The following is a 57,671-nucleotide window of genomic DNA, read 5'->3' on the forward strand; positions in this document are numbered from 1 at the left end:
AAGTGCCTGGATTATACGGTTCTGGCGTGATCCCCGCGCGATTTGAAGAGTTTAAACTGGCTATCAAAAACTTGATGATGGAGCAGTTCTTTACCGAAGCGAACATCGATCGATTCTTGAACAAAGAAATGGCGGGCGGTGTAAACATCGATCTTCAACCTGTGATTGAGAAAGTGGATTTAAACCCAGCCTTTGACTCTTTGGTAGAAGTGATCGAAGGCTCTCAATTTGGCGGCATGCTAGCGATGTTTGGCGGCGCGGAGGCATTACAACCTATGCGGCAGCCTTTCGTCGAAAAGATGCAAGAATCCATTATTGAGTTGAGCAAGAGCGATAACATCAAAGAAGCACTGAAAGAGCAGTTCGAATCTCCTGCTATGATGGATGAGATAAAGCAAAACATTGAAGGCATCATTGATCAGCGCTTGAGCGAGTTAACACCCGCACTGGTCAAAGAAATGGTGCAAAAAATGATTAAAGAACACCTTGGCTGGCTAGTCGTTTGGGGTGGCGTATTTGGTGGTTTGATTGGTGTTATCAGCACCTTTATCGGCGCATAGTCGCTCACCGATTTATCAAAAAGGAGCTTCGGCTCCTTTTTTGATCTTGAAAAAGTAATACGCCAAGTCACGCTAAATAATATGCTCAACGCATAAGCGCTGCAGTCATAGACATCAGCCTCGCCTAACCAAGGAGCTCCGGGTTCACGCCAAATCCTGTTTTATGTTCTTCAATTACCACTTCACTACGAGTCTGGATCACCCCCGGAAGCGTGCCTAACTTACTCGACATAAACTCCTGATACGCTTTCATACTCTTAACACGAACCTTTATCATGGTATCGAAGTCCCCAGAGAGCGAATAACACTCTTCAATTTCCGGCATCAATTCGACGGCTTTCGCAAACTTTTCAAAAATGGAAAAACTGGTTTGGTCTAAGCGAATATGGATGAATACTTGCACATCCAACCCTAATTTTTCCGCATTCAGCTCAGCATGGTAGCCATTGATATACCCCTCTTTTTCTAGCCGCTTCACTCGGTCAGAACACGGCGAGGTCGTTAAGTTGATCTGCTTTGCGAGTTCAACAACTGGAATTCTGCCTCTTGAATGAAGCACTCTCAAAATGTGTAAATCAATCCGGTCCAATTGGTAACTCATTAACCACATCCTTGTAACCACTCAGGAAGCATCACATTAATCGTTGCTTAAACAATTGCAAACCATCAAATGCACAGCATGTGAAATTCAGCAGAGAATAATTCGAAAATAACTAAGGAAGGAAAGGGCTGCGATTACTGCCGCTCTCTCCATAACCGAGTATGAAGAACAAAAGTAATCTAGCGGCTCCCGTAGAGTCGCAAATTTGAAAGCGTGTGATACGCCTTTATAGATCTGGCGTGCGGGGCAAGCAAGCCGCCCTGTTTAGCTATTAATCATAGCTATCGCTCTGAATTAGAGAGCTGCCGACGTATGCCTGGTAGGATGAGGAATCACTTCTCCAATTGCACGATGATTACAGCATCGGCAGTAGTATTGTGGTTCCATCTCGTAGTAGTGTTCACCTGATACAAATTTCGCCATCAGCTGTGTAAAACTCACCACTTTACCTGTCAACGAATCAACGGGCTGTGGCTCGCAACGCTTCATGATCACTTTATGTTGCGTTGATTTTCTACAAGCTGCGCAATATATATCCGGCATTTCTCTTCTCCCTGTTTTTCAGTACTACTGACAATTGACATATTTTGTTCAAAATAATTCCACAATAAAAAAGCCCCTTTAATTTTTTGTGTCCTATCTTCAAAAAATTGGACGAAAGTATCAAAAAATTGAGACATTGGTCAGACCTCAACTTTTGTACCATTATTATGAACGAACGCGCTTATGTGTGTAATAATACGACACATCACACATAAGCAATTGTTGCTACTCGCTATTTCAATCTGCAATGATCAATTTTATGGCGTTTTAAATATGGCTTTCACTCACATTTTCGATTCAGGCATTACTTGGTTGTTTAAACATGCCTGATTTACAGTGTGAATCTGCAATTTCCACGATACTGACTCATCTCAAGGACGCACGATGACGCTTCAACCAACGCTCACGACACAAAGGCTTATTCTTCGCCCATTTCATCCGACAGACAGCGCAACAGTCGCACGACTCGCAGGAGACAAGAGCATTGCAGATATGACGGCAAATATTCCTCATCCCTATGAAGAGCCGATGGCACAAAGTTTGGATTAAGAGCCATGTTGGCGTATATCAAAAGCGTAGCGGGGTCATATATGCTATTACCCTGCGTCAAGACGAAGTGTTAATTGGTGCTGTTAGTCTGCTAAACATCTCGGAGGGAGTCGGCACATTAGGGTATTGGCTTGGCATCGATTATTGGGGTAATGGGTTTGCTCAAGAAGCGTCAATGGCTTTAATTCAATTTGCCAGAACACATTTTGAGTTATCGGGCCTAAAAGCGATGCACTTGGTCGAAAACAGACAATCCCAATCAGTCATTCAAAAGTTGGGCATGACGTATATCGACAATCACATCATCAAAATGCAGGGAAAAGAACGAGAAGTCTGCGTATACCAGCAAATATTTTCGCCTCAAGTAACCGTAGCAACCTCTCAAAATTAAGGCACTAAAAAACCAGCCTCTCAGCTGGTTTTATCTTTCACCTTGAAAGGCAAAAATACTAGTCTTGTGCGACTTTCACACGAATCTTGCTCTTATGTACTGAAGACAGGTTTAGTGCCTCCAACGCCGCAACGGCTTCGGCTTCATCCGGCATGATCACAAAACCAAACCCTTTTGATAAACCCGTCTCTTGATCAAGCACGACGGTGCAAAGCTCAACTTTGCCGTAGTTTGAGAACAGAGTACGGATGTCTTGCTCTGTCGTCTCACGAGCTAAGTTTCTTACTAGAAGTTTCATATTAAACCATTTTATGTTTATAACGCCTCAATTCTCTCAGCTTCTCCCTTACAAACCAAGTGAATAATGTTCTTGCGAAGGCTAGATGTCTCTAAGTGTTTCTGTTTAAATGATTTTTAGTGATAACGCTCTGAATCCTGCATTACGAGACGATTGGAGTATAAAAGCCTAGGAGATTCGACATGGAAACCAAACGTTTAAAGCTCATCCCAGCTTGCTTGGAACGTGCAGAAGAAGCACATCAGGCCGTTGTTCGTAGCCAAAAAACGCTTGAAGTTTACCTGCCATGGGTACCTCACGTGCTCACTTTAGAAGCGATGATTGCAGGGACAGAGAAAGCCATCGCAAACTTTGAAAACTTCGAAGAAGAGTTGCGCTACTACCTAATCGACAAGAAAAGCGATCGTTTACTCGGCGCCATTGGGTTAATGATCCATGATCAAGAGATACCGGCATTTGAGATTGGCTATTGGCTTGATGATCGCGCGGTAGGCTACGGTTATATCTCTGAGGCGGTAGCGGCGATTGAAAACTATGCATTCGAAGCGTTGGACGCGAAAAGAATCACGATTTTAGCCGATGCGAACAACCGCAAAAGTCGTGCGGTTGCTGAGCGCTGTGGGTATGAGTTTGAAGGTGAGCTACGCAATGTTCGGCGTGCGCCTTCTGGCGAGCTGAGTAACACCGTTATTTACGCCAAAGTTCGTCGTGACTAACACTCTCACAAAAAATAAAGCGACGTGAAAATCTGGCCTCAAGCAATCACCATTAACGTTTATTAAGTTCAGATAAAACAAAGCCCGCTGTATAAGCGGGCTTTGTGTTCGTAAAAGGAAGTAATTAGTCTAGTTCAACTAGTTTCTTCTCGTACGATTGATGTTGGTCTAATACGTCTTGCGCTGCACCGCCTGTCGCTTTGCTGATAACAACGATAGCAAGCGTAGAGAAGATGATGCCCGGTACGATTTCGTAGACATCAAACCAACCGCCAGTTAGCTGCTTCCAAACTACGATAGTGATACCACCAACAAGGATACCTGCTAGTGCGCCGTTACGGTTCATACCGCTCCAGTAAAGGCTAAGTACAACCGCAGGACCAAATGCAGCACCGAAGCCAGCCCAAGCGTAAGAAACAAGACCAAGTACTGAACTATCTGGTGTCATTGCTAGGAATAGCGCAACAAGCGAAATCACGATAACGCCGATACGGCCAATCATTACGATTTCTTCAGAAGACGCTTCTGGCTTGAATACTTGCTTGTAGAAATCTTCTGCAAGCGCTGAAGATGAAACAAGAAGCTGTGAGTCTGCTGTACTCATTACCGCCGCTAGGATTGCTGCTAACAACATACCAGCAACGACAGGGTGGAATACTGCGTTAACCAATAACATGAAGATCTTCTCGCCATCTTCTAGTTGAGTGCCCGGATGACCCGTAACCCAAACCAGACCGACAAGACCAACAAGCATTGCACCAACCATAGATAGTGCAGTCCAAATCACAGCGATACGACGTGCAGTCGTTAGATCTTTGTTTGAACGAGACGCTTTAAAACGCGCTAGGATGTGTGGCTGACCAAAGTAACCAAGACCCCATGCCGCTAAAGAGATGATAGCAATCGCAGACAGTGGTTCGCCTTTGGCGTCATTCCATAGCGTTGCAAGTTCTGGGTTGATGTCATGCAGATCAGAAGTTAGCTGACCTAGACCACCGTCCATAACAGCAACAGGAACAATCATTAGCGCAGCGGCCATTAGCAGACCTTGCACTAAGTCAGTCCAAGATACCGCAAGGAAACCACCGAATAGTGTGTAAGAAACCACACACACCGTACCGATGATAACAGCGTAAGTGTAATCTAGACCGAATACCGTCTCAAACAGTTTGCCCCCTGCGACCAAACCTGAGCTGGTGTAGAAAAGGAAAAATAGAAGAATGAAAAACGCAGAGATTGTCTGGATCAGTTTCGACTTATCGTTGAAGCGACGTGACAGGAACTCTGGCAACGTTAACGCGTCAGTTTGGATACTGTAGGTACGTAGGCGTTTTGCACTGATGAGCCAGTTTGCCCATGTACCAAGAAGTAGACCGCCGGCTAACCAGAAGGCCTCGATACCCGCAGCGTACGCATAGCCAGGCAAGCCTAGCAGCAACCAGCCACTCATATCTGAAGCACCTGCAGATAATGCAGCAGGCCACGGACCTAGGCTACGGCCACCTAGGAAGTAATCAGATGAATTGGAAGTCCTCTTATACGCGTAAACGCCAATAGCAACCATAATCAGTAAATACGCCACAAAAGTGGACGTGATAGCAAAGCTATTTTCTATCATTAGATAGTCCTCGTTATAATTATTTCCTTCCTTGCCTGCCCTGATATTTTACCGTCTCAGCAATACATCAGAGTATAAGAAACCAATCTGGACCGGCTCTCAGTCCAGTTACTCCAGATTGGTATCACAAGTCAGGTTAGTGAGTTTCGTTCCCCAACTCGAGTAGAGTCGCGTTACCACCCACCGCGGTAATATTTATCGTTCGAGTGCGCTCGGTAATGAAGCGCAACGAGAGATGAGGATCATGAGCCAATTTCGGTGACTCTAAATCCGTTTCAGAAACTAAGCCGACGATTGCACCGTCACGCTTAGCTAGTTGAAGATTGAGCGCATGCTCAACCTGTGAACGCCCAACATAACCCACACTACGTACATCGCTCTCAAGCAACGGGGCAGACGCATCGTACGCAACAACCTGGACTAAGTTAGATGGGAAGTTTGCCAACGCTACAGCTTGCTTAACCAGTTGGTTTAGCTCTGCATTGTCACTGCAAACGACCACACTGTTGCCTGCAATTAAGGCACAGGTGATCATCGCAAAAGCACTGTATAACGCATTATCAGCAGGCTCGATGTTGTTTTCACAAATCACCAAAGCCACACCGCGTCCTGCGGCATACAGTTCGTTAGTTTCCCCTGTAGGGCCAACTAACTGGTGAGTTTCTGCAAGAAGAGTTGATGCTTGTTGCAAGTGGTAAGAAACCACTTTGGCAACGGTAGACTGCTGCCCTTCTAATGCAGATTTAAATGCCAGAACATGCTCGCATTTGTAATCAAAATCAGTCAGATTCCACTGCTCCCACGCAGAGAATGCATCTTTAAAATAGGTGATCTGATGAACCATAATGCGACTCCTTATGCGTTTTCTGCTTGAGCAAGAAGATGTTGAGTAAAGCGGAATAGGTAGTGTGGACCACCAGCTTTCGGGCCAGTACCCGACAAGCCTTGACCACCAAACGGCTGTACGCCAACCACAGCACCAACTTGGTCTCGGTTGATGTAGCAGTTACCCACTCGAGCGTGTTTCTCAATCCAACGGTACGTGGTTTCGTTACGGCTATGGATACCCATCGTCAAGCCAAAACCCGTCTTGTTGATCTGCGCAACCACGTTCGGTAATTCAGAGGCTTTAAAGCGAACAATGTGCAAGATTGGACCAAATTGTTCTTCTTTCAGCACATCGATGCCCGAGATTTCAAACGCACTTGGTGAGACAAAGTCACCATGCTGGCACGATTCATCCAGCTGTAGCTGAGCGACTTTAGTCTGTGTTTTGCTCATTTGCTCAAGGTGAGCAAGGAGTTTTTGTTTTGCATTGCTGTCGATAACCGGACCAACATCCGTTTTGTGTTGGTAAGGTAAACCAACATGCAGCTCATTCATCGCACCTTGAATCAGGTTGATCATACGGTCTGCTACATCTTCTTGTACAAATAGAACACGAAGGGCAGAACAACGCTGACCGGCAGATGCAAACGCTGAACGAATCACATCACGCACCACCTGCTCTGGCAATGCAGTACTGTCCACGATCATTGCGTTTTGACCACCTGTTTCCGCAATAAACGGAACCGGTTTCGCGCTGCGCTCCGCAAGCGTGACGTTAATGCGTTGCGCAGTTGCCGTTGAACCAGTGAATGCCACACCAGCAATGGCATCATGAGAAGTCAATGCATGGCCGATCTCAGCGCCGCGACCAGTAAGTAACTGAATCACACCAGCAGGGAAACCCGCATCAAGCATTAGTTCAATAGCGCGAGCGGCGATTAAGCTTGTTTGCTCAGCAGGTTTTGCAACCACAGTGTTACCTGCAATCAGTGCTGCCGTTACCTGACCAAGGAAGATAGCCAGCGGGAAGTTCCAAGGGCTGATACACACAAACACACCAAGACCTTCACGGCTAGAAATGCGTTTCACACCATCGAAACCCTCTAGCTCAAATGGCTGTAGGTTTTGCGCTTGTTTCGCGTAATAACGACAGAAATCCACTGCTTCACGAACTTCATCAATACTATCGTGAATCGTCTTGCCCGCTTCTTTGTGACAAATCGCTACCAGCTCAGCCAGATTTTCTTCCATTAAGTCAGCAAGCTTTTCTAAACAAGCCGCTTTTTGCTCAACAGGAACACCTTTCCAATCAGAGAAAGCAGTTTGCGCCGCATCAATTGCAGCGGAAACATGATCAAGAGTTGCAAATGCCACCTTGCCGACTTCAATTCGGCGATCGTACGGTGCGGTGATGATCTCAGCCGCATTTTCCTTGATCATGCTTTCGGCAAAACGCTCACCATTGATCATCGGGCCTGCAACCCACTGATTGTCCATGAAGCTTTCTACTTGCGCTTCAAATGGCTTCGCCTCACTGTCGATATCAATGTTGACGCCGTATGAGTTCTTACGCTCAGGGAAGATGTCGGCAGGTAATGGGATCTTGTCGTTGTGTAGCGTGTCAAAACCCGTCAACACATCAACAGGGTGATGAGTCAACTCGTAAATCGGACAACGCGCATCAACCAATCGATGTACAAAAGAGCTGTTCGCGCCATTTTCAAGCAGACGACGAACCAAGTACGGAAGAAGATCAGCATGGCTACCGACAGGAGCGTAAATACGTACTGGCTGACCATACATTTCCATAACATGGTTATACAGTGAATCACCCATACCATGTAGACGCTGGAACTCGTACTCTTTGTGCTCAGCCATAACGGCGATTGCCGTCACCGTGTGAGCATTGTGGCTTGCAAATTGCGGATAGATATTACCGCGAACACCTTCGCTAAGTAGGAAACGAGCACAAGCTAGGTACGCAACGTCCGTCGCTTCTTTGCGAGTGTATACCGGGTAATTAGCGTAACCCGCTTGTTGAGACCACTTGATTTCGCTGTCCCAGTACGCGCCTTTAACCAAACGCAGCGGAATAAGGTCACCCTGCTCTTTTGCGAGTGCGTTTAGCCACACCAAGACTGGTAGAGCACGTTTTGAGTAGGCTTGAATAACCAAACCAAACTTGCCCCAACCTTTCACAAGATAGCTACGGTACACTTTCTCAAATAGCTTCAGAGAAAGCTCAAGACGATCCGCTTCTTCTGCATCGATTGTGATTGCAACGTCGACTTCAATTGCACGTTTCAATAGCTGCATTAGTGAGTCATACAACTCTGTCATTACACGTTCTTCATTTGCGACTTCGTAGCGCGGGTGTAATGCAGAAAGCTTGATGGAAATCGAAGGCGCAGGACTGGTGTCATTGCCGTAAGTCTCTCGACCTACCGCTTCGATCGCCATTAGGTAATCTTTGAAGTACTTGTTCGCGTCCGCTGTAGTTAACGCCGCCTCACCTAACATATCAAATGAGTAGGTGAAACCTTTGTCGCGCATTGGGCGACCGTTCTTTTGCGCTTCTTCGATCGTACGACCACGAACAAACTGGTGACCCATGATCTTCATTGCCTGATACATGGCTTTACGAATCACAGGCTCAGAGAATTTATTTACCAGACGGTTTACAGCCTGACCTGGGCTCTGGGTGCCTTGCTCACCAAGACCAACCACTTTACCTGTTAGCATGAGGCCCCATGTTGATGCGTTAACAAACACAGAGTCAGAGTTTTTCAGGTGAGATTTCCAGTCTGCGACGCTCAACTTATCTTTAATCAAAGAATCTGCTGTCGCGGCATCTGGGATGCGCATTAATGCTTCTGCAAGACACATCAGCAAGATACCTTCTTGAGTATCTAAGCTGTATTCCAACAATAGAGCATCAATCATCTGGATTGACTTCTTATCGGCACGAATGGCTTCGATAAGTTGGGTCGTTTGGGTAGTGATCGCCGATTTTTCATCCTCTGTCGGCGTCGCTAGTGGCAATAGTTGCTCTAGCCATTGAGACTCGTCCACCATATACAATGGCGAGATCAGTGACCACAACTTATCAAGCGGCTGCCCGATAAATTCCGGTGTCAACACGTTCGTAGCTGTAAACATGTGTGTTCCTCAATCTCACTCCTCGAAAACCGCTTCGAGGATTATCAATGGCTGGCAGTGTATTTTGAGGCCGATAAGAATACTTGTCAAAAACTACGACATTTTTGCCAAAAACTCGCTTTTATAACAAAACATCCACATAGTCACATTCAAATAGGTAATATTTTGTGTTGTAAATTTTAATTTTTTCATTGCATTCACAACAAAATGTCAGGAATATCAATAAGATTTTTGTTAAGCGCTCGTTCTAAGAGAAAATGTAGGATCAAGTGGCATATCAGTCACACCAAAGGACAGAGAATTTAACAAAACGAGAGATAGGTCACGTGAATAAAACACAAAAAAACCATGCATATTGCATGGTTTTGTTCTGATTGCTGCTAATTTGACCTAAAAATACGCGTTGTTATCCAACTTGTTTTTTATAGCGGGATGGCGATATTCCCTGTAAGCGAGTAAAAGTATGAGTAAACGTACTCTGGCTTGAGAAACCAGTGAATTCGGCAATTTGCCCTAAAGAAAGGTGGCCTTGCTCGATTAATTCACGAGCCATGTCGATACGCTTTCCGAGAACATATTGATGAGGTGTAATCCCCATCTGCTCCTTAAACAAGCAATGGAACTGACTTTCCCCAAGAAACACTCGTCCCGCTAACTGAGCCACACTGATCTTATGGCTAAGGTGCTGCTCGATGTAGCGATCAATCGCCTCCAAATCAAAGCGTGACTCTTTTCGGCTAGTCTCAAATGCCGAGATATGGCGCTGCATCAGTGCAATCACAGTGTCGTTGCACGCACGACTTAACAGCAGATCATCCGGATGGTTTCGCATTTCCTGAACCAACATCTGTATCAGCTTCTGAATTTGACCGTCTAACTGAAAGTAGACATGGTCTCTTTCTAGATTATTGATTTTCTGCAGCATTTCAGGATCATCATTTGTCGGTTTTGGCATATTCAGCACCAAAATATCCGATTGATTAATGACGCCACCGAAAGCATGATCAGAGCATGCGGTTACCACACAACCTTGGCCAGGACCGACAAGATTACCTCGTCCACGCACTTCAAATTCGGCTTGTCCTTTTAAACCAATCACGATCTGTGTGTAAGAATGATCATGGCAGTCCATATAAGACGGAAGTGTGATCAGTTCTGCTGGCTTAGGCAGCATAATCTCTTGATATGGCGGGGCTTTGGGGTTATCTGAATCACTCATTTTAAACAGTCGTCTTTACACGGTCAGCTTACGTCTTGGCATCATATACCTTCCTTGTTGGGTTGCAACTTTTCCCCAACTCAATCGCACAAGATCAAAACAGCATGATCAAGTTCGTTTACATGATCATAGTTCCGGAACGATGATCATGCGAGGTTAACTTACGGTCAATGAGCAACCAATTTTATTAACAAAAACGGATAGATAGAAGCACCTTACGTATACATAACCAATAGATATAAAGATCCTTGTTACCGAACAATCCGTTATTTGGTAGAACACTGCGGTTCAAAATAGATAAATCGCCTCATAAACAGATCAAAGCCACCTCTTGAAATCAACATAGAGGGATTTCCCCCCTTACTAATATGCTTCTGATTCAATACATTAGTCCTCGAGCTTTAAGATGCATACGATCTAAAGCTCTCGGTATCTCATTGATACCTCTAACTTACTTAGCAGACCCTCGCTAGGTAATTTAGAACCTCTTCTACACGTCGACAAGATTATATCTTGTGTTGCCAGCCCGTCTTCAGGCTGGCTTTTTTTTCGCTTCTTAACAATGAAAACAATGGCATAAGCTGATATTATAGCTTTCGTCTCACTGTCCCTCTCATATGACTTAGGCACCGTTCTCCCTCTCGATGAGTGATATGAACGCTAACTAAATTACAACTGAGTTGTAGGAAGCATGATCAAGGACGATACGAGTTGTAAGCCGAACATCAGGCGGACATCCGTGAGCGCACATATCTGTAATGAAACAGACCATTTTCCCAATTAAATTCTTCGTTCAATTTCGTTGTTGTTTGTCGCTGTGTGACGAAAATATCGAACACCATGAACTTAATTGGATTGAGCGCCAATCAACGAACGTGTTCTAGCAACGTGACTGCCTACTTGGCAATGTCAATATTAACAACGCAACACGGACGTCTCTGTATTGGTAAAAGCAGTATGTAGTGAGTCCTTTTGTGAATATTTCAGTCGATACCATAGAACAATCCCTCCTTAAACAGCTACCTGGTTGTTGGGGATGCAAAGATAAAGATTCGGTATTCCGCTACGTAAATCAGGAATACGCAGAACTGTTGGGACACACGTCGCCCGAGGAGTGCGTCGGTAAAACTGATTTTGAGATGGCAAGCCCAACCACTGAATGTGCACAAGAATTTCAACGCCAAGATAAACACGTCATCGAAACTGGTGAGTCACTCAAAATTCTTGATATACATCCTTATCCAGATGGCCGCTGGCGAGCGCATATCTTTACTAAAACACCGTGGCGAGATGACAATGGTAACATCGTAGGGACCATTTTCTACGGAAGAGAACTCACCGACACCGCCGTGATTGAAGTGGGGTATTGGGTTTGTCGTGCAATCAGCACCAACCCTAATCAGCAATCCATCTTTCGTTTCTCTGATTTACAACCAAAACCAGAGAAACTCACATGTCGCGAGCAAGAAACGCTTTTCCTCCTGCTCTACGGCAAGAAGCCACAATTCATCTCTCAGGTCATGGGCATATCAACAAAAACCGTTGAAGGACACGTCGCACGCTTACGTAATAAGTTTGCAGCGAACAGCAAGAACGAACTAATAGATAAAGCAATGGAAGCTGGCTACGGCTCTGTTGTACCCAAAACGCTGCTTAAGCATCAATTATCGGTAGTGTTGAATGGAGAACGATAATTCGCGCCACTTTCCACCTACAAAAACACCGCCCAAGTGGTGGTGTTTGTTTATTCATGAGGCAAGAGAGTTTATGGCGCTAGACGGTCAATGTCCCAACTTCCATCATGTTGGGAGAAAAGAAAGCGGTCATGAAGACGATGTTCACCACCCTGCCAAAACTCGATGCTCTGTGGTTTTACGCGAAAGCCACCCCAGAAGGTTGGAACCGGTATTTCACCCTTCGCAAATTTCTGTTTTAGCTCTAAAAACTTACCTTCTAATACGCCTCGAGCAGAAATACGGCTACTTTGCTTGCTCGCGATTGCGGCTAATTGGCTCTCTTTTGGACGAGAAGTAAAGTATTTCATATTTTCTACGGCGGTGAGCTTTTCCGCCACACCAGTAATATGAACCTGGCGCTCTAACGGATGCCAAGGGAAGTGCAAACTAATATTGCTGTTATGCTCAAGCTGCTGGGCCTTGCGACTGCCTAGGTTGGTGTAAAATACAAAGCCATTTTTGTCGACGTTTTTTAATAGAACAATGCGTTGAAACGGCATGCCATTTTCATCAACCGTTGCAACTGTCATCGCAGTCGGATCCGTTAAACCCGCTTCAACTGCTTGCTCTAGCCACAGATTAAATTGATCAATAGGATCAGCTTTCAAATCTTTACGACGTAGCCCACCTTTGGTGTACTCACGACGAATATCAGCAAGTTCCATCTTTACTCCTTCACTCGTTTTTGTCGATTGTGCTCCCGATACTGAGGAAATACAAGGACATCATTGTGCTTGTTATCGTTGCCGCTCACAGCATCACAGTGTGTCATTTGATACCATGACACAAAAAACCAGTGAGCTGATCGTGAACTTACTCAATCCTAAAGCCCTACGCCATTTTCTATTGCTACTGTGTGCCGTTGGCATTTCAGGGCTCGCGCTTACTCATCATTACGCAACTCAATACCAACATGATCAGTGGCAACAAAAGCTAGAGAGACAAGCAGCGCAAGTGTCGCAAGAAGTCGACTACGAGCTGGCAAAGTTTGAACAGATACCAAACCTATTAAGTCACGATCCGAGATTACTCAAAGCAGTAGAACGCGGAGCGCCCTCTCACGAGCTCAACCTATTGTTAGCAGATTGGTTGAAACAAAGTTTGGCCGATACGATTTACGTTCATGACCGCACAGGGTTAGTCATTGCCTCAAGTAACTTTCAGCAAGAAGATACGTTTGTTGGTTCCAGCTTTAGCTATCGTCCCTATTTTAAAAATGCGCGACGCGGTGAACCCGCTCAATATGTCGGGTTAGGCGTTCGCTCAAATAAACGTGGGTACTTCTTCTCATCCCCGCTTTGGGTAAATGATGAGGTCGTTGGCGTGATCACGGTAAAAGTGAATTTGGAGCAGTTAGAACAGCGTCTTTCGCAAACCACGACGGACGTACTCATCACGGATAAACACAATGTCGTGTTTATGAGCAATTTGCCTAACTGGCGCTATCGTGCACTTTTCCCGCTGTCACCGAGTGCGATAAACGAGCTTACCGAAACGCGTCAGTATGGCGATACCTTACCAGAGTATTTTGGTGAGCTTACCGCGCAAAGTGGCGTCAGCGAGTTTGCTGATAATCAATTGCTCCTCTCACCCAATTACCTCGCATACGCGACACATGTATTGGATAAAGGATTTCGCGTCGTGGCCTTGATAAACCACAACACCGTCCTTGCCGCCGTGTTACAGGCTGATGTCGTCTTTCTGATTCTATATGCGCTCATTGCGCTGATTGCGTTGGCGTGGTTCCAAACACTCGTGAACAAGGCTCGCCTAGCCGACCTTAATGTGAGCCTAGAAGAAAAAGTAGTGCAACGGACACTAGTGCTGAGTGAAGCCAACCAAAAGCTACAGCAGACCATCCGCCAATATGAGCAAAGCCAACAAGAGCTTAAACAAACACAACAAGAATTGACTCAAGCCGCGAAATTGGCACTATTGGGCGAGCTGTCTGCCAGTATTAATCATGAGATAAATCAGCCACTTTCCGCACTAAGAACCTATACCGAAAACTCGCAGCGTTTGTTGGCAATGGAAAAATACCCAATGGTCGCCGACAATTTGGGCAAAATGCTGACACTCAATGACACCATTTCGGAAGTGATCGCACGCTTAAAAGTCTTTACTCGGAAAGCCACGCACGATTCACACAATGAAATCGCGGTACTGCATGACGCAGTACATACTGCCACCAGCATTTTGAGCAACAAACTCATTAAACAAGGGGTGACATTAAAAGTCCCAGCTATCGATTATAATGTGAAGCTAGCAATTCACAGCGTTGAGTTAGAGCAAGTTCTGATCAATCTCTTCCATAATGCTGCACAAGCGATGGAAAACTACTGCATTGATCCGCAAATATCTATTGCCGTTCAGTGTCATGATGACAACTGTGACATTCTTGTTTCCGACAACGGGCCCGGCATGTCGGACGAAGCCCTAGCAAAAGTCTTTGACCCATTTTTTACGACTAAGCCAGAGGGCTTAGGATTAGGTTTGACCATCTCCAAACGCATTTTAGAAAGCTATCACGGCTCACTCAGTGCTTATAAACATCAGAACACGGAACAACAAGCAGGAGGCATGACCTTTATCGTAACGCTGCCAATCGCTATCCAAAACCAACACAACCCAGAAGTGGAAAACAACCATGAATAATCCCGTTTTCTTTGTTGATGATGAACCACATATTCGTGATGCCGTCGCTCAAGCACTGCTTATTGAAGGGATAGACGTCACCTGCTTACCAAACGCCGTGGAAGCCTTGCGCGTTATCGACCCAAATACGCCAGCGATCATCATCACCGATATCCATATGCCCGTGATGGATGGATTGGAGTTCATGCGAACGTTGCGAAGCAAAAACGATCACTTCCAATTTATCGTGCTCACAGGACACGGTGATGTCAAAACCGCGGTAGATGCGATGAAAAGCGGCGCGTACGACTTTCTCGAAAAGCCTTTTTCAACGGAACAACTTATGAAGTCGCTCAATAATGCTGGCGATAAGTTGAATCTATTGCAGGAAAACATCTGGCTTAAAAAAGAGCTCGACATGCAAACTCACGTTGGTCCGAAAATGATTGGTCACAGTAAAGCCATGGTGAGCATTCGTCGCGCTTTGATCAGCGCACCAACGAACCAGCCGCTCATTTTTGTTGGTCAAGATGGCACAGGTCGCCGGCTCGCCGCACAATTTGCCCACGACATACATGCAACGCCAGACAGCGAGTTAATCGCCGCTTCTGGTGAGGATCTCTATGAGCTTTCATTAGAAGCCCTCGATAAAGCCATACATCGCTTGATTGAAGGAAAAAGCCATTGCAGCTTGTACTTACATAGTGCTGAACATGTGTCACATGAACAATGGCAATGCTTGTTTAAGCACCCGAAACTTGAGCGTGTTTTTGGTGCGACAACCCAAGTCGATCCGTCTATCAAAGCCCTGGCTACTCTAATTCACTTGCCGACACTCGATGAAAGAAAAGAAGATATAGGGCCTTTATACAAGCATTTTGTACGCCACGCAGCGAGCCGTTATCAGCTTCAACCGCCACACATTAGCTTAGAAGAAGTCAAACATCTGACCGATTTAGAATGGCCAGAAAATATTAAGCAGCTGCGCCAATTTGCAGAACTTCGCGCACTCAAGCCAGATACCTTCCGAATGGAAGATTGGAACAGTGAAAAAAGTATCGAAATTCAGAGTATGACTCAGCGCACAGAATACTTTGAATATTGCTTATTATTCGATGCACTACAAAGACACCGAGGCAGACTCAAAGAGGTTCAACTAGAATTACAGGTATCACGCAAAACCTTGTACGACAAACTAAAAAAACATCAGTTGGATAAAACCAAGTTCAAGGCGCAATAGCCATACTCTGACGGTATCTCCAATTTTCTTTTGCTAGAGAAGCATTGAAAACGCTCATTCGGAGAGAGAATGGGCTTCGTCTCATATTTTTATTCGCCGAGCATACTGACATGATCGGTTAATAATAATAAGATCAAAAAGATAATCAGCATTTATATAAGCAGGGACTGTGATGAGCCGAGATAACTACAACAAACTCAACAATGAAGAGTTGGATTTTGTTGACGACAAAACTGCAGCATTGCTCCTCAACACCCCCAATAGCGCACGTTTGATGCTCTGGGTGATGGTGTTGTTTTTTATTGCTGCAATAGGCTGGGCATCTTGGGCTGAAATCGACCAGGTCACTGTTGGTCAGGGAAAAGTCATTCCCTCTTCACAGATTCAAGTTGTCCAAAACTTAGAAGGTGGCTTAGTCAAAGAAATTTTAGTCAAAGAAGGTCAGTTGGTTGAAAAAGGTCAGCAGTTACTTCTGATCGATGACACTCGCTTTCGCTCTGATTTTCGTGAGCGTGAACAACAAGTTGCCAACCTAACTGCGTCTGTTCTGCAACTCTCAGCTTCAATCAACAGTGTTGCTGTGAAGCGTGATTTTGAAACGGAAAACTGGCGCCAAAGCGTAGTACTCGATTATGGCAAACTGACCTTTCCACCAATTTTAGAAGAAACTCAACCGAAACTCACTCAGCGCCAGAAAGCTGAATACCGCGAAGATTTAGACAATTTACGCAACCAACTTTCGGTGATTGACCAACAAGTTCAGCAAAAGCAGCAGGACTTAGTAGAGATTGAAGCGCGAGTAAGGAACTTACGTCAAAGCTATCAATATGCGAAGAAAGAATTAGACATCACCAAACCGTTGGCTGATGAAGGTGTTGTGCCTCGTATTGAATTACTCAAGTTACAACGCCAAGTCAACGACACCCGTCGCGAAATGACGTCCAGTGAGCTCAAGATCCCGGTATTAAAATCAGCGATTCGAGAATCCATGCTTAATCGCATTGATGTTGCGCTCAAATTCCGTTCAGAACAGCAAGAGAAACTCAACAGCGCCCAAGACCAGTTATCTGCCTTGGTTGAATCAGCAGTGGGTTTAGAAGATAGAGTTAATCGAACCGTTGTGAACTCGCCAGTAACAGGCAAAATCAAAACGCTGAACATCAACACCGTTGGGGGTGTTATCCAGCCAGGCATGGATATCGTCGAAATTGTACCAACTGAAGATACGTTATTAGTAGAAGCGAAAATTGCGCCCAAAGACATTGCATTTTTGCGCCCGGACCTACACGCCATCGTGAAGTTTACGGCTTACGACTTCACTAAGTACGGCGGCTTAGAGGGTGAATTGGAGCACATCAGCGCAGATACAACCCAAGATGAAGAAGGAAATAGCTTTTACATCGTTCGTGTCCGCACCGATAAAACGAATTTTGGTCAAGATGCAGATTTACCAATCATTCCAGGAATGACGGCATCGGTCGATATCATCACAGGGAAGCGAACCGTTTTGGAATATCTACTTAAACCGATTTTAAGTGCCAAAACGAACGCCTTGAAGGAGTAAATCACACCAAGGTACTCACAACGGCGAGTATTGAGCGATAAGTGACTAAATAAAAAGCACTTGTTTCTCACTGACGAACCCTTTAGAAGAGTATACTTGTGATATGAGTCGAATATGCGATCCAATTTGAAGCGTAAAGTTACATTATTAATCAGTTTAAGTTGTTTTTCGTTCCAAATTGGTGCGTTAAGCAGTAAAGAACAACAATGGGTCAATACGGTCACAGCGGTGTACGGCGAACGTGCGGGATTGCGCGTAAATACATGGCGAAAAAACCTCGACTTATTTAAACAATTAGAGACACATGAACAGCTCGCTGGCGTCAACGACTTTTTTAACCAGCTGTATTTTGTTGACGACATAAAACTGTGGGGAAAGACAGATTATTGGGCTACGCCACTCGAATTTTTAGGGAGTAATGCAGGGGATTGTGAGGATTTCACCATCGCCAAGTACTTCTCGTTACTCGAGCTAGGAATACCAGATTCTAAGATGCGTTTGATCTACGTAAAAGCCATCGAACTGAATCAGTTTCACATGGTATTAGCTTACTACCCAACCCCAAGCTCTGAGCCGCTCATTCTCGACAATATCAACCCTGATATTGTCCGAGCCTCTAAACGTAGCGACTTGCTACCGATATACAGTTTTAATGGTACAAACCTGTGGTTGATGAAGTCTTCTGCTAGCACTGGAGAGCTGGCAGGGAAAGCATCACGGTTGAGCCTTTGGAATGACTTACGCTCGCGCGAACGTAAGTTGCAGTTAAATAAACCTAAAATTAACTATGACGAGTGAGAAACATGACCCTATATAAGAAGCTTGTAGTGGGAATGGTTACGGTCTTTATACTCTTGTTGGCATCAGTATTCGTAATCCAATTCAACACGACTCGAGACAGCTTGGAACAACAGCAACGTTCAGAGGTCAACAACACCATTAACACCGTAGGTTTGGCATTGGCTCCTTACCTTAAAGACAAAGATAAAGTCGCGGTAGAATCCGTGATTAATGCTCTGTTTGACGGCAGCACCTACTCGGTTGTTCGCCTGACCGCTTTAGATTCTGACTACCAAATCGTGCGCACTTACCCGGTAAAACCAAGTACGGTGCCACAATGGTTTATCGACATGAATCTATTCAAAGCCATTCACGATAAGCGCGTAGTAACCAGTGGTTGGATGCAACTTGCTGAAGTGGAAATCATTAGCCACCCAGGCGCAGCTTACGAGCAGCTCTGGCAAGGCTTTATTGGTTTGTTATCTGCATTCAGCGTCATTTTCCTGGCTGGTTTAATTGCGATTTCGTACATCCTCCGTCGCTCACTAAAACCATTAGCGGCCATCGTGAAAAAAATGCATGAAATCGCTAATAACCAATTTGGTGAACCACTTGCTCGTCCAAGAACTAAAGATCTGATCGCGGTGGTAGATGGCATTAACATGATGTCTGCTCAAATTGAGCTGTCATTCAAAGAACAAGCGAAAGAGGCACAACGACTGCGTGCTCAAGCTTACCTCGACCCTATCTCCAAACTGGGTAATCGCTCGTTCTACATCAACCAAATAGACCAATGGTTGGCAGAGCAAACGCAAGGGGGTATCGCGCTACTCCATGCAGAATACATTGGCGACATTTACGAGACAAAAGACTACCAACGCGCCGATGCCCACGTAAAAGAGTTGTCTCAACGTCTGAAGAACACCATTGATGTGCCGGGAGCTACCATTGCGCGCCTGTCTAGTGATGAGTTTGGCCTGCTTTTCCCACACATGGATGAAAGCGAACTACGCATTTTGGCGGACAGCATCGTGAACTGCGTTAACGGGTTGAACACTGATCCAACCGGTCTAGCCAAACCAAAAGCAGCCTTAGGTGTTGCGCATAGTAAAGACCAAAAAACGCGCTCTGAAATCTTATCTATGGTGGATAATGCGCTCTCGAAAGCCAAAGCTCAACCAGACAAAGCTTACGGCTTTATCGGCAGTGACACACCTTCTAACTTAATGGGTAAACAGCAGTGGAAAGCGCTGGTTGAAGAAGCGATTCATAGCGATTGGGTTAAATTCCGCTTCCAAGCAGCGAAGAACACTTGGGGTAAAGTGTTCCATAACGAAGTGTTCTCAAGCATCGAAAAAGAGGGCGAAACGTTCCGTGCCAACCAATATTTATTCGCACTAGAGCAGTTAGACGCCACCAATATTTTCGACCAATACGTTATTGAGTCGATGATTAAGATGCTAGAAAGTGGCGAGCTAACCGATCCTGTAGCGATCAATATTGCGCAAAGCAGCTTGTCTCAGCCATCGTTCATTCGCTGGACCACTAGCATGTTAGAAAAACACGCAAAAGTGGCCTCTAAGCTACACTTTGAAATTCCAGAGGAGTGTTTTATTGATCAGCCTCACCACACGGCGCTGTTATGTAATGCCATTCGCCAATCCGGGGCTGAGTTTGGCGTAGATAACTATGGACGTAACTTCCAATCATTGGAGTACATCCAAGAGTTCCGCCCTAACTATGTGAAGCTCGATTACCTATTCACACACAACTTACACGACGAAAAACAGAAATTCACGCTAACGTCGATTTCTCGTACTGCTCATAACCTAGGCATTACGACTATCGCGTCGCGTATTGAAACTCAAATCCAGTTGGACTTTCTCACCGAGCATTTTGTTGAGGTATTCCAAGGATTCATCGTCGACAAGGAATAAAAAGGTTTACCACAGATGAAAGACCCTTTACTGAATTCGCTCATCTACGTTAGCCGTTACTATGGGTTAGCTAACTCGCCAGAAGCGCTGGTCAATGGCCTTCCGCTTTCAGACGGCAAGCTAACTCCATTTTTGCTACCAAGAGCAGCGGAAAGGGCCGGATTGGTTGCCAAGGAAAACCGTGCAGAGCTGGAGAACATCTCCAGCCTGATTCTGCCGGCAATCTTAGTTCTTAAAGGCGGTGACTCATGCGTTCTCAACAGCATTAACGCGGAGACACGCGAAGCCGAAGTCACCACCTTAGAAAGTGGAATGGTGCCAATCTCCATTCCATTAGAAGACCTACTTGAGCAGTACACTGGTCGCTACTTTTTAGTTAAAAAGCAATTCCGTTTCGATGAGCGCTCTCCCGAAGTGCTCAAAACCAACGAAGGTCACTGGTTTTGGTCAACCTTGTGGCAGTCAAAACGTATCTACCGCGATGTTTTAATCGCCTCACTTCTCATCAACCTCTTTGCCGTTGCCGCCCCGCTGTTCACTCGTTTGGTGTACGACAAAGTGGTACCGAATCTCGCGTTTGAAACCTTATGGGTATTGGCAAGCGGCATCTTTGTTGTCTTTCTATTCGATTTCATACTCAAATCGTTGAGAAACTACTTTATTGATGTCGCAGGAAAGAAGTCTGACATTCTGATTTCCTCCAAGCTGTTCAGCAAAGTGATGGGCATCCGAATGGAGTCCAAGCCGCCTTCAGTCGGCGCATTCGCTCGCCATCTTCAAGAGTTTGAATCTATTCGAGAATTCTTCACGTCTGCAACCGTCAGTGCCCTAATTGACCTGCCTTTTGCCATTCTGTTCTTGGTGATTATATGGCTAATGGCTGGCGATCTTGTGTATGTTCCAATGGTCGGCGTGGTCATTTTGATTGTTCATTCACTACTGATTCAAGGACCGCTACGTCGCTCTATAGAGGAGGGGTCACGCTTAGCATCGCAAAAATACGCCAACTTAATTGAGAGTCTAGCGGGGCTAGAAACCGTAAAAATGCTCAGCGCGCAAAGCCAATTCCAATACCGTTGGGAAGAAGCGGTGGCGCACATGGCGAACTGGAACATCAAAAGCCGCCGCATTACCGACAGCATCCAGAACGCGGCTGGCTTCGTACAGCAAAGTAGTAACGTTGGGATGATCATTCTCGGTGTTTATCTGATTGCAGAAGGCGAACTCACCATGGGTGGCTTAATTGCCGCAACCATGTTGAGTGGTCGCGCCATAGGGCCTTTGGTTCAGTTGTCTTTGCTCTCAACGCGCTACAACCAGGCGAAGTCTTCTATGACGATTATCAATCAAGTCATGGAAATGCCGGATGAGCAAGAAGAAGGGAAACGCTACATCCATCGCCCAATCATCCAAGGTAAGATTGAAATTGATCGCGTAACGTTTCATTACCCAGACTCTCCTGTCGCGTCTATACGTAACATTTCTCTCACGATAAATCCTGGTGAAAAAGTCGCGATAATCGGTCGGATTGGTTCGGGTAAGACAACGTTAGAGCGCTTGATCATGGGCTTGTATAAGCCAACAGAGGGACACGTACGTATAGATGATACTGATATCGCACAGCTTCACCACGTTGATGTTCGACGTAACATCGGCTGTGTGCCTCAAGATTCGAATCTATTCTTCGGTTCGATTCGCGACAATATTACCTTGGGTCGTCCACTAACGGATGACCGAGACGTGCTTGATGCAGCAAACCGTGCAGGCGTGACCGCATTTACACAATCGGATCCAGCAGGTTTAGAACGTCAAGTTGGTGAAGGAGGTGCGATGCTTTCTGGTGGTCAACGTCAAGCCGTCACGATTGCTCGTGCATTTTTGGGCCGTCCTCCCGTCCTACTCATGGATGAACCCACCAGCGCGATGGATAACCGCTCTGAAATGCATATTAAGCACCAGCTATCTCAGCTCAAACCGAGCGAAACATTGATACTGATTACGCATAAAACGTCGATGCTCGACATCGTTGATCGAGTAATTGTGATGGAGAAAGGCAGCATCATTGCTGATGGTCCTAAAGCGCAAGTGCTGAATGACCTGAAGCAAGGCAAAGTACGTGCGGTTAGCTAACCGAAATTAGCATTTACAAAAGAGAAAGGCCCCGTTTGACTCATGTTTAACGGGGCTTATTTTATTGAGAATCCAAGATAGTTAAGCTCTTCAAGCGCTATCCAAACGAACACTAGCCCCACAATCACGACCAACATCATAATCGCCTTTTCATCTTCTTCCATTTGATAGATATCCTAGCAAGCCATTTCACTCAACACGTCTTAGGTTATCAGGACAAAAATCATATTCAGCACGTTTATACGCTCCTAGCCTCATACAATACCGGATATGAGATACAGCTCAAACATTAAACACTTTAAAACCGCATCAACTTTGGTTGAATATATGCGGTGAGCGCAAACAGAAGCAAAGCTCTGCACACTATTGATAAAACTCTACAACTCTCCGTAGGTTCTAGGGCGAAGTTCCTAGGTAGAGAGACGAAAAATGGAGAGAGAAAATTTGTGATTACTTACATCAGAAAATCAGCTATAACAGCGGTTTTCTTAATATCGTCGAGTTGAAGAAATGAATGATTGGATCCATCTAGATCAAGTGAGCCAGTATTTCACCGCAGGCTCTCTCGGGTACAAAGTCTTAATGGGCATTATTGTCCTGATTGCTTATCGCATTCTGAAGAGAATCGTCAATCGAGCCATTTTAAACTTAGCGACCTCAAAAGGTGTAAAAAAGGCCCGCCTGAGTTTTATTCAGCGTTGTTTTAACGTCGTGCTTTTATTTTTAACCGCGTCTGTTTTTGCCATTATCACCGGGATTGGCTATGGCGATGTGTCATTGTTCCTATCGTCCATTTTTGCCGTATTGGGTGTGGCGTTTATTGCGCAGTGGTCAATTCTGAGCAACATCACTGCCAGCTTTTTGATCTTTTTTGTCTTCCCATACCGAGTGGGTGACCGAATTAAAGTCGTAGACAAAGATGAAGACATCAGCGGCGAGATTCAAGAAATCAGCATGTTTCACGTGTTAATTAAGCACGACAACGGTAACTTGATCACTTACCCAAACAACCAGATTTTGCAAAAAGCAGTGCTAAAGCTGGCAAAAAACAAGCCAGAGCCAAGTAAAGCAAAATCTCGGATTTATACTCGCAGAAAGAAATAACCCACTAAAAAGCCCATGTATCTACATCGGCTTTTTAATATCACTTGGTAGTCACAAATAACCCAAAGTTAATGGAGAACAACAGTGAAGAGACAAAACGTATAAACTGAAAGGTCACCGCTGTATTCTTTCGTGATAAACACTTGACACATCGCCGAAACCAAAAGCGCCACTTTAACCAAAGTAAGCTTCTTCTTTACGAACCTTAAATAAATACAAAAAATAGAGATGGTGCAAGCAAAGAAAAAATCGTCACTAGTTCCATCTTCCTTAAAATACAAGGACATGGTTTTAGTTAAGCTTATATTTTTAGCTTCATTATGAGCCACCCACTAATATTTAGCGAGATAAGGGCAGAAAAGAGGTAAAAAACAAGACTGACCGAAACAAAAAGTAGTGCATGCACTTTTTCTTCTAAGCTCTCTGGATGAACATTCATATCCACATCAAACACCCCCCCTATAAAGTGTGCAAATGCCGTGGAAAAGGCTGTAGAAAGGCCTCCTACCATAATGATAATAATCCCTCGCCTTAAGACACGATGAAATGTACTTTTCCCGCCTTGGATCAGGTCTGAGTTTACATATTTTAATCTATTTTTCCGCCTATTAATCATCACTAGCATCGGTACCTTTATCATTGTTTCCAAGAGAGTTTTCTACATCTTTAAGATCTTCCTTTAACGCTTTTATACACGACATTCATCGTCGTTGCATTCACTGTAGTTATGCCGTCGACTTACCCTATAAGAAAGCTCTTTAGATACCAATTCGTACTTTATCTATCTCAAATCTCTTCTTGACCTCAACTTAGCTTGAGGTTTTAGCCTTAGTCGCACGATTAAAAATCAACAATGAAAAAAGGAACCATTGTGTCCAAAATTGCGATTATTTATTTCTCTAAAACCGACGTTACTGGTCAGCTTGCTCGCGCGATTGCCGCAGGCGTTGAACAACAAGGCATTAAGCAGCAAGATGAATGTGAAATCCTCTCTCACCGAATTGAAGGCAGTGAGATTATTGAGGGACGTTTTGTGAACCCTAAACTAATGGATGAACTTGCTGAGTGTGATGCGATTATCTTTGGCTCACCGACCTATATGGGCGGTGTAGCAGCGCAGTTTAAAGCATTTGCAGATGCAAGCAGTGAATCTTGGTATTACCAAAAATGGGCGAGCAAAATCGCGGCTGGCTTTACCAGTGGTGGGGCAATGAATGGCGACCAATCTTGCACATTACAATATCTACAAACGCTCGCTAACCAACACGGCATGATGTGGGTCGGGTTGGATAAGATCAGCAATTCTGGGGAGCAAAACCTGAATCGTTATGGTGTACAAGGTGGTATTGTTGCACAAGGTGGTGAAGGTGGTCAGTTGCATGCTTCTGATGTTGCAACAGCAGAGTATCTTGGCAAACGAGTCGCTATGCTCGTGAACAAGCTCTCCACTCGCTAACAATAAAAAGAAGCCCCGTAAGATACATCTTCGGGGCTTCATATTTATCGCTTGTTTTGAGCGCTACTTCTTGATGTAGAGGTCTTTCGAGTAGATACGACCTTCTACGTTGTTCTTGGCAAAACCGCCAACCGTAGGACGAACCAAACGCGCTTGCATGTAGTAGTAAATCGGTGCGATAGGCATATCTGTCGCCAGCAACTGTTCAGCTTGGTCGTAAAATCCTTGGCGCGCTTTCTCATTGGTTGCAGCCAATGCACTGTTCATCGCGTTGTCATACGCTTCACTGCTGTAACGTGCAAAGTTACCCGAAGAACCTGAGCGAAGTAGGCTCAGGAAAGTAGACGCTTCATTGTAATCACCACACCAGGAAGCGCGCATCACATCGAAATTGCCTTGTTTACGCGCCACTAAGTACGACTTCCACTCTTGGTTTTCTAACTCCACGTTTGCACCGAGATTTTTTTGTAGCATCGACGCTATCGCAACCGCGATCGATTTGTTTGCCTCACTGGTGTTGTACAGCAATTTAAAATCGAGCGGCTTGTCTTGGCTGTAACCCGCTTCTTTTAACAACTGACGCGCTTTCTCGTCACGTTGTTGCTGACTCCACTTACTATACTCAGGGGGCGTCGCATCAAAACCGGCAGTGTACTGATGCGCAAAGGTATACGCAGGAAGGTTGCCCACTTGCGTGACACCATTCGTAATCACATCACGCATGATGGAGTACGACACCGCTTGACGCACTCGCACATCATCAAATGGCGGACGAGTGGTATTGAACGCGTAGTAATACGTGCACAACAATGGCACCACCGTGTAAGCCTGCTTGTAATCTTGTTTAAGCTTCTGCGCCATATGAGTCGGCACATCTGACGTGATATCCAACTCTCCTGCCGCATAACGATTGATCGACGCGTTTTGGTTTTCAAACGGAATGTAAGTCACTCTGTTTAGATGCGTATCTGCGCTGTCCCAGTAACTTGGACTCTTAACCAGTTCAAAGCGCTCATTCACGACCCACTTATCCAGTGTGAATGCACCATTGCCAACAAATTGGTCTGGATCGCTCCACGGCTTGTCGCGGTTTTCCACTGTCGCTTGATGCACTGGCATCATGGAAGTGTGCCCAGTCATGGCGACAAAGTACGGAACTTGACTGTCCAACTCAAAACGTAGGGTGTATTTATCCACCGCCTTGATACCGAGCTCGTCCAAAGGCTTTTTGCCCTCTGCTACATCGGCGATGTTTTTGATCTTGGTGAGTTTGAGATACCAAACATTTGGAGAAGCGGTTTTCGGATCTACCGCTCGGCGCAGTGAATAGACAAAATCCTCCGCCGTCACAGGCTCGCCATTCGACCATTTCGCTTCTTTGCGCAAGTGAAAAGTAAAGGTTTGGTTGTCGTTGGTTTCCCATGATTCTGCCACACCGGGAATGATGTTTCCGTCACGATCTTGAATCACAAGCCCTTCAAATAAGTCACGAATCACATGCATTTCTGGCAGACCTTCGGCTTTCGCAGGGTCAAGCGTCGCCGCCTCTGCGTCATTCGCACGTACTAAATGCTGTTCTGCGGCAAGTTGAATGCCTTTAGGTAAGGTCTCCGCAGCAACTGATGTAGCAAGAAAAGGGGTGAATAAAGAGGAAATCAGCAACGCCGTTGAATGTTTTTTAAAATCCATATCGTTTTTCGTTCTCCTAACGCGTCTTGTGAAGCAAGTGCCACAATTAACATTTCAACCGTTGACGAGTTTAAACGGTTCAGTTTAGCTAGGTGTAATTAGCTTAGATATTGATACTACTTCATCAATCAGGAGATTACGGTGAGTCTAATTCCAAGAACGGAAAGAGCGGCATTTTTAATTCGACCAACATCATACGGTCAATCCGTGCTTGGTGCGCCATTACTGTATTTTCCGGCTCAAGTCGAAAGTGCTTCGCGAGGTTTGATTTTGGCAGGCACTCACGGGGATGAGACGGCCTCGATTGCAGGTTTGTCCTGCGCGCTAAGAAGCTTGCCTGCTGAAAACTTACGACATGATGTGATTCTGTCAATGAATCCTGACGGCAACCAGCTAGGCACACGTGCAAATGCAAACCAAGTGGATCTCAATCGCGCGTTTCCAACCCAAAATTGGACTGAGCATGGCACCGTGTATCGATGGAGCTCTCACACACCCGTTCGAGACGTAAAGGTGAAAACTGGCACTAAAAACCAACTAGAGCCTGAAGTTAGCGCATTAATTAACTTGATTGAACTGCGCAAGCCAAAGTTTGTGGTGTCGTTTCATGAACCGCTTGCGTTTGTGGATGATCCCAAACATTCCGACCTTGCCAAATGGCTCAGCGAGCAGTTCCAACTGCCAATCGTAGACGATGTCGACTACGAAACACCCGGCTCATTCGGCACTTGGTGTAGTGAACGTGATTTACCTTGCATCACGTTGGAATTGCCCGCGATTTCTGCCGATCTCACCATTGAAAAGCATCTGTCCGCCTTTATTGCTTTGCTGAGGCACGATCCGGATCTTTAGTCCGCTGTTGAACAAGCGATCATGTGAGGATCTGCTTGATGTCGGTACTGATATCGCAGATCAACTGACGGGCACTGTCGTCTCTTTGCTGAACCAAGATGATAAACAGCAAATCGGTGATCACGTTTTGCGCGGTGCGCGAAGCAATGGATGAGCTGCGATGCTCCATTTCATTGGCGATGGTATCAAACGTAATATCGGCAATGCCGCGCAAGCGACTTCTTCCGGGCGCTGATAACGCAATCACCTTCGCGCCCTGCTCTTTTGCCGCTTCTGCTGCCACGAGAATTTCTTTGCGTTCACCCGAAAACGAAATTGCAATCTGAACATCTTCTGGAGAGAGCGTGCGGGCAACAGCAATCTGCACGTGGCTGTCTTGTTCAGAAAGCGCCGTAATACCAAGTTTAAGCAGTTTAAAGCTTAAATCCTTCGCGGTCAGTGCAGAGCCCCCAATCCCGACCACTTGCACTCGACGCGCTTCACTCAACCATTTCACCGCTTGGTGACACGCTTCGTAAGACAGCGTATTGGTGGTTTGAAACATAGCGTCGGTTTTCGCTTTCACTAGTTTCTGTGAAATAACCGCAATGGGGTCGTCAGCCAAAATATCACTGTGCAGCGGTGTCGACTGCATCGCATGCTTACGGCCAATCTCTTCATTCAGAGCTAACTTAAACTCGCTGTAACCTTTAAAGCCGATACGCTGAGTAAATTTCACAATGCTCGATTGACTCACTTTTACTTGCGCCGCAAGTTCTTGGCTGGTGAGCAGCGCCGCCTTTTCTGCGTTTTCAACAATCCAATCGCCAACCAAACGACCACTTTGCGAAAGCTGAGTACGCCTCGCGACTATCCTATTGATAACTGACACAACAAAAACCTCAAAAATTTTAAATAAATTATTCCAAAACAGAAATAATAGGCGTTTGATTTAACCCCCTGATTATTCTAACCAAGACAGTTAATCCCGGATGTAATAGACGTATATTTTCTCTCATTATTCCAAATTTCTCCTGCATAAAGAATAACCTCAAGTGTGATTTTTATCACCAAACCTGAATATTTTATTCCATAAAATCGCCCTCAGATTGAACATTACGAAGAGTGCAAAACATGAAAATTGATTTAAGCCGATTGGTGACAGAAAGCCGTAACCCAGCCAGTGCCGAGATCGATACGCTTTCGACCATCGAGATGCTGCAAGTCATTAATGAAGAGGATCAAAAAGTCCCGCTCGCGGTAAAAGCGGTGCTACCACAAATTGCAGAGACAGTTGACGCAATTACCCAAGCTTTTGCAAATGGTGGCCGTTTAATTTACATGGGAGCTGGTACGTCAGGTCGCTTAGGCATTCTTGATGCAAGCGAGTGTCCTCCTACCTACGGCACGCATCCAGATATGGTGATTGGCTTAATTGCTGGTGGACATCAAGCGATTTTAAAAGCGGTAGAAAACGCAGAAGACAACGCGAAAATGGGTCAAGACGACTTAAAAGCACTTCACCTCACCAAGAATGACGTGGTTGTAGGCATCGCTGCAAGTGGCCGTACACCTTATGTGCTAGGTGGTTTGGAGTACGCTAAATCCATCGGAGCTACGACCGCATCTATCGCTTGTAATCCAGAATGTACCATGGCAGAAGTGGCCGACATCGCGATTCTGCCGATAGTTGGCGCAGAGGTTGTCACTGGATCTTCTCGCATGAAAGCCGGCACCGCACAAAAACTGGTGTTAAACATGCTCACGACAGGCGCAATGATTCGTAGCGGTAAGGTATTTGGCAACTTAATGGTGGATGTAGAAGCCACTAACGCCAAGCTCATCCTACGCCAAACCAACATTGTTGTGGAAGCAACCGACGCATCAAAAGAAGAAGCAGAGCGAGCATTAAATGCCTGCGGTCGCCACTGCAAAACTGCCATCTTAATGATTTTGGCCGATTTGGATGCCGAACAAGCCAAATCACGCCTCGCCGCGCACAACGGCTTTATTCGCGCAGCACTAAATAATAACTAAATAATCCGAGTTCTGAAGGATAGACCCTATGGCAAAAATAACTTCAAACACAGTATCGCAGTTGCTGTCCGCAGTGGGTGGCAGTAGCAACGTAAGCAAATGTGGTAACTGTATGACGCGTTTGCGTTTATCGCTCGCCAACAATGGCTTGGCTGATCAATCAGTTATCAAGCAAATTCCCGGCGTAATGGGTGTGGTGGAAAGCGATGAGCAGTTTCAGATCATTCTCGGTCCCGGAAAAGCTCAACAAGCGGCTGAGATGATGAATCAACTGATCGAAAGCTTAACCTCTGGTGACAGTGAAGAAGCAGATATGCCGCAACAAGATCTTTCTGCCGTCGCGGCCGAGCAGAAAAAACAGATGAAGAGCAAACAAACCAGTGCGGTTCAGCGTTTTTTAAGCAAGTTTGCCACCATCTTTACGCCGTTGATCCCTGGCTTTATTGCCGCTGGTTTGTTGCTAGGTTTTGCGACGTTATTGGAGCAGATGTTTGTTCTTGACCAGACACCAAGCCAGTTTATGTTGGATTTGATCGCCTACATGAAAGTCTTTGGTAAGGGTCTGTTTGCTTTCCTAAGTATTCTGATTGGTTACAACGCGCAGCAAGCATTTGGCGGCTCTGGTGTTAATGGTGCCATTCTCGCCTCTTTGTTTGTGCTGGGTTACAACCCTGAGGCGACATCCGGCATTTACTCTGGCATGAACGAGTTTTTCGGCTTTGCGATTGATCCGCGCGGCAACATTATCGGCGTACTTTTGGCGGCGATCATCGGTGCGCAAGTCGAGCGTAAGGTTCGTCAATACATGCCAGATGATCTGGATATGATCTTAACGTCCGTTATCACTCTGTTGATCATGGGTGCGGTAACCTTCTTGATCATCATGCCAATCGGCGGCGAGCTGTTTAAAGGGATGTCTTGGTTGTTCCTCAACTTGAACGATAACCCATTAGGCGCTGCAATCTTGGCAGGTTTGTTCTTAATTTCTGTGGTATTTGGCATCCACCAGGGTTTTGTTCCAGTGTACTTCGCATTGATGGAAGCACAGGGCTTTAACTCACTATTCCCTATCCTGGCGATGGCAGGTGGCGGTCAGGTTGGCGCGTCAATGGCGCTGTATTTCAAAGCCAAAAAAGACGCTCTACTGCGCACCCAAGTTAAAGGCGCTATTATTCCGGGTCTTCTAGGCATTGGCGAACCATTGATTTACGGCGTGACATTACCACGCGTAAAACCATTCGTTACCGCTTGTATTGGTGGCGCTGCGGGCGGCTTCTTTATCGGCTTAGTTTCTTACCTTGGCTTGCCAGTTGGTCTTAATACGGTGTTTGGCCCATCCGGTATCGTGGCGATTCCTCTCATGACATCAGAAAATGGCATCTTCCCGGGCATGATGGTGTTTGTTGCTGGCCTGCTTATCTCTTACATCGTCGGCTTCCTCGCGACTTACTTCTTTGGCTGCAAAGACGTCGATTTAAGCTAAATCATTCTTCCCCTATAGGAATGGACTAGCTCGCGCCCTTGGCAAACAAGGGCGCACCCTCTCTCTACTTCACGACAATTTTTCTTATTCCGTTACTCGGAAGGGGCTTTGTCGTACCTAAAACAATAGAAATGAAAGGTCGTTAATCATGAAAAAGCACATTTTGACTCTACTTCTCCCAACATTGATGGCATCAAACGCAATGGCAGCGCAGCTGTATCAAGCGGAAGATGGGTCAGTTTTAAATATTTATTCTCGTCTTGGTTTCAATGTTACCAGTAAAAATGATGAGCACGGCGATGCAAATGGCGAATTTGATGGCCGTATTGGTTTAAACGGTTCACAAACCATCAACGAGTACGCGTCGATCATCGGCCAAGCGCAATACCAAGTGGGTGCCGCTGAATACGCAAACCAAGTAAACGACAAACCGTCTCTGACCGCACGTTATGTATGGGCGGGTATTGATGCGAAAGATTATGGTCGCATTACTGGTGGTCGCGTGGCATCTGGATTGATTATGTTTACCGACATTGGTGATGTGTTCGCCTCTTCCGATGTTTCTATGGCGCGCCAAGCGAATAAAGTCGACAAAACCGCGACGCAAGTTTTCCGTCAAGATGGCACGCTGCAATACCAAAACAGCCTAGGTAATTTCGATTTTTCTGTCGCGTACATTTTAGGAAACAACACTTCTGAACTCGACTACGGTTACAACACTGCACTGCGTTATACGCTAGATATGGGGAATTTGGGTACCTTGGCACCAGTGGTGGCGCTGCAGAAAAATAAAGGTGATGCACGTGAAAGCAACGACACCGATTACACCTTCTGGGGCGCAGGTACACGTTACTACCTAGGAGATTTGATGTTGGGTGCGTTGTACTCGGAAGATGAACTAGAGGGCTATTACTCACAAACCAGCACCGACAAAGTGATGGAACTGACGGCGGTTTACATTGTAAATGACAAATGGGCACTGCGTGCTGGTTATCGTTCTTTAGAAAACAGTGATGGTGACGAGCTAGAGCTGAAAGATACAACGCTAGAAGTGCAATACAAACTGACGCCTCGTTCTTCTATCTACACAAACTACGTTGATCGTAACGGCTCGCGTGGCTACAGCAATGGACAAGAAGTCTCGTTTGGCGGTGCGCACGCAGACGAAAGCTACTACCACTTAGGTCTGCGTTACGAGCTGTAAGCACGATACTTAATGTCAGTTAGCTGAATCCATGAGCTTCTTCTGTGTCCGGTCAGTAGTTATTGCCTTTAATGCTGATTTGAAGAAGCTCACCCTCGTAATATGTTTTCTTCGTTACCTGTTTTGACCAACACGCCTGCATCAGGAAAGCTGGTGACAGTGTTTTCGCATTCCTTTGCTTCCTCTTTTGTTGCTAAGTTTATTGTCGCTATTCGCCGACAGAATATATGTTCCTAAAGTGATCAATGAACGCTCGCGTTCTTCTTGGTAAGTGCTCACGTTTTGGGTAAAGCAGATAAAGCGGCAAAATCGCATCCGTTTGCCATTCTGGCAGCAAACTCACGAGTTGTTCTTTTTGTGCAGGTTCGAGTTTAGCCAGTGCAAATTCATCTAACATGGCTACACCACAGCCAGCCAAAGTAGCATCCAACATGGACTGGACAAGATTAAAACTCAGCGTACTTTCTAACCCAATACTGCACTGCTGCTGAGTTTGCTTATGCGTAAACGTCCATTTATCTAACACCAAGTCACGACTTTTATAAAGGATGTGCTCCAAGTCGCCAAGCTCCTCTGGCGTACTTACATTTGGTTTATCAGCTAAATACGAGCGATGAGCGATCGGTTTACAGTGTAAAGCGCGTAACTGATGGCCGACGTATCCCTCAGGAGGGGTATCGGTAAAGTAGAATGCGATATCAAACCCAGCTTCAATCAAGTCGAGAGGTGTCTCTGTGAAGATCACTTCGACGCTCACTTGTGGATGCTGCAATCGAAAATCGATCAATGTTTGGCTGAGTAACGCGGCTCCAAAAGAAGCGGACGTCGCTATTCTCAATTTTCCCGATACGATCTCGTTTGCCATGACTTGCTCATTGATCTGCTCAGCGCCTTCGAGCAGTTGCTTTACCTGCTGATAAAACCGCAAACCATCGTAGGTCAAATTAAACTGGCGCGTAGTTCGCTGAATCAGCTGCACCGACAATATGTCTTCAAGCTGTTTAAGTTGCCGACTTACATGCGCATTCGAACAATTCAGTCGCTTTGCTGCGCCAGCAATACTTCGCTCCTCGCACAAAGCGACGTAAAGTGGTACGTAGCTGAGCCATTTTATTTCCATACAGTAATTCTGAATCTCTAAAATCAAACTACTGGAAATAATAGAAAGCATCTAAACTCTGTACAACCTAAATTTGAAAGGATGAGTTATGAGTGTTTTCGACACGTGGTTAAAAGGTCAAATCATTAAAGATCACATCACTAATCCCAATATCATCGTTGGCGATTACAGCTATTACTCGGGCTTCTATCATCAAAAAAGCTTCGAAGAGCAAGCAGTACGCTACTTGTTGGGTGACCCCGTCACACTTCAAGAATGGCAAAGTAGAGAACCCGATAGCATCGACAAATTAATCATTGGCAAGTTTTGTTCCATCGCTTCTGGAGCCACCTTCATGATGGCAGGAAATCAAGGTCATCGCATTGACTGGATTTCGACCTTCCCCTTCTCTCCTGAAGAATTTGGAGAAGGCGTACAAGACGGTTTCGAGCGTGCCGGAGATACAGTGGTGGGGAATGATGTTTGGATTGGCAGTGAGGCGATGATCATGCCTGGAGTAAACATCGGCGATGGAGCCGTCATCGGAGCACGCGCCGTAGTGACGAAAGACGTGCAACCTTATTCGGTGGTGGTTGGAAACAACCAAGTCGTACGTCAACGATTTAGCGATAAAGAGATTGAAACTCTACTCAATATCCAATGGTGGAACTGGCCAATAGAACACATTAAACAAGCAATGAAAGTAATGTGTAGCAGCCAAGTTGGTGCGCTTGCGGACTACTATCAAGAGCACATTGTCGATTTGTAGATAAAAAAGCCCACACATCTTGTTGCGACGTGTGGGCTCAGTGAGTAAGAAAGCTTAAACCGCAGCGACGTCCTCTTCTTCCAAGTTCGCCGAGACTTTAATTTCGTATTGATTGAAACGGAACGAACAACCGCCATGAGTGCGCTTTGTCGTTACTTGTTCGTCGCCAAACTGCACCGTCACGCGAGTGAAGACACGCTCTTTGGCTTCGACAATATTTTCTTCTAACGCGACTTCAAAGTCATGTTCCGTTTGTTCTAGCTTTTGCTTTATCGCTTCAAGCTGCTCGTTGTTTTGTGTTTTCATCACATCAATCTGAGCTTGTTCTTCGTCGGTACGTTCGGCTTTAGGACGTTTCTTAAATTCGAGCTCTTTACGAATCACATCCATCGTTCCTTCTTGAGCGCGTTTATATTGATCTTTGAGCTCTGCTAATCGCTCCTTAAATGCAGAATATCGCGCGAACGCTTCTACCTTAGTGGCGGTGTCGCCTTCTACGCCCAATTGTAAACACACCACTTTGTCACCGACTTTTGCATCCCCGCCGCTGAGCGTACCGTTCCTACCGTTCGCATCCAGCACCGTCAGATTGCGCCCACAAAGAATATCGTTATTCATGCTGTGCACCGCCAACTCAATATCTTCGCCGGCTTGCAAATCACAATATTGGGCGTAGCTGGCACGAATCGAACCTTTGGCTTTGACGTGACAGCTCTTTGGCTGACCATCACTCACGGTGTGGCCAATGATCCCTTTACCGACTTGGATGTCGTCTTGTGCTTGTACGTCAGCCGATTCAATGAAGCCGCCTACAGTAATAGAGCCCGTCGCTTTAACAATCATTCCGGATTCAATGTTGCCACCGATAATCACATTCCCTTTGAATTTCACGTGACCTGTATTCACGCCAACGCTATTGAGACAGAGTGCGTTATCAACTTCAATGGTTTTGTCTTTAATTAGAGGCGTACCGGATACCGATGCAATCAATAGGTTTGGGTCGTGCTTGCTTATCTCGGTGCCCTTGCCTGGCTTCATTGGGCTGTCTTTTCCAGCTTGTGGAGGAATCACTCGCCCTTGAACAGTAAAACCTGGCGTACCTTTGGTCGCAGGCGTGCGGCGCATCACCTCATCGCCTACGTCAACCGCGATAGTTTCACCGAGGTTACGTAAATCAATTTTGTCGCTAGCAGATTGGCCGTCTTTGGGTTTGAGGATGCGTTTGGTGATGTCTTTAACGAGAGGAGTAAAAAGAGCGTCTTTGCCTTTGATAGGTTGCTTACCAACCGCTACAGGTTGAGAAAAAGTTTCGCCTGGTTTGAGCTGAGTGCTGACAACCAACACTTTCTTCAAAGCCAGTTTGTTGATGCCTTTCGAAACTCGCGCTTGAGCAAGGGCTTGAACAATCTCGGGGCCACGTAAACCTCGGCCTCCGTACGCGCCGACAACGTTCATACTGGCGAGCATGTCATTATTCGATAATTCAACCTCAACTTGCGCGTTGCGTTTTTCCGCAATGACGATTCCTTCGTAGGCCTCGGCTTTACGTTCTTTGGCGCAGTTAATGAATCTCACGACTTCCCCCTCAACAACAAACATCTTTTCAGCGTTCATTGCGACGAGCTGCTCGTTTAATTCATTTTGATTTAGCTCACCACCGAGGTCCACTTCTCCCGGAAGACAGGCTATCACCTTGGTCTTATCTTCAGATAACTCAAGACACAGCTTCCACATACCCTTACCACTTTGCTTCCCATCAACACTTTCAGTCTACCCAAATCCGTTTTCTGAACAAACCTCGCATTTCTTATTATAAGGCTCACGTCACTAAAGAAAGTAATCCATCAATAACGGTTAAACAGATATTAAGAGAGCATTTCGATTTAACCTAAAGCTCAATCAAAATACACACTGAAATAAAAAGGAGCTGGATTTACAGTGTAAAATCAGCTCCTAATAATTTCATTTACAGTGTAAATCTCACCTTATTGTTTACAGTGTAAATCGTTCCAAATGTGCTTTACTTCGTCCCTTAGCTGCTGCTCAACTTGCTTTCTTCCAGGTAGCCCAAATTGCTGAGCACATTCAGTCCAACTACGGTTAAGAAAAAGCTTACTGATCATCAAGTCGGAAGCGGAGTTCAAACCTAAGTTAAGTAACCACTGCTGAAGCCAAGCAGACACGGACTCATAACTGTTACCACCATCAGCATAGCATTCAATTAGTAATAACTTCGCGGGATGAAGTGGACTCATTCCCAAAGGTTGCGGTAATAGAGCTCGAAAAATTGAGGCTTCTAATTTTGGATAGACGTCAGCCACATTGTTAGACAACATTTCTTCAAATAGCGCCTGAGATTCATCGACCCAAGCCGTTTGTTTGGAATCACAAGCTTTGACCATCAAGACTGAATAACAACCGCTAGCAGCATCGCGCATTGACCCTAAGCGAATTGCACGGAAGTTCGATTGTCGCCAGAAATAGACCAACTCTTCCGTCGCACCGAAACTCGTGGATAAGTAAGCAATGTGTTTAGCCGCCATTTGCTCAAGTTGCTGCAGCATTTTTTGACCGATGCCTCTTCCTTGCAATGCTGGATGAACAGCAATTCTCATGACTCGCAGCGTCGATAGCTTCGCAACATTGGGGAATCCAAGGTGGTTTGCAATCGTAACTGGGGCTAAGTGTCCTTTAGGACGACGCTTACCAAGCTGAATTTCTTCAACCAATTCAGCGTCAAGCCCCCCCTCTTCGACCGCTAATATTACCCCCACAACCGCATTATCTTGCTTAGCAAAATAGAGCTGACTGTTGTCGTCTTGCAAAAGGTGAATCAAATCATTCGGCGAGGTCTGATAATGAGCATTAACCAAAAGAGCGAAGCACTCGCGCAGCAAACTAGGCTGCGATATCAAATCGTCCTTATCGGCTTTAGAAAGGGAAATTGAGTCGACCTGGTTAAGTTGATGGTGCGTTAACTCCGCATCCAACAAAAACGCGTCATAGAGCCATGATTCGAGCGCATCATTCATGCTCCAGCGGATGGGCTGTGTCATGTGCCACGTTTTCATTCCCGAACGCTGTTTCTGAAGCCAATCAACAAATTTAATCGTAAAGCCCCGGCCACAACCTTCATAACCGTGAATAGTCGTAGAAAAAACGAGTCGATGATAATGTTCGGTAATGCTTTTGAGCATAGGAACTGGAATTGCAGCCGCTTCATCGACAAGTAACAAATCACATTCAGGTCGGCTCGATAGAAGTTCGTCAGGAGCAATAAATTGAATGGCTCCCTGCCCTAATTCTAATCTGTCCTTCTTAATACGCTGTGCGTTAGGGAGTAAACGTAAAGCATGTTGGTAAACAGGCTCAACGGCTTTTATAGATGGTGCCGTAATTAAGATTCTAAGTGGCTTCTGCTGTAATAAGTTCGCACACGCAATGCCGAGGGCACTTGTTTTCCCCCGCCCACGATCAGCGGTCAAAATTAATGGTCGCTTTCGATGTCCTGTCACCACCTTTTCAATTAGAGAAATGGCATGTTCTTGTTCCGTGTAGTGGCTTTCTTTTTCTGCTTGCTTGATGTCTGGAGCCGTTGGCAATGGTTTGTCTTGCTCAATAACAACGAGCTTCTCCCATTGTTTGTGCATCCATTGCTGAGCAAAGTTCGTAGGCTGTCGCGGCTCAGTAATGATAATAAGAAGGCCACCGCCAACCAATGAGCCAAGCGCGGCGGTAAAGCTATTTGCGTCAAAACCATTTCGAGCATCAAACAATAGAACGTCACACTCTCTGCCTAACAACATGTGCCCTTGTTTAGGCGAAACACTGTATGCGTTTTCCAAACCAAAATCGCCGACACAAAACCAACGTTGATACATCTGTGTTTTATGGAACTCTGACACCAATGCATCTTGCCAAGAAGACTCGCCTTGAATAACGATGCCGAATCTTTGGAAAGATTGGTGAGCTTGTTGTTGAAGTGATGAAAGGAAATCAGATTGTGTCTGCATTTTGTCTATCCAACGTTGAACTGACGCAATGGTATCACATCTTTAATTTGACGCTTCTCAGATATAAAAAAACCGCCCGGAGGCGGTTGATTCAATCATCTTTTGTTATTGCAGCTTGTTTTGCACAAAGGCAAGAATCTCTTCCATCAAGCTGTCGTCAACTTTCTTCAAGTTCAACGCCAGACTGCTACCTTTTCGGCTGTAGCTTGCTCGACCTTTTACTAAGTCGACTTTTTCGGTCTTCTTGCCAGGTTTTGCTGGTGCAAGCTCAGCAATCCAGTTTTCGATGCTTTCCGTGACTTCTTTTGTCAGACGAGCAACGCCTTGAGCTGTGCTTCGCTGCCATAAAAAGCCTTCGCTAGAGCGACACTTATCTAACAGCTCTTGCTGCTGCTCTGGCGTCAACGTTGAAAACTGTTTGTGCAGTTTCACGATAGTTGGACGACCAAGATCGCCGACATTGGGATACGCTTGAAGCAGTTCTAACGGTAATGCCGCCGCTTTTAAAGCGCCACTTACTAACGCTTCACTACACTGGAACATTTTCGCCAATGCTTTCTGATCTTCAGCTTCACCACTATCTAGTTTAGCCTGCATCTCTTTACCTTTTTCGTACAAAGAGAGCGGCTTGTGAGCATTTGCCACATCAGACAAAAACTTTGCATGGTCAGTATTGATGTTATCAGCAACATAAACCAAAAAATCTTGTTCAGCGAGGATACAAGACATGCGACGACGGCTACCGTCTAGCACTTCAATTTTGCCATCGTCAGTGCGACGACCCACAGCAGGATATTGTTGGCCACGCTCTTTGAGCGTGACTAAAACATCAGATAAAGCATGTTCGTTTAAGAACGATTGCTCACGAGCGTTATCAACAAACACCGTTGTTTCTGTCGCGACTTTCTCTGCAGGAATACGAACAAGTTCAAACTGAACAATGTTTTCACCTGCGACAGCTAGCTCAATCGTTTGAGCTTTTTCTTTTGCCGCGGTTTGCGCCTCTTGTGGAGTCACAACACGACGTTTATTCGTTTTGCCAAATAATTTCGCGTTTAATTCAGACGTTTTCAAAGCCATTTACTTATTACCCCTGATTCAATGACGGCCAATTAGAATGCAGCACACGCTCTAATTCCAGTGCGCTTTTATGAACAGCGTCTTGTGCGGTGGCTAGCGTCTTCTTACCGCCTTCAAAATCGCTTACTGTCAGATCAAATACTGTGCTGTAGGTATCGGCACAGGTTTCAAACGCACGGCTACGCGGGATAGTAGCCATCATAACTTGGTCACCTAGAAGATAGTTCATTTCAGTTAAAACAGAAACTTGCTTCTTATTGTCGTCCTCAAACATGGTTGGCATCAAGCGAACAAACTCAAGACCATTCCAGTCTTCCGGAAACATTTCATATACCGTAGGCAAATGCTGGAAGAAGTTTACTGTTGAAGCCCAGTCCAGACGCTTAGCCGCACAAGGGATTAACAACGCATTTGATGCATACATCGCATTCCATACTAGTGGGTCAACGTGTGGGCCGGTATCAATCATGATGATATCGAAGTCATCAGCAATTTTATCAATCAGTTGCTCTTTTAGCAGACGAACGATATCGAGTGATGGATCTTCAGATAGCGTTTGCCATGCTTCAGCATTAAACATTGCGTCTTCTGGAAACGCTGAAATCGACTTTAAGTTCGGGTATTGCGTTGGCAGCAATACGTTTTTACGCAAAAATTCACTGTCAATTTCTACACCATCAGGCACGTTACCCAACATAATGTCTACAGCAGAATAGATATTGTCATGCTCTGCCATGCTGATTTGTGGGTTGAGGAATAAACGTAGCGAGCCTTGTGGGTCTAAGTCGATTAAACAAATACGGTATCGTTTATCCAAATTTAGCGCTAAACATGCCGCTAAATGGACCGCTGTCATTGATTTACCTGTACCACCCTTCTGGTTCTGCACGTTAATAATCCAAGGTTTGTTACCTGAATTCTTCTTACGCTCATGAAATTTAGGCACTTCAGCCGCATCCATAAGCATATGTGCTTCTTCTAACGTAATTGAATAATGATTCGCGTTATTTTTAGTAAATTGATGGCCAGCCGCTTCCATCTTACCAATCGCGTCATCGAGCTTACGACGAGTTAAACCTGAACGGGTTTCCATCATCGCCTTAGACATTGGTGGGAAATAGTTATCGCTTCGCTCTTCTAAAACAATTTCAATACGGTCAGCTTGAACCTGCTGAGTCAGCTCCGCCAACTCAAGAAGGTTTTCAATCGTTTTTTCTCTTTTCATGCCAAATTCCGTTGGAAGGATTTATGCTTGCAATTGTACAGCAGTAAAGACCAAAAACAACAAAAAGGTGCACGAACATTTTGAATAACCATCACATAAAAAAACAATCAAATCGACGCTTTTATGATTTATGGTAAAAAACATAACTATTTTTAATTAAATAATCTTCGAATAAATGGACACCTTAAACTTAAAAACAAAAGTGTTACGGCGTCACTCATTTACAATGTAAATCAATTTTCTACCGGAACGATTATATTCTTAAGCTAAATTACGGATTATGTTAGACCAACCTAATTTAAACAAAAAATAGAAAGCAATCTTTCAACATGAACGCTAATAACAACCTTGATCATGTATCCGAGCCAAAAAGGGCTGTTCAAGTAATGTTCCTATGGAAGTATGATCAAGGTATGCTTATGATCATGCTTCCATGATAAAACACAAATACGAAAGCATGATCATGGAAAAATAGAGTAGACGAGGGTGTAAACACGCGGATTAAATAAGATCCATCAATCGGAAATATGATCAAGCTATAGAATCTCTCGGAAGCATGAGTTTTTGTCTCTAATTTACGGTTGAATGCAGTCAGAATGGGGGATGGAGAAGAAATTAGTGGATAGAGAAGCCGGAACAATGAAATTGTTCAAGTGACTATGATAAATCTTACTCTTATGATCATGCTTCCTAAGAATAGCCCGAAACCAGGTTTTACTGCGGAATAAGAGCTACTTGGATGCATTTTCATCACATGAGTAATTTATCATCAATATTGTCTCCAGAACGATAGCTATCTCAGCTCTTGATCATCGTTCCGAGTATCAATAACGTCGACAATGCTCAATAAAACCCTAATTAAGATCATTATTAAACACAGCATCTGTGGATAACCTGTAAAAACATCATGATCATCGTTTCAAGACTCTTTTGATCATCTTTTCATAAACTTAATGATCATGCTTACGAGCAAATGTGATCATGCTTTCAGGCTATTGTTGATCATAGTTTCAGAATCAACATGATCATAGTTCCGACATGCATGAAAATAATCACTTTATAGAACATGTACTTAGCGGCAAAACGATAGCCAGATCATTAGATCATATAATCAATTAAGATCAGATTAATCAAAAAGATCAGTTATTTAAAAAACAATCTTTTTTCTTTATTTATGATCTGTTTTTCTTTATTCTTCGGAACCATAGCACAACTACGGCTAGTGTGATCTGGATCTAAAATGACGGCTGATGAAAAAATTCTGATTAAAGCGCCTAGAAGCCATAAGGATGGCCATCTTTTTGAGGTACATGAATCCTCTGCAGATTGGGTAGAGCAGTACCAACATTTCAAAGGGGTGACCAAAAGCATCTTAGAGTTGCTTAATCTGATCTCATTGCGAGGTTTCAGCAGCAAAGATGGATTGGTTTCAACCACAGAGATTGTGGAAGCAACGGACGGACAACTCACTCGTGCAGCTCTGCAACAACGCTTACGTGCAGCAGTAAACATTGGTTTGTTTACTCAAACTCCAGTGCGGTTTGAAGAAGGACTTGCTGGTAAGACGATGTTACATAAGTTTGTTAATCCTAATCAGCTTATTTCAGTGTTGGGTGCAACAAGTCTTGTTACAGACAAAGTACGCCAAAACGAAAAGCAAAAACGTTCAAAAGCATTGGCTCAGACCCAAGTGAACAAGCGTTTGTTGAATGAACATGGGTTGAATACCCCTCCAACGATGAAAGATGAAGCCGATCAATTTGTCGTGTCTCCAACGAATTGGGCTGGGATCATTGACCAAGCACTTGCACCACCAAGAACTCGAAAAAGTTATCAGAAATCCATGGTGTCGATCTCTGGTACCAAAGCGGTTATTGAAACGCGATCATCCAAAAATATCATGACTGTGGATGATCTGATGACCTTGTTTGCTCTGTTCACATTGACCGTGCAATACCATGATCATCACAAAGATCAGTATCAACTCGACGCAGCACACGTGCCGAACAAGACGCCGTTATACATTACTGATATTTTGTCGCTTCGAGGCAAAAAAGACAGTGGTCCAGCACGTGATTCTATTCGCGACAGCATTGATCGTATTGAGTTTACCGATTTCCAGCTGCATGAACTTACTGGTCGTTGGCTAAGTGAAAACATGCCAGAAGGATTCAAAAGTGATCGTTTTCGTTTTCTTGCTCGAACCATCACTGCGTCTGAAGAAGCGCCTGTAGAGGGAAGCGATGGTGAAATTCGTATCAAGCCAAACTTGTACATTTTGGTTTGGGAGCCTTCGTTTTATGAAGAACTATTAACGCGTGATTATTTCTTCTTGTTCCCACCAGAGATCTTGAAGCAACATACTTTGGTATTCCAACTGTATTCTTTCTTCCGTAGCCGCATGGTGCGTCGTCATACTGACTGCATGCTGCTGAGTGAATTAAACCAGAAGCTGGCACGCAACATCGAATGGCGACGATTCTCGATGGATTTGATCCGAGAGCTGAAGCGTTTATCGGATGGTAAGGGAACGGATGAGCTGTTTGTCGTGAATTTGTGGGGTTATCACCTGACGATCGAAACTATGATCGAGAATGACAAAGTGATGGACTACCAGATCGATATTAAATGCGATGTGGAAGAAGTCTTACGTTATTCACGTGCGCGAACAACCAACGCAGGAAAGCGTAACATGGCGCCTACGCTGCCAAACCCACTTCGTAATGAGATGGTTACCCGACAACAGCTTGAAGAGCTTTCAGGCATCATAGACGGCGAATTTGAGCCTATCCAACGCAAAGCGCCATCTCCAAGAGGGAATTTAGGCCGCCGCGTGAAGCAAAGAAAACACCTGGTAGAGATCAATGCAGACGAGATCACCATTACTTTATCTAAATATACCTCACCAGAGGCTCTAGAACGCAGTATAACGGCTTTATCTGCGATGACAGGGCACTCGTATGCCTCAATCAAAGAAGAGTGCTCTGATTACATAGAGAAGCTTGATTGGCTAAGGGTAGGGGAAGAGCCAATTCCTTATGAGACATTAAGCAAAACCGTCGAGCTGTTTAACACTCAAAATGATATCAAGCATCTTACCATTGAGCGCTTGATTGCTGGATTAGCGGTACGTCGGAAGGTGTGCCGTCAAATCTTCGATGGCCACATGGATGAAATGGTATTCCGCGCTCTGGATGAAATGGCGATTTAAAAGCGTTGCTTGATACACATCAAGCAATAGGCGTGGCGTATTGATTTGAAATGTAACAATGTCTTTCGATGATAAAAAACAGACTTAACTCTAACAAATCACTGACATTAGGAGCCAAGCCTGAGACTACTATTTATCACGAATAGACAACCTTTTGTCCTTTCTGATGATTAATAGATTGGCTCATATTGTTACATTCATTCTGAATAGACTTCGCGAGTTTCTCCTCAGGAAACTCGCTTTTTTTTACCTCAAATTCCTCAAAGTAAGCCTTGATCATTTTTCCAGATTAATGAGATAAACCTTGATCATGCTTCTTGTCTTCATTCCAATGTAAAGAACGCATCAAAGCAACATGCGACTCGATCAAGTTATGTGCTTGTTGTTGCAACTCATTTTGATCACATTGCTGATTACAAAACTCTAACGCTAAAACGGTAAGGTGCTGAAGTCGCTTTAAACACCAATCTTTGATCAGAATATCGGTCGATACCTGACATGCCGCTTGCTCAAGCTTTGCGCTCGTGTAAAGCAAGGTTTGATACGCTTTTTGAGGATCTTGGTACCTAGCATGTTGAAACACACGTAAACAACCGTCTAGCCAGCAAGCAATCGCTTTGCTTTGAACTTCGTTCAGTTCTGGGCCAAACACGCCGTCGGGCGCTTGATATAAGATCGCTTCCAGGTTTTCAACTTGATCATGCTTCCGATGTTCATACCACATGGCGATCTGATCTTGCCAAGTCCTCAATTCCATTACGCAGCCTCAGTCCAGTGTTTTACATAGTGATTGGGTCCTATTTGATCAAATTCGTCGACAATGATGCTGCTACGACTACGAATTTCATCGGCATCTATCGAATAGTTTGGCTCACTTTTCACTAAGTTACCAAAAGGAAGATCTGGATCGGGAACGGCTGAAATCAATAGTTTGGTGTACGGGTGCTGCGGATTCTTCAGTATTGAGTGTGTATCACCCCATTCAACGATTTGCCCTTTGTACATCACAGCTGTTTCTTCCGCGATGTAGTGTGCGGTCGCCAAATCATGAGTAATGTACAAAAAGCCGATTCCTAGCTCTTGCTTCATGCGCTGCATTAGATTCAGTACCCCGAGGCGAATGGAGACATCCAGCATCGATGTTGGCTCATCCGCAAGAATGATTTGCGAACCGACGGCGAGAGCACGTGCTAAGTTTACTCGCTGACGTTGTCCACCACTAAGCTCGTGAGGAAACTTATTTAATGTCTCTTCAGGTAGTTCCACCAGCTTTAAAAGCGCTTCCAAGCGGGCAGGAATGTCACGCTCGCTTTTGATTTGCTTATGAATCTTTAAAGGGCGTGTTAGATGATGGCGAATGGTATGAGTTGGATTGAGTGAACCAAACGGATCTTGAAACACCATTTGTACTTTACTGCGATACTCTTGGAGCGCTGAACGTGACGTAATCTCATTGATATTAGTGCCATTGAAAAGGATCTCGCCTTCTGTTGCCGGATAGACTTTAGTGATCAAGCGAGCACACGTACTTTTACCGCAGCCTGATTCTCCAACCAAAGCCAGCGTTTTTCCTGCATACAGATCAAAACTCACTCCTTGGAGGGCACGGAAGGTTTCCTCTTTCGCTAAACCACCGCCTACTCTGAATTCTTTAATCACGTTTTTCATTTGGATGATAGGCTGATTCATGATTGCGCTCCTAGTCGCTCTGGTTGTTTGTGGACGTCGTGGATGTTTGGAAAAGAAGCCCATAGCTTTTGTGTGTAGGGATGTTGAGGATTATTGCGAATTTCGTATGCCTGATTGACTTCGACGATTTCTCCATGCCGCATGATGGCAATGCGATCACACAATTGGCTCATCAGCGCCAAGTCGTGCGTAATAAAGAGTACTGAGAAGCCGAACTCATCTCTAAGCTGATAGATTTGCTGTAAAATCTCCCTTTGTACCACCACATCTAAAGCGGTTGTAGGCTCATCCATAATGATCAGCTTAGGGTTCAAAGACAAAGCAATGGCAATCACCAAGCGCTGACGCATTCCACCTGAAAATTGGTGAGGGTATTCCGTTAACCGTTCTCGTGGAATATTGACCAAGTCCAATAGTTTTTCTGCTCGATCCTTCGCTTGAGCGTTGGTGAGTCCTTGGTGATGACGCAATACATCTGCGAATTGCTCTTGGATCGTTAAGACAGGGTTGAGTGAGTTCATCGCGCTTTGAAACACCATGGCGATTTCACTCCACCTCAGAGCGGTTATCTCAGAATCTGAGAGGCTAAGAATATCTTTGCCATCAAACAATATTTTACCGCCAGAAATGAACGCTGGCGGCTTATGGAGACGATTGATCGAGAATGCGATCGTGCTTTTGCCACATCCCGATTCACCAGCAAGTCCAAATACTTCTCCTTTGCCGATATCGAAGCTGACGGATTTTACCGCATTGAAATCACCATTATCGGTGATGTAATCGACGCATAAATCTCGGATCTGGATGACCGGATTATTGTGGTATGCATGATTTAAGTTAATACCATCCATATAAACACCTTACCAATGTAAAAGATAATTATTATCATTATCAGGTGTGTTGGTTTTTAGGAAGTGGCAAGCGGTGAATCAGTGAAGTGACTCGAAAGTTAGGCGAAATAAAAAGTGGTATCTGGCGTTGTTAATGAAGTCAAGGAAGACGAGAATTGAGAGCTGGATCAGCACACTTTTCTTAGGGGGAATTATTCAAATCTAATCGTAAATTTGCCCCTTGGCAAAACTTAAATGATGGATCTATTAAGGAGTTAACGAAAGGGCGGGAGGGGTCACATTTCCCTACAGTTTTTCTTACCACCTCGTTCCTGTTTTGCTATAGATTACGCATCGAAAACATGGTGTGTTCGGAGGAAATATGTCCATTAATTCTATCGACCATGACGAGATGACCAACATCGCTCACAAATGGGAATTACCTGATGAAGAAGCCGTTGTGAAGCCTGAGAAAACAGTGAAATCAGCAGAAGCCAGAAGACGCATTGAAGCGCTACGTGAAATCCGTGAAAGTGGATTGACCATTGAAGAAGCAAGGGAGCTTGGCTTGATACACTGATTGCTCTAGTTTGGTATAGCAATCCATAGGGTAGTCGTCGGACTGCCCTTTTTATTTTTCCTTCCATTTTAGTCATAGCGTCTCACTACAACGTCTCACATCTCTTTATTTTTCTTATCCAAACGTTCTAATTCACCTCTCTTTCACCCAAAAAGTTCTAGATCCAAACTCATTTTCATCTGTGTAGAAGTTTGACAATCTTGCCTAGCGTTACTAAAAGATATATCAATAGCGATATGCTTTTTGTTGATTATCGCGACCACAAAGCAAGGAGCGCGAGTATGGTTGACCAAATCCTTTTTTATGAGCCCGATGAGCCCCACGGTTTTCTTTCCAATTTTTGCCATGCCCCAGTCAATATATCCTCCCAAACTTGGCCCACCAGCGAACATTATTATCAAGCCCAAAAGTTCCTCGATGCGCAGTTACAAAGCAAAATTCAACACGCGAGCACTCCCGATGAAGCATTCGCCTTAAGCCGAAAGTACGAACATTTCGTCAGAAGTGACTGGGAGGATATGAAGTTGGCCGTTATGGCTTTCATCGTTAGAGAAAAGTTTCTGCAAAATCCACCTTTAGCGCAGCAGTTAATGAGAACGGGTAACGCTTGTCTTACAGAGCATTCTCACAAAGATGCCTTTTGGGGGGATGGGGGAGACGGTAAAGGAGAAAATCATTTAGGAGAAATTCTGATGAACGTTCGGGCTGAGCTGAGACATGTCGAGCCCTACAATCTCGTGAAGTTCATCGATAAAGCCAAATTGCCAACCCAATGGGGCACATTTATGATGTATGGCTTCGTTGAAACTGCCACGAACAAAGAGCATCTTGCCCTCGTGTATGGGGAGCCTGCAAACAGCGCTGCACCGCTTATTCGGTTGCATTCGGAGTGTCTTACTGGCGATGCCTTGTTTAGTACACGTTGCGACTGTGGTTTTCAGCTCAACAGGGCGCTACAAAATATTGTCGAAGAGGGATGTGGTGTACTGCTTTATTTGCGTCAAGAAGGACGTGGTATTGGCTTGATTAATAAAATTCGAGCTTATCACCTCCAGGACGATGGCGCCGATACTGTAGAAGCCAATGAACGTTTGGGCTTTGCTGCCGATATGCGTGATTACGCATTCTGTAAAGGGATGTTAGAGCATTTGGGCATTGATGCGGTGCGACTAATGACGAACAACCCACGTAAGCTGGCTGCGTTAAAAGCGGTTGATATCAACGTCATTGAGCGTGTGCCCTTGCAAGAAGGTAATAATCCGAGCAATCAACACTACTTGCAAACTAAGGCGAGTAAATTAGGGCACATGTTTGATCCTAAGTTTGTCAATCACACCAAGTAAAGCATCATCTATGTCATCAATAGATGAAAACGCCATCGATACTATCGTTGGCGTTTTCATTCGTTAGGCCATTTATTGATATCTTTGAATGATCTCATCAATTTCGCCCGATGTTTTTAACTCAACCAAACGTGTATTGATGTAGTCCTGAGTTTCTGGCTGCATTTGGGGCGAAAAGGCCAAATAGATTGAGTAGTCGGGGATAACTGAACTGAAAGGTTGGATCTGAAAATCCTCAAGTGGCAAATTGAGGCGTTTTAAGTTGTACATAACGCGCGATTCCATTTCGACGAAGGCTGTATCTCCTGGTGTTCGGGTTACTACTCGATATGCAGCCTCATAATCTTTCACTCGCATTTCATTCACACTACCATCCTCAAAGAATGGGATTAAATTCGGATAATCAAAACCGAGTAGCAATACGATAGATCGGCCATGCATGGTGTCCATATTCTTGAACTCTAACGGTTTCTCACTACTAGAGACCAATACATGTTTTACAGTGTAAATGGGCTCTTCAGACAAATTTTCTGATTGCACCTTGCCCCAATTTGGGCTGCCGTAAGTTAGCCAGTTTGGTTCGCCACCTTCTTCTAATATGGAAATCATTCGTTTAAACGGATAAGTGTGATAATTCACCTGATAATCCGATTCAGCGAAAATGGCACTGACGATGTCAGTCACAATCCCGGAATGCATTTGCCCCTGTTGTTCTATTTGAAATGGCCTTGCTTGGTCGGCGATAACGTAATAGTTCACTTCAGCGGCAGTAGCATAAGTTCCTATCGCAATAAAACTAAAAGCCAATCTAAGTAGAAGTCTTTTCATCGTATCCTCGATTATTATTTACGCGTGGCTATATTTAGAGTAGCGCAAGTTTATCGGAGCGATTTCATATGGATGAAAAAGAGCGATCTCAACGTCGATTTAGTATCGGTAACCAACTTATGTTGGCGGTGCTAACGTTGAGTTTAATCTTTACCGTCATTATTTCCGCTGTGAGTTTATATCGAGTTTTTAACGAAGATGTAGCCCATTTGCACGTCGAGCTAAAGCAGGTCGAATCCAGTTACTTATCGAGCTTTTCTGCCAGCTTATGGGTGGAGGATAGGGAGCTGTTACTCACTCAGGCAGAGGGCGCAATGCGCATGCCCTCTGTGGATTATTTACGTATCGCTAATGAAGATGAAGTTATCGTCGAACTGGGCACCGCACTTTCTGAGGATGTCGTAGAAAGAAGTTGGCCGATGCAATATCGTGTTGGTGATAAAACCTATGATCTGGCGACATTGACTGTTCAGGCGGATCTGAGCTCGATTTATGAAGATCTTTGGCAACAATTTTTTTTCTTGCTCACGACAGAAGCGATCAAGATCCTATTGCTCATAATTGGCGTGCTTTGGGTCGCCTTCCGCCTCTTGGTCAACCCTCTCCAACTGCTTTCTGGCGCAGTGAGCGATTTTAGTGGCGGGAAGGTCCCAAGCAAAGTTACGCTCCCAAAGCGTTGGTGTTTTGATGAAGTGAGCGTGTTGGCGGAGAAATACAACCGAAGCGTTGAGAAGGTCCGTGAGCATCAGACTGAACTTGAAGAAGAAAGAGATAGAGCGGAAGTCGCCAACCGCAAAAAAAGTGAATTTCTTGCCACCATGAGCCATGAAATTCGAACACCGATGAATGGCATTATTGGTGTCGCTTCATTACTGGGTGACACCAAACTCGATCCTCAGCAAAAAGAGTTTGTAGAGATCATCGATAGTTCTTCTCACTCTTTAATGACGATCATCGACGATATTCTCGACTTTTCTAAAGTCGAAGCAGGTAAAGTCGAATTAGAAAATGCGAGTTATGATCTGCGCCGTATTTTGGATGATGTGATCAGCTTACATACCGTCAAAGCCAAGCAGAAGAATCTGCAATTGCTTAGCGATATTGATCCTCACTTGCCAGCGGAAGTGCAAGGTGATGCTGCACGCTTAAAACAGGTATTGAACAATTTGTTGAGCAACGCGATCAAATTTACTGATCGTGGTCATGTGAAGCTTCTTGTTGAGTTAACACGTCAAGAGCATGATGTCGCCATGATTCGATTTCGCGTCGTTGATTCTGGCATTGGTATTGCGAAAGAGAACCAACAAGTGATCTTCGAACGTTTCCAACAAGCCGATGGCAGTACAACCAGAAAGTACGGTGGTACCGGCCTTGGTTTGGCGATTGGTGCTCAGTTGGTGAACTTAATGGGAGGAGAAATCCAACTGACAAGTGAGTTGGGGCTCGGTAGTTGTTTTGAGTTTTCGATTCCAGTTGTAGTAAAAGCGCGGTCTACCTACACGGAACGACCTAATGTTTTGACGTTTCCAAAAGTTGAAGATAATGAAACCAGCCTCCAGCATGACAATCAACCTTGGGTATTGATTGTTGAAGATACCATCGTAAACCAGAAAGTCGTCCGTATTATGTTGGAAAAGCTCGGCGTTCGAGTGAGCGTCGCAAATCATGGTGAAGAAGCGCTTCAGCTATGTGAGAAGCAAGCTTTTGACTTGGTGTTTATGGATTGCCAAATGCCAGTGATGGATGGCTTCATTACTACTGAGCATATTCGACAAATGGGAGAGTGGGGGAAACACGTTCCCATTATTGCGTTGAGTGCCAATGTTATTAAAGAAGATCAACAACATTGCTTTGACGTCGGTATGAATGAGTTTGTCGCCAAACCTGTGACCAAAGATCGGTTGCATCAAATATTCGAGCAGTTTTTACCAAAAGCGCTGAAAATCAGTGCGGGTCCCAAATAGTTAACTTGAAATTGATCAAGTTAAGTGCGTTTCTATTCTGCAATTGTAACTCTGTATGCTATAGTGCGCGGCTAGTATTTAAAGTACCTTGAGGCTGTAAATGTCGTTCAATCTATCCCTATTGCCGCCTGATGAAAAAAACAAAATCGAACTGGATAAACAAGCGTCGTTTTTGGTTTGGAAGCTCAGAGAGGCCAAATCTGGTCCTGAAGCAATAGAAGAACAGTTGTCCAAGATTAACGATGCTGATGAAAAAGCGTTTTTTCAGCAATCGGTCGAAAAGTACAAACGAGTAATGGGTGTCGCTTAACGCGAATCGTGACAACGGTATAAAACTATGTGGCGAATGAGGTAACCTCCCCATTCCTTTGCTAAGCGAAATTGAAAAGGTTTCGCTTTTTGCTAAAATCCTTCGCATTAAATTTGAATTTAGAGAGACATCCCGATGGGAAGAAGTTTTGAAGTGCGCAAAGCCTCTATGGCGAAAACTGCAGGCGCGAAAATTAAAGTTTATTCCAAATACGGTAAAGAAATTTACATGTGCGCGAAAAACGGCGGTAGTGACCCAGACATGAACTTGTCTCTTCGCCACCTGATCGCGAAAGCGAAAAAAGATCAGGTACCAGCGCACGTTATCGACAAAGCACTAGACAAAGCGAGTGGCGGCGGTGGTGAAGATTACCAACCAGCGCGCTACGAAGGCTTCGGCCCTGGCGGCACAAGCGTGATCGTAGACTGTCTAACAGACAACGGTAACCGTACATTCCAAGATGTACGCCAATGCTTTGTTAAAGTTGGTGCGAAAATTGGTGTTGAGGGTTCTGTTTCTCACATGTTCGATCACCAAGCGGTATTCCAGTTCAAAGGCGACGATGATGAAATCATCCTAGAAACGCTAATGATGGAAGATGTGGACGTAACTGACGTTGAGCTAGAAGACGGTGTGATCACTGTATTCGCTCCTCACACTGAGTTCTTCAAGACGAAAACAGCGCTAAATGGTGCGTTCCCAGATCTAACGATCGATGTGGAAGAAATCACTTTCGTTCCTCAAACTCACACTCCAGTAGCGGGTGAAGATGCTGAGAAGTTCCAGAAATTCCTAGATCTTCTAGATGACTGTGACGACGTTCAGCAGGTTTACCACAACGCAGAGCTATAATTTCTTAGCTTCCACCGTTGTAAAAAGGCTTCCCGAGGGAAGCCTTTTTTGATCGCACTCTTTGCTAGCAGCATTATGCGTTGCGATATTTGGAATAACACAGTGACATGATCACACCAAAACAGATGCCTTGCGTCAGCATGGCCGTGCCGCCGTAACTAAAGAACGGCAGAGGGCTTCCCATTACAGGCAACAAGCCGCTCACCATGCCTGTATTGATAAAAGCATACAGGAAAAAGCTCATCGCTAATGCACCACTCACAAGCCGACTAAAAAAGTGTTCAGACTGACATGCAAGCAACATGACGCGCGCGGTAATAAACAAGTACAGTGCGAGCAAGACTAAACTACCAACAAAACCCCACTCCTCGGCATAAGTCGAAAAAATAAAGTCCGTATGACTTTCTGGAATAAAGCCAAGTGTTCCTTGCGTAGCATTCATCCAACCTTTGCCTTTCATTCCGCCGGAGCCTATCGCAATTAAAGATTGGATGATTTGGTAGCCCGAACCTAACGGATCCGACTCCGGGTGCAAGAACTGAGTAACGCGGCTTTTTTGATACGTTTCCATGACGAAGAACCACAAAATTGGCGCCAACGTTAATATACTCGCGACAAAGCCACCGATTATTTTCCAGCTCATGCCAGCTAAAAATAAAACGAATAAGGCGTAAATGACGGTAAAAACTGCACCGTCTAAATCCGGTTGTAGCGCGATTAACCCAGCAGGAATCATTGTGATGAGTAAGCAGAATGCGATTTTCCTACTATCTGGTCTGCCACCTTCAATATGTAGCATCCACGCGATCATGATTGGAATCGAGAGTTTGATTAGCTCCGAGGGTTGAAAGCGAAAAAAGCCAATATCGAGCCAACGTTGAGAACCATTAGTGCTATCGCCAAACAAAGCGACAGCAAGTAGCAGCGCAACCGCAATAATGTAGAGATATGGAGCTGAGCGTTGATAGCTAGCGGCGGGAATCGATGACATGACCAATATACAAACCAAGGTCAATCCGCAGCGTGCTAAATGCTTGAAGAGCATGGCCTCATTAAAGCCACTGGCACTCCAAAGTGTTAGTGTACTCAATAGCATGATCGGAATGATCGCCATCAGCAGTGGCAAATCGACCCTGGGGAAAAAACGCTTATTCATTTTCTACGACCTAATAACGCACCCAGTTCGAGCGCGAAAACAACCAGAACTCGAGAGTTCGAACTATTCCGATGCTAAGAATCCTATTTGGAAATAACAGACACCATGCAAAGGTGTGTATGAGAGGAGCGTCGATGTCGTCTGTTATGGGTAAGCTGCTTGGAAAGCTGTGGAATGGATAAATACACTAGACGCAGGTTTTAAGCCAGTATTTTTATTCCTATTGTGGTGAAAGACAGACGCTTACAAACAAGCAGGGATATATGCTCTCTTTAAGAAGGGAATGTCATTCATCGCAGCAAACAACCGTTCATTCTAAATAACTGCCATTGGTCGCATGCAAAAGCAGCGTGCGACCTTCTCCCTTAATCTGAAGCCATCAAATCACGTTCAACTAAGGACAGTACATGATGGTTTCTCAATCTCGCTCAATCAAAGCTCTTAAACTGGCAAGTACGTTTATCGCCGCATTTGCACTCAGCAGCAATTTGGCTCTGGCTAATCCAAGCGAGCGCACACTCAGTCAATTCAACCAAGCAGCGCAGGGTGACTCTGGCTTAGTTGATACCGTTTACGGCGAATTATCCAAACAACTCGAAGAGCAGGGCGCAACGCCAGTGACGTTGGTTTACTTGGGCAGTGCGGAGACATTGCAAGGCCGTGAGGCGTTTATGCCTTGGAACAAGATGAAATTCACCGAGCGCGGTCTTGCCACTATCCAGAAAGGCTTGGATTTAATGGCGAATCAGCCAGTACCACTGCAAGAGCAACAACGTTTACAAGGCTTGCCGGAATACCAATTAGCCACTGCCATGGCAGCCACTACGTTTACCTCTCTACCTGACATGTTCAATCACTTTGAGCGTGGCTACGAGCTGTACCTTTCTCTGCTCGATGAACCGAGTTTTAGCCAACAACCTTTCGCGGCTACTTCGTGGATTTATCGCTACGCCATTGAAGCGGCACTGCGCGCTGACGATGTTCAACAAGCCAAAACATGGTTAGCGCAAATGGAGCAATTAGGCGACAGCAATTTAGAAACGCAAACCGCGAAAGCGCTGCTAGCGAAATATTAGGGAGGCGTCATGATTGTTTTTAATCAACTTAGTCGCGATTACGCCCTTGGCAGCCAAACCGTACGTGCATTGCGAGATGTGTCTGGTGAAGTATTTGCCGGCGAAATGGTGGCATTGTGTGGACCGTCTGGCTCAGGCAAAAGCACCTTACTTAACGTGCTTGGCATGCTGGATACTCAATACCAAGGTCAGGTGACATTTGCAGGCAGCCCATACCCAATCGGACAAATGCAGGCGGCTAAAATGCGTCGTGAAAAGCTTGGTTTTGTGTTCCAAAAATTCAATCTTGTGCCTGTGATTACGGCGTTGGAGAACGTGGCGTATCCGTTACACCTCAACGGCTTTTCAAAAGCAGAACAAACCGAGCTCGCTACACAAATGTTAGAACACGTTGGCTTGGGCGAGTTTATTCATCACATGCCAGATAACCTATCAGGCGGTCAGCAACAACGCGTGGCAATTGCGCGTGCCTTAGTGCACAAACCGGCGTTGGTGATTGCTGATGAGCCAACCGCAAGTCTTGATAGCCAAACTGCCAACAAGGTCATCGACATTATGAAAGGGCTCGGACACGAGCTTGGTACCACTTTTATCGTCGCCACTCACGACCCTCGTATGGCATCTCGCTGCGATCGAACCATTGAATTGGTGGATGGCAAAACCACCCAAACGCACGCAAGTGTGGAGGAGGTTTCATGGGCAAGCTAATTCCTGTTTCGGTTCGCCTTGCTTGGTTGAACCTGCAGCGCAATCGCCGCCGTAGTTTGTTGTCGATGCTGATCGTTGCCATTGCCGTGTTTGCATTAACCAGTGCGGGTGGTTTTGGTCTGTATACCTACGACAGTTTGAAAGAGTCGACAGCGCGCGACACGGGGCATCTGACGTTAACCACGCCGGGTTACTTTGCCAAAGAAGAAGAGATGCCACTGAGTAACGGTTTAACTCATGCGGACGACATCACCAAGCAATTGATTGGCTTGAATGAAGTGCGAGGCGTGCAGCCACGAGTTGAGTTCAGCGGTTTGATTTCCAACGGCAACAAGTCCTCGATCTTTATCGGCATTGGCGTGAACGAACGCGAATTCGATATGAAAGGACCGTTTTTGGACGTGCGCGACGGGCAAACACTTTCCAACATTCATGCATCGCGTTATGACCCAGCAGAGCCAGAAGTGATGCTTGGCGTTGATTTGGCGAACAACTTAAGCGTGCACGTTGGCGATTGGATTACCTTGCTGGCGACCACTACCGACGGCGCATTGAACGCGTATGACTTCAAAGTTCGTGGCATCTATTCAACAGGCGTACCTGAGCTTGATAAACGCCAGCTGTACGTGCACATCAACAGCGCGCAATCGCTGCTCGGTTCAGACAAAGTCAGCGCGTTATCTGTCTTTCTGTTCGATACCAGTTTAACTAACCAAGTCGAGCAACAAGTGGCTTCGGTTCTGATTAAGCAAAAGCAGAACTTTGGTGATCAAGATATTGAAATTACGCCTTGGCAAGAACGTGCGTTCTTTTATCTCAAAGTGAAAGATTTGTACGACCGTATCTTCGGCATCATGGGGGCAGTGATGGCGCTGGTGGTCTTTGTTGCGCTGTTCAACACCATGACCATGTCGGTCACCGAGCGCACCCGTGAAATCGGCACCTTGTCGGCTCTTGGTAGCTACCCTCGCGAAATCATTGCTGGGTTCTTGCGCGAAGCAGGGTTACTTGCGGTGATTGGCAGCCTAATCGGCGCTTTGTTTACTGGGTTAGTGACCGTCTTACTGATGGTCGTGGATGTGCAAATGCCGCCACCGCCGGGCCGCACGGAAGGTTACCCACTAACGATTTACTTCTCTTGGGAGTTGGTGGCTGTCGCAGGATTCGCAGTATTGATGATTTGTTTGGTTGCGGCGTTTTTCTCGGCGCGCAAAGGGGTGAACAAGCCAATTACGGAGGCACTGATTTATGTTTAATTTCAAATCACTATTACCAATTGCATTGCTGACGGTTAGCGGCATGGCAAGCATGAATACCAGTGCGAATGAATCAGCGCTAGATGCACAGCAAGTCGCTAAATTGATTGAAAAAGCGGACAGTTACCGCTTGCACGATGATTCCTCCAAAGTGGTGTCACTGGTGCGCTTATATCAAGACCAAGAGTTAGATAAAACTCGCCTCTATCACGTGTACACGCGCCCAAATCGTGAATCGCTGGTGGTGTTCAAATCTGCGGTTGAAGCTGGGCAAAAGATGCTGATGATGGGCGATAACTACTGGCTGCAAATGCCAAAGAGCCGCCGTCCGATTCGCATTACGCCAATGCAGAAGCTGCTTGGTGAAGCGTCTATCGGCGACATCTCAACCCTAACGTGGAGCCAAGATTATCAAGGTGAATGGAAAGCGACAGAAACCGTTTCGGTGAACGGAGAGAGTGTTGCGGCTTATCACCTTGCCTTAACCGCGAAAACCAAAGGGGCGAGTTATCAGAAGATCGATTTATGGTTGTCTGAGCAAGATGCGTTTCCAATCAAAGCCGATCTCTACTTGCGCTCAGGCAAACTCGCCAAGCAAGCGCTATACGGGCGTGCAACCGACAACGGTGAAGACTACGTCAGTGAGATGACCTTGCTTGATAGCATTCAGCCGAGCAAAAAGACCGTTATCGAGTATCAAGAGATCGTGCCTTGGCAGCTGGATAACAAGTTCTACAACCCAAGCTATTTGCCGAAAGCCAATACGACTCAGCTTTAGCCTGAACTCCGTAAATAGAACCATGAAAACGAGCAAGGAAGTCACATGAAATCGCGCCAGCCTATCTTTACCAAAAGCACCAGTCTGTTGATTGCTGCGTCATTGTATGTGGGCGCTGCAGCCCCTGTTTTTGCCAATGATGAACTGAGTTTTGAGTGGGATTGGGCTGTCAGTTACGAAACTGCCAAGCAGCGTGACTGCGCATTTATGCAGGCGCAGGGCAGTTCTCGTGATTCACTGAATGCACTGTTGGATGTGCAGGTGAATTATCAAAACTTTAGTGGCTTGTTTGCTCTGTATAGCCAAGGTTTGTACCTCAATCAACAAGGAGAGAGCGAGTGGTGGAGTGAAGCTGATAACCAGCTGCTGATTCGAGAGCTTGCTTGGCTAGGGGAATGGCAAGTCGGTGACACCACACTTGATGTGAGCTTAGGTAAGTTGCGCGTGGATTGGGGGGTAGGTTATGGCTACCGACCTTTAGATCTGTTTAAGCCTTATCGACAAAACCCTGTTGGCTTAGTCGCAGAAGAGGGCGCGGGTGTGTTTTCACTTTCACACTATGATATGGCAGGCGAGTGGACGGTGATTGCGACCGAT

48 protein-coding genes and 1 pseudogene (2 of these 49 cut by a window edge) are annotated in these 57,671 nt (G+C 45.2%); 28 read left to right on the forward strand and 21 right to left on the reverse strand.

Features of this window, described 5'->3' with window-relative positions:
- A protein-coding gene (locus FKN16_RS12245) for a hypothetical protein (RefSeq protein WP_005392172.1) crosses the window boundary here: on the forward strand, nt 1-560 show its 3' portion. Its footprint begins 148 nt before the window's first position; the window shows 560 of its 708 coding nt (coding positions 149-708); its start codon lies off the left edge, out of view; its stop codon occupies nt 558-560.
- 124 nt (nt 561-684) lie between these two features.
- Here FKN16_RS12245 and FKN16_RS12250 read toward each other — a convergent pair whose 3' ends face one another.
- Both FKN16_RS12250 and FKN16_RS12255 read right to left on the reverse strand, forming a co-directional pair.
- The gene (locus FKN16_RS12250; RefSeq protein WP_006740877.1) at nt 685-1,161 is read right to left on the reverse strand and encodes an Lrp/AsnC ligand binding domain-containing protein; all 477 of its coding nucleotides are present in this window, start codon (nt 1,159-1,161) and stop codon (nt 685-687) included.
- A gap of 294 nt (nt 1,162-1,455) precedes the next feature.
- Nucleotides 1,456-1,704 carry a hypothetical protein gene (locus tag FKN16_RS12255; RefSeq protein ID WP_012842405.1) on the reverse strand — a complete coding sequence of 83 codons (249 nt, stop codon included), beginning with the start codon at nt 1,702-1,704 and terminating at the stop codon, nt 1,456-1,458.
- Between the two features lie 384 nt (nt 1,705-2,088).
- On the opposite strand from FKN16_RS12255, the pseudogene FKN16_RS12260 reads away from it, so the two are divergent.
- A pseudogene (locus tag FKN16_RS12260) lies at nt 2,089-2,644 on the forward strand (GNAT family N-acetyltransferase).
- Nucleotides 2,645-2,702: 58 nt separating this feature from the next.
- On the opposite strand, the gene FKN16_RS12265 reads toward FKN16_RS12260, so the two are convergent.
- Complete coding sequence (locus FKN16_RS12265) at nt 2,703-2,942, reverse strand: RNA-binding protein (protein ID WP_005392166.1); 240 nt, start codon at nt 2,940-2,942, stop codon at nt 2,703-2,705.
- Nucleotides 2,943-3,124: 182 nt separating this feature from the next.
- On the opposite strand from FKN16_RS12265, the gene FKN16_RS12270 reads away from it, so the two are divergent.
- Complete coding sequence (locus FKN16_RS12270) at nt 3,125-3,658, forward strand: GNAT family N-acetyltransferase (protein WP_170902803.1); 534 nt, start codon at nt 3,125-3,127, stop codon at nt 3,656-3,658.
- Nucleotides 3,659-3,782: 124 nt separating this feature from the next.
- Here FKN16_RS12270 and putP read toward each other — a convergent pair whose 3' ends face one another.
- From putP to FKN16_RS12290, 4 genes are all read right to left on the reverse strand, one after another.
- Nucleotides 3,783-5,276, reverse strand: coding sequence for a sodium/proline symporter PutP (putP, locus tag FKN16_RS12275; RefSeq protein ID WP_005392162.1), 1,494 nt, complete (start codon nt 5,274-5,276; stop codon nt 3,783-3,785).
- A 136-nt stretch (nt 5,277-5,412) separates the two neighbouring features.
- A complete protein-coding gene (locus tag FKN16_RS12280; RefSeq protein ID WP_006740880.1) occupies nt 5,413-6,120 on the reverse strand; it encodes a 1-pyrroline-5-carboxylate dehydrogenase in 708 nt (235 codons plus the stop codon).
- 11 nt (nt 6,121-6,131) lie between these two features.
- Nucleotides 6,132-9,263, reverse strand: coding sequence for a bifunctional proline dehydrogenase/L-glutamate gamma-semialdehyde dehydrogenase PutA (gene putA / locus FKN16_RS12285; protein WP_170902804.1), 3,132 nt, complete (start codon nt 9,261-9,263; stop codon nt 6,132-6,134).
- A 406-nt stretch (nt 9,264-9,669) separates the two neighbouring features.
- On the reverse strand, nt 9,670-10,482 hold the full coding sequence (locus tag FKN16_RS12290; protein WP_006740882.1) for an AraC family transcriptional regulator: 813 nt from the start codon (nt 10,480-10,482) through the stop codon (nt 9,670-9,672).
- A 974-nt stretch (nt 10,483-11,456) separates the two neighbouring features.
- Between FKN16_RS12290 and FKN16_RS12295 the strand changes: the two genes are divergently transcribed.
- Nucleotides 11,457-12,176, forward strand: coding sequence for a helix-turn-helix transcriptional regulator (locus FKN16_RS12295; RefSeq protein ID WP_005392144.1), 720 nt, complete (start codon nt 11,457-11,459; stop codon nt 12,174-12,176).
- A gap of 71 nt (nt 12,177-12,247) precedes the next feature.
- Here the strand turns inward: FKN16_RS12295 and pdxH are convergent, their stop codons facing one another.
- On the reverse strand, nt 12,248-12,883 hold the full coding sequence (pdxH, locus tag FKN16_RS12300; RefSeq protein ID WP_005392142.1) for a pyridoxamine 5'-phosphate oxidase: 636 nt from the start codon (nt 12,881-12,883) through the stop codon (nt 12,248-12,250).
- Between the two features lie 115 nt (nt 12,884-12,998).
- Here pdxH and FKN16_RS12305 point away from each other — a divergent pair, with 115 nt between their 5' ends.
- The 7 genes from FKN16_RS12305 to FKN16_RS12335 all read left to right on the forward strand — a co-directional run bounded on the left by FKN16_RS12305 (nt 12,999) and on the right by FKN16_RS12335 (nt 23,607).
- Nucleotides 12,999-14,873, forward strand: coding sequence for an ATP-binding protein (locus tag FKN16_RS12305; protein WP_170902872.1), 1,875 nt, complete (start codon nt 12,999-13,001; stop codon nt 14,871-14,873).
- A complete protein-coding gene (locus FKN16_RS12310; protein WP_170902805.1) occupies nt 14,866-16,092 on the forward strand; it encodes a response regulator in 1,227 nt (408 codons plus the stop codon). The genes FKN16_RS12305 and FKN16_RS12310 overlap by 8 nt, the downstream gene beginning before the upstream one ends.
- 172 nt (nt 16,093-16,264) lie before the next feature.
- Nucleotides 16,265-17,656, forward strand: a complete 1,392-nt coding sequence (locus FKN16_RS12315) for an HlyD family type I secretion periplasmic adaptor subunit (RefSeq protein WP_047009701.1) — start codon at nt 16,265-16,267, stop codon at nt 17,654-17,656.
- A gap of 114 nt (nt 17,657-17,770) precedes the next feature.
- Nucleotides 17,771-18,454 (forward strand): transglutaminase-like cysteine peptidase, encoded by a 684-nt coding sequence (locus FKN16_RS12320; protein WP_005392134.1) that lies wholly within the window; start codon nt 17,771-17,773, stop codon nt 18,452-18,454.
- A 5-nt stretch (nt 18,455-18,459) separates the two neighbouring features.
- Nucleotides 18,460-20,373 (forward strand): EAL domain-containing protein, encoded by a 1,914-nt coding sequence (locus FKN16_RS12325; protein ID WP_031780239.1) that lies wholly within the window; start codon nt 18,460-18,462, stop codon nt 20,371-20,373.
- A 15-nt stretch (nt 20,374-20,388) separates the two neighbouring features.
- A complete protein-coding gene (locus FKN16_RS12330) occupies nt 20,389-22,503 on the forward strand; it encodes a type I secretion system permease/ATPase (RefSeq protein WP_006740888.1) in 2,115 nt (704 codons plus the stop codon).
- A 510-nt stretch (nt 22,504-23,013) separates the two neighbouring features.
- Nucleotides 23,014-23,607, forward strand: coding sequence for a mechanosensitive ion channel family protein (locus tag FKN16_RS12335; protein ID WP_012842403.1), 594 nt, complete (start codon nt 23,014-23,016; stop codon nt 23,605-23,607).
- A 301-nt stretch (nt 23,608-23,908) separates the two neighbouring features.
- Here the strand turns inward: FKN16_RS12335 and FKN16_RS12340 are convergent, their stop codons facing one another.
- Nucleotides 23,909-24,247, reverse strand: a complete 339-nt coding sequence (locus FKN16_RS12340; protein ID WP_170902873.1) for a hypothetical protein — start codon at nt 24,245-24,247, stop codon at nt 23,909-23,911.
- A gap of 231 nt (nt 24,248-24,478) precedes the next feature.
- On the opposite strand from FKN16_RS12340, the gene FKN16_RS12345 reads away from it, so the two are divergent.
- Nucleotides 24,479-25,063 (forward strand): flavodoxin family protein, encoded by a 585-nt coding sequence (locus FKN16_RS12345; RefSeq protein WP_017821885.1) that lies wholly within the window; start codon nt 24,479-24,481, stop codon nt 25,061-25,063.
- 63 nt (nt 25,064-25,126) lie between these two features.
- Here FKN16_RS12345 and FKN16_RS12350 read toward each other — a convergent pair whose 3' ends face one another.
- Nucleotides 25,127-26,752 carry an ABC transporter substrate-binding protein gene (locus tag FKN16_RS12350; RefSeq protein ID WP_170902806.1) on the reverse strand — a complete coding sequence of 542 codons (1,626 nt, stop codon included), beginning with the start codon at nt 26,750-26,752 and terminating at the stop codon, nt 25,127-25,129.
- 141 nt (nt 26,753-26,893) lie between these two features.
- Between FKN16_RS12350 and mpaA the strand changes: the two genes are divergently transcribed.
- Nucleotides 26,894-27,604 (forward strand): murein tripeptide amidase MpaA, encoded by a 711-nt coding sequence (gene mpaA / locus FKN16_RS12355; protein WP_170902807.1) that lies wholly within the window; start codon nt 26,894-26,896, stop codon nt 27,602-27,604.
- 19 nt (nt 27,605-27,623) lie between these two features.
- Here mpaA and FKN16_RS12360 read toward each other — a convergent pair whose 3' ends face one another.
- Nucleotides 27,624-28,475, reverse strand: coding sequence for an SIS domain-containing protein (locus FKN16_RS12360; protein WP_170902808.1), 852 nt, complete (start codon nt 28,473-28,475; stop codon nt 27,624-27,626).
- A gap of 242 nt (nt 28,476-28,717) precedes the next feature.
- Here FKN16_RS12360 and murQ point away from each other — a divergent pair, with 242 nt between their 5' ends.
- The 3 genes from murQ to FKN16_RS12375 all read left to right on the forward strand — a co-directional run bounded on the left by murQ (nt 28,718) and on the right by FKN16_RS12375 (nt 32,307).
- The gene (murQ, locus tag FKN16_RS12365; protein ID WP_170902809.1) at nt 28,718-29,620 is read left to right on the forward strand and encodes an N-acetylmuramic acid 6-phosphate etherase; all 903 of its coding nucleotides are present in this window, start codon (nt 28,718-28,720) and stop codon (nt 29,618-29,620) included.
- A gap of 28 nt (nt 29,621-29,648) precedes the next feature.
- Nucleotides 29,649-31,103, forward strand: a complete 1,455-nt coding sequence (gene murP / locus FKN16_RS12370) for a PTS N-acetylmuramic acid transporter subunit IIBC (RefSeq protein WP_170902810.1) — start codon at nt 29,649-29,651, stop codon at nt 31,101-31,103.
- 148 nt (nt 31,104-31,251) lie between these two features.
- Entirely contained in the window at nt 31,252-32,307 is a 1,056-nt protein-coding gene (locus FKN16_RS12375; protein ID WP_170902811.1) for a porin, read from the forward strand.
- 208 nt (nt 32,308-32,515) lie between these two features.
- On the opposite strand, the gene FKN16_RS12380 is transcribed toward FKN16_RS12375, so the two are convergent.
- Nucleotides 32,516-33,427: a LysR family transcriptional regulator gene (locus tag FKN16_RS12380; RefSeq protein WP_170902812.1), complete on the reverse strand. Its 912-nt coding sequence runs from the start codon at nt 33,425-33,427 to the stop codon at nt 32,516-32,518.
- 88 nt (nt 33,428-33,515) lie between these two features.
- Between FKN16_RS12380 and catC the strand changes: the two genes are divergently transcribed.
- Entirely contained in the window at nt 33,516-34,175 is a 660-nt protein-coding gene (gene catC, locus FKN16_RS12385; RefSeq protein WP_170902813.1) for a type C chloramphenicol O-acetyltransferase, read from the forward strand.
- 54 nt (nt 34,176-34,229) lie between these two features.
- Here catC and FKN16_RS12390 read toward each other — a convergent pair whose 3' ends face one another.
- The 4 genes from FKN16_RS12390 to FKN16_RS12405 all read right to left on the reverse strand — a co-directional run bounded on the left by FKN16_RS12390 (nt 34,230) and on the right by FKN16_RS12405 (nt 40,493).
- Nucleotides 34,230-35,909, reverse strand: a complete 1,680-nt coding sequence (locus tag FKN16_RS12390) for a FapA family protein (RefSeq protein WP_170902814.1) — start codon at nt 35,907-35,909, stop codon at nt 34,230-34,232.
- Nucleotides 35,910-36,160: 251 nt separating this feature from the next.
- Complete coding sequence (locus FKN16_RS12395) at nt 36,161-38,188, reverse strand: GNAT family N-acetyltransferase (RefSeq protein WP_170902815.1); 2,028 nt, start codon at nt 38,186-38,188, stop codon at nt 36,161-36,163.
- 105 nt (nt 38,189-38,293) lie between these two features.
- Nucleotides 38,294-39,268, reverse strand: coding sequence for a ParB/RepB/Spo0J family partition protein (locus FKN16_RS12400; protein ID WP_170902816.1), 975 nt, complete (start codon nt 39,266-39,268; stop codon nt 38,294-38,296).
- Nucleotides 39,269-39,275: 7 nt separating this feature from the next.
- Nucleotides 39,276-40,493, reverse strand: coding sequence for an AAA family ATPase (locus tag FKN16_RS12405; protein WP_005374503.1), 1,218 nt, complete (start codon nt 40,491-40,493; stop codon nt 39,276-39,278).
- A 1,240-nt stretch (nt 40,494-41,733) separates the two neighbouring features.
- On the opposite strand from FKN16_RS12405, the gene FKN16_RS12410 reads away from it, so the two are divergent.
- On the forward strand, nt 41,734-43,704 hold the full coding sequence (locus FKN16_RS12410; protein WP_170902817.1) for a replication initiator protein RctB domain-containing protein: 1,971 nt from the start codon (nt 41,734-41,736) through the stop codon (nt 43,702-43,704).
- Between the two features lie 289 nt (nt 43,705-43,993).
- Here the strand turns inward: FKN16_RS12410 and FKN16_RS12415 are convergent, their stop codons facing one another.
- Genes FKN16_RS12415 through FKN16_RS12425 form a run of 3 tightly spaced genes read right to left on the reverse strand, consistent with a single transcriptional unit; the run spans nt 43,994 to nt 46,244 of the window.
- Complete coding sequence (locus tag FKN16_RS12415) at nt 43,994-44,461, reverse strand: transcriptional regulator (protein WP_170902818.1); 468 nt, start codon at nt 44,459-44,461, stop codon at nt 43,994-43,996.
- Entirely contained in the window at nt 44,461-45,393 is a 933-nt protein-coding gene (locus FKN16_RS12420; RefSeq protein WP_170902819.1) for an ATP-binding cassette domain-containing protein, read from the reverse strand. Before FKN16_RS12420 ends, FKN16_RS12415 begins: the two co-directional genes overlap by 1 nt.
- Nucleotides 45,390-46,244 (reverse strand): ABC transporter ATP-binding protein, encoded by an 855-nt coding sequence (locus tag FKN16_RS12425; protein WP_170902820.1) that lies wholly within the window; start codon nt 46,242-46,244, stop codon nt 45,390-45,392. The genes FKN16_RS12420 and FKN16_RS12425 overlap by 4 nt, the downstream gene beginning before the upstream one ends.
- A gap of 361 nt (nt 46,245-46,605) precedes the next feature.
- On the opposite strand from FKN16_RS12425, the gene FKN16_RS12430 reads away from it, so the two are divergent.
- Together FKN16_RS12430 and ribA are read left to right on the forward strand one after the other, a co-directional pair.
- On the forward strand, nt 46,606-46,803 hold the full coding sequence (locus FKN16_RS12430) for a hypothetical protein (RefSeq protein WP_005392088.1): 198 nt from the start codon (nt 46,606-46,608) through the stop codon (nt 46,801-46,803).
- Between the two features lie 281 nt (nt 46,804-47,084).
- Nucleotides 47,085-48,146, forward strand: coding sequence for a GTP cyclohydrolase II (gene ribA / locus FKN16_RS12435; protein WP_006740907.1), 1,062 nt, complete (start codon nt 47,085-47,087; stop codon nt 48,144-48,146).
- Between the two features lie 72 nt (nt 48,147-48,218).
- Here the strand turns inward: ribA and FKN16_RS12440 are convergent, their stop codons facing one another.
- Complete coding sequence (locus FKN16_RS12440; RefSeq protein WP_047009717.1) at nt 48,219-48,974, reverse strand: ABC transporter substrate-binding protein; 756 nt, start codon at nt 48,972-48,974, stop codon at nt 48,219-48,221.
- 68 nt (nt 48,975-49,042) lie between these two features.
- Between FKN16_RS12440 and FKN16_RS12445 the strand changes: the two genes are divergently transcribed.
- The 3 genes from FKN16_RS12445 (at nt 49,043) to FKN16_RS12455 (ending at nt 52,100) form a co-directional block, all read left to right on the forward strand.
- Nucleotides 49,043-50,938 carry an ATP-binding protein gene (locus FKN16_RS12445; RefSeq protein ID WP_170902821.1) on the forward strand — a complete coding sequence of 632 codons (1,896 nt, stop codon included), beginning with the start codon at nt 49,043-49,045 and terminating at the stop codon, nt 50,936-50,938.
- Nucleotides 50,939-51,038: 100 nt separating this feature from the next.
- Nucleotides 51,039-51,248 (forward strand): DUF3283 family protein, encoded by a 210-nt coding sequence (locus FKN16_RS12450; RefSeq protein WP_005374484.1) that lies wholly within the window; start codon nt 51,039-51,041, stop codon nt 51,246-51,248.
- Between the two features lie 135 nt (nt 51,249-51,383).
- On the forward strand, nt 51,384-52,100 hold the full coding sequence (locus tag FKN16_RS12455; RefSeq protein ID WP_005392082.1) for a YebC/PmpR family DNA-binding transcriptional regulator: 717 nt from the start codon (nt 51,384-51,386) through the stop codon (nt 52,098-52,100).
- 73 nt (nt 52,101-52,173) lie between these two features.
- On the opposite strand, the gene rodA is transcribed toward FKN16_RS12455, so the two are convergent.
- A complete protein-coding gene (gene rodA, locus FKN16_RS12460) occupies nt 52,174-53,256 on the reverse strand; it encodes a rod shape-determining protein RodA (RefSeq protein ID WP_085342435.1) in 1,083 nt (360 codons plus the stop codon).
- 407 nt (nt 53,257-53,663) lie between these two features.
- Here rodA and FKN16_RS12465 point away from each other — a divergent pair, with 407 nt between their 5' ends.
- The 5 genes in view from FKN16_RS12465 to FKN16_RS12485 are tightly spaced (at most 45 nt apart) and all read left to right on the forward strand, a layout consistent with a single transcriptional unit that may run on beyond the window.
- Nucleotides 53,664-54,332 (forward strand): hypothetical protein, encoded by a 669-nt coding sequence (locus tag FKN16_RS12465; RefSeq protein WP_170902822.1) that lies wholly within the window; start codon nt 53,664-53,666, stop codon nt 54,330-54,332.
- Nucleotides 54,333-54,341: 9 nt separating this feature from the next.
- The gene (locus FKN16_RS12470; protein ID WP_170902823.1) at nt 54,342-55,040 is read left to right on the forward strand and encodes an ABC transporter ATP-binding protein; all 699 of its coding nucleotides are present in this window, start codon (nt 54,342-54,344) and stop codon (nt 55,038-55,040) included.
- On the forward strand, nt 55,028-56,296 hold the full coding sequence (locus FKN16_RS12475; RefSeq protein WP_170902824.1) for an ABC transporter permease: 1,269 nt from the start codon (nt 55,028-55,030) through the stop codon (nt 56,294-56,296). The genes FKN16_RS12470 and FKN16_RS12475 overlap by 13 nt, the downstream gene beginning before the upstream one ends.
- On the forward strand, nt 56,289-57,074 hold the full coding sequence (locus FKN16_RS12480) for an outer membrane lipoprotein-sorting protein (protein ID WP_170902825.1): 786 nt from the start codon (nt 56,289-56,291) through the stop codon (nt 57,072-57,074). Before FKN16_RS12475 ends, FKN16_RS12480 begins: the two co-directional genes overlap by 8 nt.
- A 45-nt stretch (nt 57,075-57,119) precedes the next feature.
- On the forward strand, nt 57,120-57,671 hold the 5' portion of the coding sequence (locus FKN16_RS12485) for a hypothetical protein (protein ID WP_170902826.1). It continues 777 nt past the right edge of the window; only the first 552 of its 1,329 coding nucleotides appear in the window; its start codon is at nt 57,120-57,122; the stop codon falls past the right edge of the window.

This window comes from Vibrio sp. 11-4(1), from assembly GCF_013048625.1.
Taxonomy (GTDB): Bacteria; Pseudomonadota; Gammaproteobacteria; order Enterobacterales; family Vibrionaceae; genus Vibrio; species Vibrio diabolicus.

Coding starts and splice junctions, on each gene's coding strand:
- FKN16_RS12250 (WP_006740877.1), bottom strand. CDS start 1,161: ATGAGTTACCAATTGGACCGGATTGATTTACACATTTTGAGAGTGCTT.
- FKN16_RS12255 (WP_012842405.1), bottom strand. CDS start 1,704: ATGCCGGATATATATTGCGCAGCTTGTAGAAAATCAACGCAACATAAA.
- FKN16_RS12265 (WP_005392166.1), bottom strand. CDS start 2,942: ATGAAACTTCTAGTAAGAAACTTAGCTCGTGAGACGACAGAGCAAGAC.
- FKN16_RS12270 (WP_170902803.1), top strand. CDS start 3,125: ATGGAAACCAAACGTTTAAAGCTCATCCCAGCTTGCTTGGAACGTGCA.
- putP (WP_005392162.1), bottom strand. CDS start 5,276: ATGATAGAAAATAGCTTTGCTATCACGTCCACTTTTGTGGCGTATTTA.
- FKN16_RS12280 (WP_006740880.1), bottom strand. CDS start 6,120: ATGGTTCATCAGATCACCTATTTTAAAGATGCATTCTCTGCGTGGGAG.
- putA (WP_170902804.1), bottom strand. CDS start 9,263: ATGTTTACAGCTACGAACGTGTTGACACCGGAATTTATCGGGCAGCCG.
- FKN16_RS12290 (WP_006740882.1), bottom strand. CDS start 10,482: ATGAGTGATTCAGATAACCCCAAAGCCCCGCCATATCAAGAGATTATG.
- pdxH (WP_005392142.1), bottom strand. CDS start 12,883: ATGGAACTTGCTGATATTCGTCGTGAGTACACCAAAGGTGGGCTACGT.
- FKN16_RS12305 (WP_170902872.1), top strand. CDS start 12,999: ATGACACAAAAAACCAGTGAGCTGATCGTGAACTTACTCAATCCTAAA.
- FKN16_RS12310 (WP_170902805.1), top strand. CDS start 14,866: ATGAATAATCCCGTTTTCTTTGTTGATGATGAACCACATATTCGTGAT.
- FKN16_RS12315 (WP_047009701.1), top strand. CDS start 16,265: ATGAGCCGAGATAACTACAACAAACTCAACAATGAAGAGTTGGATTTT.
- FKN16_RS12320 (WP_005392134.1), top strand. CDS start 17,771: ATGCGATCCAATTTGAAGCGTAAAGTTACATTATTAATCAGTTTAAGT.
- FKN16_RS12325 (WP_031780239.1), top strand. CDS start 18,460: ATGACCCTATATAAGAAGCTTGTAGTGGGAATGGTTACGGTCTTTATA.
- FKN16_RS12330 (WP_006740888.1), top strand. CDS start 20,389: ATGAAAGACCCTTTACTGAATTCGCTCATCTACGTTAGCCGTTACTAT.
- FKN16_RS12335 (WP_012842403.1), top strand. CDS start 23,014: ATGAATGATTGGATCCATCTAGATCAAGTGAGCCAGTATTTCACCGCA.
- FKN16_RS12340 (WP_170902873.1), bottom strand. CDS start 24,247: ATGATAAAGGTACCGATGCTAGTGATGATTAATAGGCGGAAAAATAGA.
- FKN16_RS12350 (WP_170902806.1), bottom strand. CDS start 26,752: ATGGATTTTAAAAAACATTCAACGGCGTTGCTGATTTCCTCTTTATTC.
- murQ (WP_170902809.1), top strand. CDS start 28,718: ATGAAAATTGATTTAAGCCGATTGGTGACAGAAAGCCGTAACCCAGCC.
- murP (WP_170902810.1), top strand. CDS start 29,649: ATGGCAAAAATAACTTCAAACACAGTATCGCAGTTGCTGTCCGCAGTG.
- FKN16_RS12375 (WP_170902811.1), top strand. CDS start 31,252: ATGAAAAAGCACATTTTGACTCTACTTCTCCCAACATTGATGGCATCA.
- FKN16_RS12380 (WP_170902812.1), bottom strand. CDS start 33,427: ATGGAAATAAAATGGCTCAGCTACGTACCACTTTACGTCGCTTTGTGC.
- catC (WP_170902813.1), top strand. CDS start 33,516: ATGAGTGTTTTCGACACGTGGTTAAAAGGTCAAATCATTAAAGATCAC.
- FKN16_RS12390 (WP_170902814.1), bottom strand. CDS start 35,909: ATGTGGAAGCTGTGTCTTGAGTTATCTGAAGATAAGACCAAGGTGATA.
- FKN16_RS12395 (WP_170902815.1), bottom strand. CDS start 38,188: ATGCAGACACAATCTGATTTCCTTTCATCACTTCAACAACAAGCTCAC.
- FKN16_RS12400 (WP_170902816.1), bottom strand. CDS start 39,268: ATGGCTTTGAAAACGTCTGAATTAAACGCGAAATTATTTGGCAAAACG.
- FKN16_RS12405 (WP_005374503.1), bottom strand. CDS start 40,493: ATGAAAAGAGAAAAAACGATTGAAAACCTTCTTGAGTTGGCGGAGCTG.
- FKN16_RS12410 (WP_170902817.1), top strand. CDS start 41,734: ATGACGGCTGATGAAAAAATTCTGATTAAAGCGCCTAGAAGCCATAAG.
- FKN16_RS12415 (WP_170902818.1), bottom strand. CDS start 44,461: ATGGAATTGAGGACTTGGCAAGATCAGATCGCCATGTGGTATGAACAT.
- FKN16_RS12420 (WP_170902819.1), bottom strand. CDS start 45,393: ATGAATCAGCCTATCATCCAAATGAAAAACGTGATTAAAGAATTCAGA.
- FKN16_RS12425 (WP_170902820.1), bottom strand. CDS start 46,244: ATGGATGGTATTAACTTAAATCATGCATACCACAATAATCCGGTCATC.
- FKN16_RS12430 (WP_005392088.1), top strand. CDS start 46,606: ATGTCCATTAATTCTATCGACCATGACGAGATGACCAACATCGCTCAC.
- ribA (WP_006740907.1), top strand. CDS start 47,085: ATGGTTGACCAAATCCTTTTTTATGAGCCCGATGAGCCCCACGGTTTT.
- FKN16_RS12440 (WP_047009717.1), bottom strand. CDS start 48,974: ATGAAAAGACTTCTACTTAGATTGGCTTTTAGTTTTATTGCGATAGGA.
- FKN16_RS12445 (WP_170902821.1), top strand. CDS start 49,043: ATGGATGAAAAAGAGCGATCTCAACGTCGATTTAGTATCGGTAACCAA.
- FKN16_RS12450 (WP_005374484.1), top strand. CDS start 51,039: ATGTCGTTCAATCTATCCCTATTGCCGCCTGATGAAAAAAACAAAATC.
- FKN16_RS12455 (WP_005392082.1), top strand. CDS start 51,384: ATGGGAAGAAGTTTTGAAGTGCGCAAAGCCTCTATGGCGAAAACTGCA.
- rodA (WP_085342435.1), bottom strand. CDS start 53,256: ATGAATAAGCGTTTTTTCCCCAGGGTCGATTTGCCACTGCTGATGGCG.
- FKN16_RS12465 (WP_170902822.1), top strand. CDS start 53,664: ATGATGGTTTCTCAATCTCGCTCAATCAAAGCTCTTAAACTGGCAAGT.
- FKN16_RS12470 (WP_170902823.1), top strand. CDS start 54,342: ATGATTGTTTTTAATCAACTTAGTCGCGATTACGCCCTTGGCAGCCAA.
- FKN16_RS12475 (WP_170902824.1), top strand. CDS start 55,028: ATGGGCAAGCTAATTCCTGTTTCGGTTCGCCTTGCTTGGTTGAACCTG.
- FKN16_RS12480 (WP_170902825.1), top strand. CDS start 56,289: ATGTTTAATTTCAAATCACTATTACCAATTGCATTGCTGACGGTTAGC.